At 45.2% G+C, this 57,671-nt stretch carries 46 protein-coding genes (2 of these 46 running past the window's edge); 22 read left to right on the top strand and 24 right to left on the bottom strand.

Going from position 1 to position 57,671, the window contains the following annotated elements; translation table 11 throughout:
• The 15 genes from LDX50_RS02085 to LDX50_RS02155 all read right to left on the bottom strand — a co-directional run.
• Positions 1-580 carry the 5' portion of a cytochrome c oxidase subunit II gene (locus LDX50_RS02085; protein WP_225696744.1) on the bottom strand. It extends 491 nt beyond the left edge of the window, so only the first 580 of its 1,071 coding nucleotides appear in the window; it begins with the start codon at positions 578-580; its stop codon lies beyond the left edge, outside the window.
• 33 nt (positions 581-613) lie between these two features.
• Entirely contained in the window at positions 614-1,981 is a 1,368-nt protein-coding gene (locus LDX50_RS02090; RefSeq protein WP_225696745.1) for a quinol:cytochrome C oxidoreductase, read from the bottom strand.
• Between the two features lie 40 nt (positions 1,982-2,021).
• Positions 2,022-2,684: a c-type cytochrome gene (locus LDX50_RS02095; protein ID WP_338029989.1), complete on the bottom strand. Its 663-nt coding sequence runs from the start codon at positions 2,682-2,684 to the stop codon at positions 2,022-2,024.
• Positions 2,665-3,192: a DUF3341 domain-containing protein gene (locus LDX50_RS02100; protein ID WP_225696746.1), complete on the bottom strand. Its 528-nt coding sequence runs from the start codon at positions 3,190-3,192 to the stop codon at positions 2,665-2,667. Before LDX50_RS02100 ends, LDX50_RS02095 begins: the two co-directional genes overlap by 20 nt.
• A 14-nt stretch (positions 3,193-3,206) precedes the next feature.
• Positions 3,207-4,625: an NrfD/PsrC family molybdoenzyme membrane anchor subunit gene (gene nrfD, locus LDX50_RS02105; RefSeq protein WP_225696747.1), complete on the bottom strand. Its 1,419-nt coding sequence runs from the start codon at positions 4,623-4,625 to the stop codon at positions 3,207-3,209.
• Between the two features lie 33 nt (positions 4,626-4,658).
• Entirely contained in the window at positions 4,659-7,775 is a 3,117-nt protein-coding gene (locus LDX50_RS02110) for a TAT-variant-translocated molybdopterin oxidoreductase (RefSeq protein WP_225696748.1), read from the bottom strand.
• A 36-nt stretch (positions 7,776-7,811) separates the two neighbouring features.
• Positions 7,812-9,092, bottom strand: a complete 1,281-nt coding sequence (locus tag LDX50_RS02115; protein WP_225696749.1) for a c-type cytochrome — start codon at positions 9,090-9,092, stop codon at positions 7,812-7,814.
• A 274-nt stretch (positions 9,093-9,366) separates the two neighbouring features.
• On the bottom strand, positions 9,367-11,697 hold the full coding sequence (gene tamL / locus LDX50_RS02120; protein WP_225696750.1) for a translocation and assembly module lipoprotein TamL: 2,331 nt from the start codon (positions 11,695-11,697) through the stop codon (positions 9,367-9,369).
• The gene (locus LDX50_RS02125; RefSeq protein WP_225696751.1) at positions 11,694-16,598 is read right to left on the bottom strand and encodes a translocation/assembly module TamB domain-containing protein; all 4,905 of its coding nucleotides are present in this window, start codon (positions 16,596-16,598) and stop codon (positions 11,694-11,696) included. The genes tamL and LDX50_RS02125 overlap by 4 nt, the downstream gene beginning before the upstream one ends.
• Before the next feature lie 76 nt (positions 16,599-16,674).
• Entirely contained in the window at positions 16,675-17,991 is a 1,317-nt protein-coding gene (locus LDX50_RS02130; RefSeq protein ID WP_225696752.1) for a DUF2254 domain-containing protein, read from the bottom strand.
• Complete coding sequence (locus LDX50_RS02135) at positions 17,988-18,878, bottom strand: mechanosensitive ion channel family protein (protein WP_225696753.1); 891 nt, start codon at positions 18,876-18,878, stop codon at positions 17,988-17,990. The genes LDX50_RS02130 and LDX50_RS02135 overlap by 4 nt, the downstream gene beginning before the upstream one ends.
• A 50-nt stretch (positions 18,879-18,928) precedes the next feature.
• Positions 18,929-19,345, bottom strand: a complete 417-nt coding sequence (locus LDX50_RS02140) for an arsenate reductase family protein (RefSeq protein WP_225696754.1) — start codon at positions 19,343-19,345, stop codon at positions 18,929-18,931.
• A gap of 109 nt (positions 19,346-19,454) precedes the next feature.
• A complete protein-coding gene (locus tag LDX50_RS02145) occupies positions 19,455-22,085 on the bottom strand; it encodes a BamA/TamA family outer membrane protein (protein WP_225696755.1) in 2,631 nt (876 codons plus the stop codon).
• Positions 22,072-23,271 carry a Pycsar system effector family protein gene (locus LDX50_RS02150; protein WP_225696756.1) on the bottom strand — a complete coding sequence of 400 codons (1,200 nt, stop codon included), beginning with the start codon at positions 23,269-23,271 and terminating at the stop codon, positions 22,072-22,074. Before LDX50_RS02150 ends, LDX50_RS02145 begins: the two co-directional genes overlap by 14 nt.
• Positions 23,272-23,286: 15 nt before the next feature.
• A complete protein-coding gene (locus tag LDX50_RS02155) occupies positions 23,287-23,904 on the bottom strand; it encodes a methyltransferase domain-containing protein (protein WP_225696757.1) in 618 nt (205 codons plus the stop codon).
• A 76-nt stretch (positions 23,905-23,980) separates the two neighbouring features.
• Between LDX50_RS02155 and LDX50_RS02160 the strand changes: the two genes are divergently transcribed.
• Entirely contained in the window at positions 23,981-24,904 is a 924-nt protein-coding gene (locus LDX50_RS02160; RefSeq protein ID WP_225696758.1) for a chromosome segregation protein SMC, read from the top strand.
• A 428-nt stretch (positions 24,905-25,332) separates the two neighbouring features.
• Here the strand turns inward: LDX50_RS02160 and LDX50_RS02165 are convergent, their stop codons facing one another.
• Positions 25,333-26,094, bottom strand: coding sequence for a DUF547 domain-containing protein (locus tag LDX50_RS02165; RefSeq protein ID WP_225696759.1), 762 nt, complete (start codon positions 26,092-26,094; stop codon positions 25,333-25,335).
• Between the two features lie 171 nt (positions 26,095-26,265).
• Here LDX50_RS02165 and rpsF point away from each other — a divergent pair, with 171 nt between their 5' ends.
• The 8 genes from rpsF (at position 26,266) to LDX50_RS02205 (ending at position 34,263) form a co-directional block, all read left to right on the top strand.
• A complete protein-coding gene (rpsF, locus tag LDX50_RS02170; RefSeq protein WP_225696760.1) occupies positions 26,266-26,634 on the top strand; it encodes a 30S ribosomal protein S6 in 369 nt (122 codons plus the stop codon).
• A complete protein-coding gene (gene rpsR / locus LDX50_RS02175) occupies positions 26,631-26,882 on the top strand; it encodes a 30S ribosomal protein S18 (protein WP_225696761.1) in 252 nt (83 codons plus the stop codon). The genes rpsF and rpsR overlap by 4 nt, the downstream gene beginning before the upstream one ends.
• An 11-nt stretch (positions 26,883-26,893) precedes the next feature.
• Positions 26,894-27,337 carry a 50S ribosomal protein L9 gene (rplI, locus tag LDX50_RS02180; RefSeq protein ID WP_225696762.1) on the top strand — a complete coding sequence of 148 codons (444 nt, stop codon included), beginning with the start codon at positions 26,894-26,896 and terminating at the stop codon, positions 27,335-27,337.
• A gap of 97 nt (positions 27,338-27,434) precedes the next feature.
• On the top strand, positions 27,435-28,397 hold the full coding sequence (locus tag LDX50_RS02185; protein ID WP_225696763.1) for a GSCFA domain-containing protein: 963 nt from the start codon (positions 27,435-27,437) through the stop codon (positions 28,395-28,397).
• A complete protein-coding gene (locus LDX50_RS02190; protein WP_225696764.1) occupies positions 28,397-30,499 on the top strand; it encodes a thioredoxin domain-containing protein in 2,103 nt (700 codons plus the stop codon). Before LDX50_RS02185 ends, LDX50_RS02190 begins: the two co-directional genes overlap by 1 nt.
• Positions 30,500-30,506: 7 nt before the next feature.
• The gene (gene priA / locus LDX50_RS02195) at positions 30,507-32,981 is read left to right on the top strand and encodes a replication restart helicase PriA (RefSeq protein ID WP_225696765.1); all 2,475 of its coding nucleotides are present in this window, start codon (positions 30,507-30,509) and stop codon (positions 32,979-32,981) included.
• 18 nt (positions 32,982-32,999) lie between these two features.
• Positions 33,000-33,638: a hypothetical protein gene (locus LDX50_RS02200; RefSeq protein WP_225696766.1), complete on the top strand. Its 639-nt coding sequence runs from the start codon at positions 33,000-33,002 to the stop codon at positions 33,636-33,638.
• Positions 33,613-34,263, top strand: a complete 651-nt coding sequence (locus LDX50_RS02205) for a DUF6048 family protein (RefSeq protein WP_225696767.1) — start codon at positions 33,613-33,615, stop codon at positions 34,261-34,263. The genes LDX50_RS02200 and LDX50_RS02205 overlap by 26 nt, the downstream gene beginning before the upstream one ends.
• Here the strand turns inward: LDX50_RS02205 and LDX50_RS02210 are convergent.
• Entirely contained in the window at positions 34,240-35,052 is an 813-nt protein-coding gene (locus tag LDX50_RS02210; protein WP_225696768.1) for a sterol desaturase family protein, read from the bottom strand. The two genes, LDX50_RS02205 and LDX50_RS02210, sit on opposite strands and share 24 nt — an antisense overlap.
• Positions 35,053-35,224: 172 nt before the next feature.
• Here LDX50_RS02210 and LDX50_RS02215 point away from each other — a divergent pair, with 172 nt between their 5' ends.
• The 11 genes from LDX50_RS02215 (at position 35,225) to LDX50_RS02265 (ending at position 44,292) form a co-directional block, all read left to right on the top strand.
• Positions 35,225-36,124, top strand: a complete 900-nt coding sequence (locus tag LDX50_RS02215; protein WP_225696769.1) for a MerR family transcriptional regulator — start codon at positions 35,225-35,227, stop codon at positions 36,122-36,124.
• A 199-nt stretch (positions 36,125-36,323) separates the two neighbouring features.
• Positions 36,324-36,833 (top strand): RNA polymerase sigma factor, encoded by a 510-nt coding sequence (locus LDX50_RS02220; RefSeq protein WP_225696770.1) that lies wholly within the window; start codon positions 36,324-36,326, stop codon positions 36,831-36,833.
• Positions 36,834-36,840: 7 nt separating this feature from the next.
• Complete coding sequence (locus tag LDX50_RS02225) at positions 36,841-38,316, top strand: phytoene desaturase family protein (RefSeq protein ID WP_225696771.1); 1,476 nt, start codon at positions 36,841-36,843, stop codon at positions 38,314-38,316.
• Positions 38,317-38,319: 3 nt separating this feature from the next.
• The gene (locus LDX50_RS02230) at positions 38,320-39,159 is read left to right on the top strand and encodes a phytoene/squalene synthase family protein (protein ID WP_225696772.1); all 840 of its coding nucleotides are present in this window, start codon (positions 38,320-38,322) and stop codon (positions 39,157-39,159) included.
• Entirely contained in the window at positions 39,159-39,671 is a 513-nt protein-coding gene (idi, locus tag LDX50_RS02235; RefSeq protein ID WP_225696773.1) for an isopentenyl-diphosphate Delta-isomerase, read from the top strand. Before LDX50_RS02230 ends, idi begins: the two co-directional genes overlap by 1 nt.
• Before the next feature lie 74 nt (positions 39,672-39,745).
• Entirely contained in the window at positions 39,746-39,916 is a 171-nt protein-coding gene (locus tag LDX50_RS02240) for a DUF6435 family protein (protein WP_225696774.1), read from the top strand.
• Positions 39,913-41,214, top strand: coding sequence for a cryptochrome/photolyase family protein (locus tag LDX50_RS02245; protein ID WP_225696775.1), 1,302 nt, complete (start codon positions 39,913-39,915; stop codon positions 41,212-41,214). Before LDX50_RS02240 ends, LDX50_RS02245 begins: the two co-directional genes overlap by 4 nt.
• Positions 41,211-42,725, top strand: a complete 1,515-nt coding sequence (locus tag LDX50_RS02250; RefSeq protein WP_225696776.1) for an SDR family oxidoreductase — start codon at positions 41,211-41,213, stop codon at positions 42,723-42,725. The genes LDX50_RS02245 and LDX50_RS02250 overlap by 4 nt, the downstream gene beginning before the upstream one ends.
• The gene (locus tag LDX50_RS02255) at positions 42,676-43,161 is read left to right on the top strand and encodes an SRPBCC family protein (protein WP_225696777.1); all 486 of its coding nucleotides are present in this window, start codon (positions 42,676-42,678) and stop codon (positions 43,159-43,161) included. Before LDX50_RS02250 ends, LDX50_RS02255 begins: the two co-directional genes overlap by 50 nt.
• The gene (locus LDX50_RS02260) at positions 43,161-43,667 is read left to right on the top strand and encodes a sterol desaturase family protein (RefSeq protein ID WP_225696778.1); all 507 of its coding nucleotides are present in this window, start codon (positions 43,161-43,163) and stop codon (positions 43,665-43,667) included. The genes LDX50_RS02255 and LDX50_RS02260 overlap by 1 nt, the downstream gene beginning before the upstream one ends.
• 271 nt (positions 43,668-43,938) lie before the next feature.
• Positions 43,939-44,292, top strand: a complete 354-nt coding sequence (locus LDX50_RS02265; RefSeq protein ID WP_225696779.1) for a diacylglycerol kinase — start codon at positions 43,939-43,941, stop codon at positions 44,290-44,292.
• On the opposite strand, the gene LDX50_RS02270 is transcribed toward LDX50_RS02265, so the two are convergent.
• Positions 44,289-44,837 (bottom strand): YybH family protein, encoded by a 549-nt coding sequence (locus LDX50_RS02270; RefSeq protein WP_225696780.1) that lies wholly within the window; start codon positions 44,835-44,837, stop codon positions 44,289-44,291. The genes LDX50_RS02265 and LDX50_RS02270 overlap by 4 nt on opposite strands.
• Before the next feature lie 58 nt (positions 44,838-44,895).
• Between LDX50_RS02270 and LDX50_RS02275 the strand changes: the two genes are divergently transcribed.
• Both LDX50_RS02275 and LDX50_RS02280 read left to right on the top strand, forming a co-directional pair.
• Positions 44,896-45,897 (top strand): beta-ketoacyl-ACP synthase III, encoded by a 1,002-nt coding sequence (locus LDX50_RS02275; RefSeq protein WP_225696781.1) that lies wholly within the window; start codon positions 44,896-44,898, stop codon positions 45,895-45,897.
• Positions 45,894-46,115 (top strand): hypothetical protein, encoded by a 222-nt coding sequence (locus tag LDX50_RS02280; RefSeq protein WP_225696782.1) that lies wholly within the window; start codon positions 45,894-45,896, stop codon positions 46,113-46,115. The genes LDX50_RS02275 and LDX50_RS02280 overlap by 4 nt, the downstream gene beginning before the upstream one ends.
• Before the next feature lie 40 nt (positions 46,116-46,155).
• On the opposite strand, the gene LDX50_RS02285 is transcribed toward LDX50_RS02280, so the two are convergent.
• The 6 genes from LDX50_RS02285 to porU2 form a co-directional block, all read right to left on the bottom strand.
• Positions 46,156-46,650, bottom strand: a complete 495-nt coding sequence (locus LDX50_RS02285) for a hypothetical protein (RefSeq protein WP_225696783.1) — start codon at positions 46,648-46,650, stop codon at positions 46,156-46,158.
• 14 nt (positions 46,651-46,664) lie between these two features.
• A complete protein-coding gene (locus tag LDX50_RS02290; RefSeq protein ID WP_225696784.1) occupies positions 46,665-48,089 on the bottom strand; it encodes a SusD/RagB family nutrient-binding outer membrane lipoprotein in 1,425 nt (474 codons plus the stop codon).
• A gap of 11 nt (positions 48,090-48,100) precedes the next feature.
• Positions 48,101-51,259, bottom strand: a complete 3,159-nt coding sequence (locus tag LDX50_RS02295; protein ID WP_225696785.1) for a SusC/RagA family TonB-linked outer membrane protein — start codon at positions 51,257-51,259, stop codon at positions 48,101-48,103.
• A 259-nt stretch (positions 51,260-51,518) separates the two neighbouring features.
• Positions 51,519-52,148 carry a response regulator transcription factor gene (locus tag LDX50_RS02300; protein ID WP_225696786.1) on the bottom strand — a complete coding sequence of 210 codons (630 nt, stop codon included), beginning with the start codon at positions 52,146-52,148 and terminating at the stop codon, positions 51,519-51,521.
• On the bottom strand, positions 52,145-55,174 hold the full coding sequence (locus LDX50_RS02305) for a sensor histidine kinase (RefSeq protein WP_225696787.1): 3,030 nt from the start codon (positions 55,172-55,174) through the stop codon (positions 52,145-52,147). The genes LDX50_RS02300 and LDX50_RS02305 overlap by 4 nt, the downstream gene beginning before the upstream one ends.
• 64 nt (positions 55,175-55,238) lie before the next feature.
• Positions 55,239-57,671, bottom strand: partial view of a putative type IX secretion system sortase PorU2 gene (porU2, locus tag LDX50_RS02310; RefSeq protein WP_225696788.1) — the end only. The gene runs 2,580 nt beyond the window's last position; 2,433 of the gene's 5,013 nt are visible here — the last part of the coding sequence; the start codon falls outside the window, past its right edge; the stop codon is at positions 55,239-55,241.

Below are 57,671 nucleotides of genomic sequence, written 5' to 3' on the forward strand. Positions count from 1 at the left end.
TGTAGTTATAATCTCCCAGCTCATTATCTTTCACACCAGGGTAGCGAAGTCCCCAGCCAAACTGGTAGCCCATGATCTCTACTACTTCTGCATCCTCTGCTGCTTCGCTGGTAATATCATTCCAGGCACGCAGACCTGTAAATACAAGAACCGTTAAAACCAACGCCGGAACGATTGTCCAGATAACCTCGATCTTCATGTTATCAGGATAAAACTTAGCGCGCTCTCCTTCCTTATACTGGTATTTCCATGAAAAATAGAATAACAGGATGTTTGTAAGAACAAAAATAAATCCTGTCACCGCCATGGTAACCCAGAAAAGCTGATCAGTAAGTACCCCATGTTCTGATGCCACCGGTAACGTGTAATCATCGAAATATCTCCAGGAATACCAGAAGAACAGGCCAAAACTACCAATAAGGAACACCATCATCAGTGCGGCATTCACTTTATTACTGGTACGGATTTCCTTTCTGCCGGATCCACCCTTAACGATGCCAACCAGTTTTCCGATCCGGAAAAGGGTGACCAGGATGATCAGCAGCAGAACTACACCTAATACTACAACTACTTCAAACATATTTCCAATTGGTTATACCTAATCTTACTTACATTAAATATGGTGATGCAGACTCTCCTGCAACATTGGGTGATTTTTGGCGTAAAGTGGCGCCTTGGCCAGATTACTTAGGGTTACGAAAAGGAATGCGGCTAAAAAGATCATCAGCATACCAATCTCCATAAATCCGAAGCCTCCGTTTTCCTGCATCACACCGGGTGTTACCATCAGGTAAAAATCAAACCAGTGACCTACAAGAATGATCGGACAAACAAGTTTCAGGAACGACATATGACGCTTCGCATCCCTTGTCATTAGTAACAAGAAAGGCAGGAAGAAGTTCATGATGAGGTTCACATAAAATACAGTAGCGTACTGACTGGTTTCCAGTCTTTCGATAAAATAAATAGTCTCTTCCGGAATGTTTGCATAATAGATCAGCAGGAACTGTGAGAACCAGATGTACGTCCAGAAAATACTGAAACCAAAAATGAATTTTCCAATATCATGAAGGTGATTCGCATTAACGACCTTGAGGTATCCGTTTTGCTTCAATATTACAATGATCAGGGTAATCGCAGCAAGTCCGTTCACCCACCAGCTTGCAAATACGTACCAACCGAACATGGTTGAGAACCAGTGCGGATCGATGGACATGATCCAGTCCCAGGCAGCTACTGATGATGAAACCGCAAATACAACAAGGAAGATTGCAGAATATTTCCGTGCCTTTTTCCAGTGTGTTACGCCGCCCTCAATATCTTCAGCCAGCATTTCACGCTTGATCCAGAGAAAGAACATATACCACAAACCAAAGAATACAACCATTCTAAGAATGTAAAATACCGGGAACGAACCGGCTTCCAGCGGCCAGAACCACAGAGCACTTTTTCCGATCAGGATTTTATCAGCATGATCACCTACATACAGATCGTGATGGGTCCAGTGGAATACGTCTGATTTCACAAAGAACCAGCTCACCAGCATCAGGAAACCGGCAATCGGCAACCAGTGCGCCATGGCTAGCGGAATTCGTTTCATACCGGCCGACCAGCCCGCCTGAGCTGCATATTGAATAGCAATAAAGAACAAGCCGATAATGGCAAGCCCCGTGAAATAAACATTGTTAAGCCATAGGTTTGTGTGCAAACGCTTCAACCAGGGAGCGGTTTCGTGATGTTCTCCTTCGGCTTCTGCATGCGCATCGTCTGCAGCATGTTCTTCCTCCTGTTGAACAGCGACGGCTGCATCGAGCGTACCGCTTTCGACTGTCACGGCTCCATGTCCGCCTTCCTCCTCATGATGACCGGCGTTGTTCATGGTAAAAACCACTCCGACGACCAACAGCACAACGCCAATAATGGCGACGATGGATAACTGTCGTTTCGCTCCTGCTGTAAATGTGAATCTTTCTTCAGTCATTTTATTAATGCTATCTTAATACTTTCGGTTTCCCGCTGAATTATTGTTTTTGTAACGTTTGCACATAGCGAACGATCTTCCAACGATCTTCTACGCTGATCTGTGAACCGTGTGCGCCCATTCTGCCCTTGCCATTCGTAATCACATGAAAAATATGACCACCAGACACATCCTTTAATGCGGCAGAAGTGTAACTGGGAACTCCAGCAAACACCTCCCCTACAGATCCTTCCTCAGCACCCAGGCCTTTTGCGCCATGACAATGATCACAGAAACGCTCATATAATTCCTTGCCCTGCTTCAAAACGATCTCAGAATCCTCTATCGGATTTTCCACGATACGCGCTGCCAGTGCCAGGCTGTCTTTTGGAATTCGGTACGGAATGTATTTGCCTCTCGGAACTGTATTTGCCGGTGGTACCCGCATCGTCATTTCGCTCGTATTGAGCGGATTCGAATTGTAATATTCACCGTGCCCGTCATCATTCGAGCGAAGCAATTCAGCCGCATTTCCGGCATCCTTATCTTTTATCTGGGATAGCGGCTCATATGGCACGGAATGATACATGTTAGGCGCATATTCCAGGCCCTGATCGTTTCCGGAAGCCCCGCAGGCTACCATGGCCAGTCCGCTGAAGAATGCAAAGGCTGTATGTAAATAGTTCTTTACTGTCATCTCTGTCTTATTCGAAATCTTTATCATTAACTTCACTTGCTCCGGAATCTGCCAGAATCCTGCGAATATCATCTTTTGTAATCTTGTTGGATGCAAGATCTACTGCCATGACATGTTTGTCATCGGTAATCCTGATATCCATTAATCTTGGCTGCTTGTATGGCTTCAGGTCGCTCACAATCATGAAAGTGGCAACCATACCCAGTGCCGCAAGCAGTACAGTGAGCTCAAATGTTACCGGGATGAACGGCGGAAGCGATACAAAATTCTTACCACCAATGATCATCGGCCAGTCAAAGCCCATCATCCAGAACTGCATGGTGAGCGCCAAACTGGTTCCCAGCAAACCGAACATGAAAGCAGCGATGGGCAGACGTGTTCTGCGATAGCCTAAAGCTTCATCAAGTCCGTGCACCGGAAAAGGTGAATATACCTCCATGATCTTTACACCGGCACCGCGCACTTTCTCAACGGCCTTCAACAGGACGTCCTCATCGTCGTAAATACCAAGAACAAAGTGTTTATTACTATCCATTGTCAGTTACTTTCTTATTTATTCAATGTAGATGACTCAACAGCCGTTTCCAAATCACCGGAACCTTTTCCCGCTTCGCGCAGTGATGAGGATTTAATGATACTCTTCACTTCAGCCATGTTGATCACCGGGAAGAACTTGGCGAAAAGAAGGAACGCGGTAAAGAATAATCCGAATGTGAAAAGATATACTCCCACATCGTAAAAAGTGGGATAGAACATCGCCCAGCTTGAAGGGAGATAATCCCTGTGCAGCGACGTCACGATAATTACAAATCGTTCGAACCACATACCAATGTTTACAACGATCGATAAGATAAATGTAGCAGCGATATTGGTACGGATCTTTTTGAACCAGAATAACTGGGGCGATATTACGTTACAGGTCATCATGGTCCAGTATGCCCACCAGTAAGGTCCGGTAGCACGGTTGATAAATGCATACTGCTCTGCCGCTACACCCGAATACCACGCAATAAAGAACTCCGTGATATAAGCAATACCTACGATCGAGCCTGTAATAATGATTACGATGTTCATCAACTCGATATGGTTGATGGTAATGTAGTCCTCCAGCTTAAACATCTTTCGTGTTACCAGCATCAGTGTTAATACCATCGCAAATCCAGAGAAGATCGCACCGGCCACAAAGTATGGCGGGAAAATGGTTGTGTGCCATCCGGGAATAACCGATGTGGCAAAGTCAAAGGATACAATGGTATGTACAGAAAGTACCAGGGGTGTTGCAAGTCCGGCTAGGATCAGCGCCACAGATTCATAACGCATCCATGTTTTGGCAGCTCCATCCCATCCGAAGCTCAGGGCTCCGTAAACAGCCTTCGAAACTTTATTCTTGGCACGGTCGCGAATCGAAGCAAAATCAGGGATCAGCCCGATGTACCAGAATACAAGAGAAACCGTAAAATATGTTGAAATCGCAAAAACGTCCCACAACAGCGGTGAATTGAAGTTAACCCACAGGGAACCCCATGTGTTTGGCAGCGGTAGCGCCCAGTAAAATCCAACCCAAAGACGGCCCATGTGAAGACCCGGGAACATCGCCGCGCATATTACTGCGAAAATCGTCATGGCCTCCGCCGCACGGTTGATCGACATTCTCCATTTCTGTCTGAAAAGCAGCAGGATCGCCGAGATCAGGGTTCCGGCGTGACCGATACCAACCCACCAAACGAAGTTTGTGATATCCCAGGCCCAACCAACGGTTTTATTCAGACCCCAGACTCCGATTCCTTCCCACAGAAGCGTTAACACGGCGTAGGTACCTACACCTAAAGCTCCCAGTGAAATCGCTAATCCGAGCATCCATGATTTGGTTGGCTTGCCCTCTACCTGCCTGCATATATCCTCGGTTACGTCGTGGACGGTTTTCGACCCGGTAACCAAAGGTTCACGTAGGGATGAAGTAACTTGCATAGAACTTAATTTATCGCGTTTTACGTTTCTTTTTTATGCATCCACCTTATCGGCGTTGGCATCTTTGTTTCTAACTTTCGTCAAATATGTCACATTGGGTTTTACACCAATCTCTTCCAGAACATGGTATGCCCGTGGCTCGTGAATTTCCTTCTCAGTGATGAAATCCGCTTCTTCGATGTCATGAATCTTCAGCATCTTGTAGATTTTGCTTTCCGTGTCGTTCATATCACCGAATACGATGGCGTCTGACGGACAAGCGCTTGCACAGGCAACTTCGATCTCCCCGTCTTTCGGACGGCGGCCTTCTTTCTTCGCCTCAAGCTTGCCATACTGAATCCGCTGCACACAAAGTGAGCATTTTTCCATAACACCACGTGAGCGAACTGTGACATCCGGGTTCAGTACCATCTTGCCAAGGTCATTGTTCATGGATGTGTTCACATCCTCGAACTGGCTGTTGTCATGATATTTGAACCAGTTGAAACGACGAACTTTGTACGGACAGTTATTCGCACAATATCTCGTACCGATACAACGGTTGTATGTCATCTGGTTAATACCTTCTGTGCTGTGCGTTGTAGCCGCAACCGGGCAAACCGTTTCACACGGTGCGTTATTACAGTGCTGGCACATCATAGGCTGGAAAGTAACTTCCGGATTTGCCGCAGCAACCTCAAGTCCCTTCAGATCATCGGCTTCTGCATCGCTGCTATAGTAACGATCGATACGCATCCAGTGCATATCACGGCGCATGATCACTTCGTCACGTCCAACAACAGGAATATTGTTTTCCGACTGACATGCAACATGACATGCGCTGCAACCAGTACATGAATTCAGGTCAATAGCCAGTCCCCAGTGGTGATTATTGTATTTGTGACCCTTCCAGAGGCTGAGTGAACCGGGAGAAACCTCTCCTTCCTCGGTTTTCCATGTCGCCACGTGCGGATGATAACGTCCCGCTGAAGGGTCTTTCTGGTATTTTGCCAGAACTGTCTCCTGTATAACAGTTTCACGACCCATGTAGGTCTGATGCGTCTGAGTTTGTGCAATCTGGTATTTTTCAGATAACACCTCTATAGTTACACCGCTGGTTACATTCAGGGAGTATGTACTTCCATTTTTAGCCATCAGCGGGAATGCATTCACTCCCACATTATTCGCAACCGTTCCAGCTGAAGTTCGTCCGTATCCAACGGCAAGTCCAACAGTTCCGGGTGCCTGTCCGGGCTGAATAAGAATCGGTACAGTGATGGTATTGCCACCTACGGTAACATTCGCCAGGTTACACTTGCCTTCGAAGGCTGTAACTTTATTTTCATTGGCCCAGGCTTGTGAAACGGTCAGGTAATTATCCCAGGTTGCCTTAGTTACCGGATCCGGAGTTTCCTGTAACCAGGGGTTATTCGCTTGTGTACCATCGCCTACTGCAACGGTAGAATAGATCGCCAGTTCAACACCGGATCCAGCAGCCTTGATCGCGGAAGCAGCCGCAGAGGCATTGGCAGAAAATGCCGGCTGGCCAGGTGCGGCCATTTCAGAATCCATTAAAGTGCTGTCGGCCATCGCTGAGGATGAAGCACCAGCGGTAAGAACACCGTCCATCAAAGCCTTATCCCATACCATCTGGTTGCCCAGCGTGGCACTCCAGTTTTCACGGAGGTAGGCATAATAATCAGGTTTGGCAGTACCGCTCCATTTCAGGAAGCTTTCCTGTGCCTGACGTGTATCAAATACTCGTGTAATAGTAGGCTGTACAAAGCTGTACTCTCCTGCTTTAGGCTCTGCATCATTCCATGATTCCAGGTAATGATTATCCGGTGCAATATACTGGCATGCAACGGCTGTTTCATCCGGACGATCAGAAGTGGAAATAGAAAGTGTTGTTTCAGCCAGTGCCGCAGCGATCTCCGCGCCACGTGGATGATTGTAAACAGGATTACAGTTATAGAAAATAACCGCACCTACCCGCTTGGCCTTCATGTCATCGATCACACGATCCATTTCCGCATCATTACCCTGACGGTAATAAGAAGGTTTGGACATGTCAATCGTGCTTCCATACGAAGAAAGCTGGTTGTTGATGGAATTAACAAGAACCTGAACATTGGGATCGTTAGAGGCACTGACAACCAGGCTCTTACCCATGCTTTTTTTCAGATCCGCCACAATTTGTGCGAGCATCGGCAGATCGGCGCTTCGTCCGCCGCTCAATGCGTCATGCAATGCTTTTATATAGGCAGCCTCTTCCGAAGGCTTAACCATGACACGGTAATCGGCATTCGCACCGGTCAGGGAAAGATTGCTCTCAATCTGATAATGGCGTGACATGGTCTTTTTGCCATTATTCAGTTTTCGTGTCTGGCTGTACTGCTTGGTATATTCTACAGGCGAAATCCATGTTCCCAGGAAATCAGCTCCGAAGCTTACGATCACATCAGCTTTGCTGAAATCATAGGAAGGAACGGCACGCATACCAAATGACTGTTGATTCGCCTCGAGGAGTCCGTGCGCAGAAACAGGGTCGTACTGTACATGTTGTGTTGTAGGGAATTTGGCACTGAAGTCGGCAATTACCTTTTTAGTGCTAGGGCTCAGAATGGTATTCGAAACAATTCTGATATTTCCACCGCGCGCTGCGATGCCGTTGAGTTCCTTGGTAACCTCCTCATCCAGCATATCCCATGTAATGGCTGTATCTCCTTTTTTGGGTGTACGGAGACGCTCATTGTCGTACATGGTAAGCACAGAAGCCTCTACCTGGGCGCTCACGCCACCCCTGGTGATGGAAGAAAGCTTATTTCCCTGGATTTTTATAGGACGGCCTTCACGTGTTTTCACAACAATGCTGCAGTAATCCCCACCCTGCATATAGGTGGATGCATAGTAATTCGGAATTCCCGGATCTACATCAACAGGCTTGTCAACATAGGGAAGGGCCTTTCGGATAGGTGCCTCACAGGCAGCCAATGATACGGCTGCTACCCCGAAACCCATCATCTTAAGGAAATCACGGCGGTTGCTTCCACCTGCTTCCTCTTCGGATCCCGGAAATTCAGGAAACTCCCTGTCGGCATTCTTTACGAATGCCGGATCGTTCGTTAATTGCTCAATACCTTTCCAGTATGTCTTTTTATTATCCTTCATATTTCTACGGTACAGATAAGATCGTATTTGGATTTGTTAATAATGACACTTCGAACATTCAAGTCCGCCGATGTCTTCCACCTTCAATGCTTCCTTACTTTCCTGGTCATGTAACTCAACCAGTTTATCGTAATAAGCGTTATCTTTTGTATTTACCTCGGTCTTACGGTGACAGTCGATACACCACCCCATTGTTAACAGGGAATATTGCTGAACGACTTCCATCTCCTCAATCGGACCGTGGCAGGTCTGACACTCTATATTACCCACCTTCACGTGCTGTGAGTGGTTAAAGTAGGCCAGATCAGGCAGGTTGTGAACGCGAACCCATTCAATAGGCTGGTTATTGTCCACCGCTGCATAAATTTTCTTGATTTGCTCAGATTCTGTGAGAATGGCACTGTGGCAGTTCATACAGATATTGGGCGAAGGAATATTAGCACTCTTGCTCTTGCGAACACCGGTGTGGCAGTACTGGCAGTCGATTTCGTACTGACCGGCATGCAGCTTGTGAGAAAATGCGATCGGCTGCTCAGGTGCGTAACCGATTTGTACCCCCACCGCGTAGAGCTGGTTTATCACCACCTTAAATGAAATGGCTGCAAAAAGGAAGATGGTCAGGAATATGACCGGTTTACTTCGAAGAAAATTCCCAAGTGAAGTCGAGGAATCCACAATCTCACGGTCCTCGGGAGCGAGATCATCCCGCTGTTTCAGGTATTTCTGGAGAACGGTCGTGATGAGCACAAGCACCACCAGGATCAGCACCAGTACTACTACCAGTCCGATCATGATCGCATTCAGATATGCGGGCGGTATGGTTGAACCCGTTTCTACGGAAACATCACCTCCCGGTGTTGTTGCAGTTGCAGCCACCGCTGCCTTATTCTCGGTCTGGTCCTTGATGTACCCAAGAATGGAAAGTATCTGATCCCTGTTGAAGGTTGGGAATGCAGTCATCTGCACCTTATTGTATTCTTCATACAGGTTGTTGGCATACTCATCACCGCTCTGGATCACTTTTTGTGAATTCTGAATGAAACTCACGATCCAGTCGATCGATGGTGCCCGATCATACACATTGGCAAGCGCCGGACCTACCAGCTTCTGGTCGATCTTGTGACAACTTGCACAATTACCCTTGAACAGGGATTCTCCTTCACTGATCCGCGCGGGATCGGTCGGAATTTCTCCGGCTGAAGCCGCCGCAGGCGCTTCAACAGCAGACGAATCTGCCTGACCATAAGTGAACGATGAAAAGGATGCAATTACCAAAAAGGTAATTAAAACGCGACTTAAAAATTTTTTTTGCGTCATTGTACTGATTTAATTTACTCCAGATGCAAATCCAGCATGTCAAACCCGGTGACAAATCTACTACCCGAATACCTTATTTCAAATATATTTTAAAGGCATTTGGAAGATAAGACAACCATTATCCCAGGTTTTTCGTAGATACCTCGGCAAATCTGCATTATTTCCGTGATCTGATTGCAGGTTCGGCATTATTTAGAATTTGTATAAATAAATATTTGCCATTATCGGTGTTCCGGCCCGCAGCAACCGCAAGATATTCCCGGCGCAAAATTCATCAGAAGGGATATCCGATTGCCAGGTTCCAAATCATATATTGTTTACGCCATTCCCTGTTCAAAGGCTTCCATCGGAAAAAGTCGGGATTACCTTCCTCATCGGTAATTTCATACGGCACAAAGAAGGGTATGCCCATATCCAGGCGAATTACGAAAAACTGAAAATCGTAACGGACTCCAAATCCCGTTCCGACAGCAAGTTCCCGTAAAACATTGCGCCATTCAAACTTACCTCCCGGGCGCTGCTCGTCTTCACGCAGCGTCCAGATATTTCCCGCGTCAACAAAGAAAGCTCCCTTTAGCGCACCCAACATAGTAAACCTGTATTCCACATTGAACTCAAGCTTTATATCGGCGGTCTGATCGATAAAGGTAATGGAGGAATCAGGCCGGAAGGAACCAGGACCTACCGAGCGGGCGCGGAAAGCCCTGAGGCTACTGGACCCTCCCACCGAAAATTGCATGGTGTAGGGCAAGGTCAAAGAGTTGCCATACGCATAACCCACCCCTGTGGTAAAGCGTGAAACAAGCCGGTTATCTCCCTTAAAATCGAGATAGTGCCTGAAATCGATGCTTAACCGAACAAATTGGGAATAAGGCTGCCCCAGGAGCGTATAGCTTCCATTCTCGTTTTTCTCACCCAGATTAAACGTATTTTGACCCAGGCGCATCAGGTTTCCGGAAAGATCGATGTTGCCGTTGAAATAATAATTGTGTCGTTTTCGTGCCCTGCTCTTGTCTTCCTGCGAACTGAAATAATAACTGTAGCTCGAACCAATAATGAACTGTTCTTCAAAACTCCGCGCCAGGAAAGGATCATTGAGGAGCAGGGAGTCAAACTCCGGGGTAGTACGGGCCAGGTCGATGAAATTTAATGATACCGGATATAGCTTATGTCGTTTGGTAGCTGTCTCCCTCCACTCAAATCCATAATTTGCATTGATGGAATTCAACTGGTAAAAACCTACACGTCTCTGTGCCTTGGCCCCAAGCTTAAATTTGGTTTCTGGAATATACCGGGCGTTATTGTAGCGTATTCTGAATGGCTGGATCAGGTGCGGTACGGTGAGAACATTCTCAATTCCAAATTCATAATTGCTTAACCCCTGATTTGTTTTACCGCCGAACTGCCATTCATACCCTGTGGTTAAATTCAATTCATATCGCTCGGCTCCTCCCAGGAAATTCCGGTTGAGGAAAGATCCGGTTAAATGCGGGCCAACAAAACTATTTGACGTAGTGACAGCCTCCACGGACACCCGAACCGATTTCTTCTTCAGTGGAGATAAGAACAAGTTTGCACGCAGCTCGTGATCACCCATTTCATCAAAAGTGAGGTTTACATAATGAAAGGCATCCAGCTGTATCATCCTGTTCAGGGTAATCAACTCCCGGTTTCTGTTGTAAATATCACCCGGTCTCAGCTTGACATGTGATACGATTGCATTGGGTTTAAAATTATCCCTTTTCCGAATGTAACGGACATTCTCAATCTCCACAGTATCCAGCACATCCCCATTCGATAAGCTGTCCCTGACAGCCCAGTCATAATCAGCGTAGACATTTACCTCTCCAATTTTGTATATCTCGCCCGCCACGGCCGGCATATCATCATTAAATACCGGATACAGATTTATCTTCCTGTTTCCAATAGTCGTATCGGCCTCATAAATGATATAACGATCATCGAAAAAGTAATATCCACCGTTGCGCAGCGCTCCTTCGAGTCGAAGACGTTCCTCCTGCAATTTGTTGAAATTATATCGTTGGCCGGGCGACAGGATTGTATTATCCTGGAGTTCGTTGATCTTCCGGACCAATACTATCGAATCGGGCTCATAGGGTGCAATGCTGTCATAGCGGTATGGCTCAATCACTTCGGCAGTATATTTTACGGAAGCTTTATGACGCCCCGAATCTATTTCAGTTATAATTCGGGACTGAAAAAAGCCGTTCGAAGTAAGCCTGTTCTTAACGAGGTTAGCCGTTCTTACACGATCATGCTGATCGAGCACAACCGGTGCCTCCCCGAGCTTAAATTTCATCCAGTGTTTGAAGCCTTTTTCCTTGGTCACATCTCCAGCCAGGTGATAAAACCATACCCGTGGCCGGGAACCCAGAATTTTAAGATTAGGATCCAGTGAGAAAACCTCTTCAATGTCTTCCTTCGTCTCATTTATGTCTTGCTTGGGAACATCCTCATCCGTTACAATTTCAATGGATGCACCCTCATAATATTTTTCACCATCAGCGAGATACTTATTAGCCGAACAACCGCTAACCCCAATTATTGCTAACGCAAAGAGCCACCATGTAAATATGTATCTCATTTGTCGGCTTTTCCTTTTTTGGTTCCTTTGAACAACTCGCTTAGCGCGTCATAATTCCGAACAAAAATTACCCCGGCACCCGTCTTAATAATTTCTCCCTGCAGCAGGTCATCATAATTGGTTTCCCGGAATCCAACAAGCCTGTAACGTCCGTCCTCAGTAATCAGATATTCAATCCGGATGTCACCAGAAAAATCAGAAACATTATTCCGGTAAGAACTGGATCCCTCGAGATCGAAATTTCCTGCTACCTTAACGATTACACGGTCATCGAATAGCTTTTTGGATACTCCCAGTTCAAGCTGCGTGCGTCCCATCGACTCTCCCTGCTTGTTGTAATCTTCATAGGAATCAATTGCCAGTGACAATTCAACACCCTTGATCTTGTCAGACAATTTACTCAGCTCACCTGAAAGCAGACTCGAAACACTGGATCGTACCGTGTTGGCGGCTATATTGTCGTACCCATTGGTGCTTCCTGATTCGTCGAAGAATCCATTCAGGATCAACAATCCAAATACCTGCTTATTCAATTCAGCCTCATCCTGGTTGAGCTGGGCAACCCATGACTGAACAGAGATTGGCGCCGGTGCGTCTTCAGCTAACGCAAGTTTAAATGATATATCTGGCTGAAGAATCTCGCCCCGAAGAATCAGTCCGACCTCAAAGTCAAGCTTGCTCCGGTTCTCTGTCTGTACCGGTGCAGCGCGAACCTCATAAATCGCTGTCACATTCAGGTTAGCCGCATAGGGATTACCAGTCCAGAGTACATAGCTTCCTGACTGTATGCTGAATTCACGTTGAACCAATCCATAAAAATTCATGCTGTATTTTCCCTCAGCTACCTCAAACCTGCCGGTGAGATTAATGTCTCCGGAGGGCTTTATGCCCAGATTTAAGAGGGCCTCCCCTTTGAGTGAAAGCATATCACCCGTGATGGGGTCTATTACAATATCCAGCTGATTTTCCCGGGATACACTAATCGCAGCATTCAGTTGTATACCGCGAATCGCACTACGCAGTGAGTCTTTCCGCTCCGATCTCATGATGAAACTGTCCTCTTTCAGATCCTTATCCACAAACCTTACCACCTGATTTTGCATTTGTTCGGCAATGGTCTCTTCTGGAATGACGTAAGTAAAATAGCTGTCGTCCGAAAGTGACAAGTTCAAATCCACTTTGGGGAGGTATGAATTACCCGTAATTTTTACATTACTGGTCGCCTTCAAATTACCATAGAATAGGTCATTGTCACCTTTTTTAGAATCTACCAGCGTAAAATTGTTCGTAGTTGCCTCCAGGTTAAATCGATAAAGGAAAAAATCCCGCGTTGATATTTGACCATTCAAAACAGCCTCATGATCCTTTTCATCCCGAATGGTGAACCTGTTAAAGGCAAATGTATTGTTGGAAATATTGATCCGCTGGTCGTCAATTTTAAGAAAATTCTGAAGGTAGGTCACCTTGAATCCGGCATTTTCAAATTCAAAGAAACCATCCACTTGCGGCTTGCCTGCAGTGCCGCTGATACCGAGCTTTCCGGATATTGCACCATCAACATCGGTTATTTGTTCTGCTGTGAATACTGAAAGCGCTTTCAGGGCTAAATGCCGTATCTCCGCATCCAGACTTATTTCTGAGCTTTGTTGAGTATCATAGCCTCCCACAATCCGAACGTCATTATTTGTTCCCCGAATTGACATGTCAACCCCGTAGCTCGTTCCTTCTCCCGGACCGCTCGAAAACTTCAACTCTCCCAGAGGTTCACCCATCAGGTTAAAATCAGTAATTGATAACCGCGACGTAATTCCCGGCAATCCAACACCTCCACGAATATCAACTTCACCGTCAAGCAAACCCTTGACCAGCGAAGACGAGTCAGTACTGAAACGGCTTAGTTCACCAAGTTGAATATTGTTTGCCACAAATGAGGTGATGGAATCGCCATTTGTCGCCGAAGACCTGAAGGCCAGCAATTTATCCAGATAAGTCATTTCCAGCTCCTCGAACCATATACCCGAGCTAAGCAGGTCTATATGGTTGTCTTCCGGAACACTCCATTGGTTATAGTTGAGCATCAACCGATCCGGATCAATTTGTAAACGGGTGAAATCATCAACCTTTGTCATGGATGCCGCCAGGACATATTTATCCAGCCGGTTTTTATCCCGGAAATGAACCTCAAGATCCATAAGATGGTTTCCTGACGCTGCATGAATCCATGTATTTGGAATTACGACCGGTCCCTGGACCAATTCCCGTATCTTCAAATCCCCGGTAAATTTCTCGGTGGTTGAAGAAACCAACAACCCGATAGAATCGGCTGCCAGTCCAAGGTAGGAAACAGTATCAATTTTCATCCGGATATCCAGCTCCGTGTCTTCAGCACGATAATGACCGGTAATTGGCTCCATCCGCAAATAATTCAAATCAGGAAGCAGAACACTGGCAATAAAATCAGGATCCGAGACATTGATCTCAAAATCGAAAAAATCATTGGAGGTACGATCATGTTCCTTTTCACTAAAGTATGGGCCAAGGTGATCGATTAGGACTTCCCCGATCCGTGAAATAGCAAATGATCCCTGAATTGAGGCTTGCAGAAAGCGTGAGTCCAGCGAAATAGTTCTGATAGAATCTTCAAGTGAAGCATTCAGCTCAACAGAATCAATATTAAACAGATCCTCATCCTTTCTCACATAAAAATCACTGATGGCAAAATTGCCTGTAAGATCATTGGATGGCAGAATTGTGAGATCTGAATTTACCTTTGCAATGATCTTGTATTCCCTGTCGGAAAAACCCAGGGCTTCCAAATCCAATCTTTCCAGGTCAAGGGTGAATTTCTGCCTGCCTCCGGCCGATGGCATTGACACCAGCCCATCAAAGTTAAAGGCGAGGTTATCATCTCCGTAATCAATGGTTCCGTTGTAGCTGTAACCGATGATGTCACCCTCTGCTTTTAAGCCGCGGTATTCATATTCCGCATAGCGTACATAGGGCACATCCAGTTTCAGCTTTCCGATCATATCATCTTCAGACAGTCCGCGACCCTCCACGTTGGCGGTCATGGTAATTGTGCCAATGTCATCATTGCCCAGGATTAACCCCACGTCCAGCGAATCCAGGGAAATGTCGGCGGCATAAACCGGTATCGAATCTGAAGGCATGAGCCAGTCCATTTTTACCATCCCGTTACCTTTACTGGTCTTCAAATCTGCCTTGGTCTTGAATTTACTCATGCTGCCATCAAAGGACGCCACCAGCCTGATCTGATCCGGAATACTGATGCTTTTATCAATAAGTGAATCACCGGTCCACATTCTCACTGCGCCGGCAGTCGTATTCACGGTTAATTTCGGAATTACGTAACGTGCTGAAGCCGGATCTGAAATTCCCCTGATCTCCCCCCGAGGCAGACTTATATCAAGTCCCGTAAGGGCGACATTCCAATTCTGAAATTTCAGGTCTGCCACCTTACCACTCACTAATCCCTGAATTTCAATTTTTGAATCTCTTTTCAAGGGAACCTGGTCAGGGAGTGACGGGATGAAATAAAAAAGATCATTGGTGCCCAGCCTGGTCGATACAAGAGAAAAATCAACAGTCATTTCAGGATCCAGATCCAATAACGCATCAATGGAACGATATCCAAGAACAATATTGCCATTGATCAAAGACTGATCCGTCTGTATGTTCAGGTCTTTGACGAAGGATTCTGTATCTCCATATCTGAATTTCATAGCAGCCTGACGCAGAGCGATATCACTCGAAATCGCGGTGAGCCTGGTAATTTCCCCCTGCACATACATGTCTTCAAAGCGAAGCCCTTCACCCTGAAGCCCAATCTTTTCAAAATCAAGATGAGCGGGATCAAAGCCCGGAACAGGTTCAACCGAGTGATCATACAGCCTGAATTTATTATTGGACATTACCACCTTACGGCTTCCTGCAATCATTTTAAGAGGTTCGTCTGTCACTAAGGTATCTGCAAGATTCCCATCAGAAACATCGAACATATCCATCGATACGGTCGAATTACTGAGTACAACCCGCTTACCCAGATAGATCTGCCGGTTAATATCCAGTGAGTCTACATCAATCTGCAATTGCCCAACATCCGCTTTCATCTGTAACCCGGCAGATTCAACTTCAAGATTAAGCGTGGTATTCAGGATTTCAGCATAATTGCCTCCAAGATTGAACGGTTTGCTTTCGGTCGTATCGGGTTCAAAAGCATGCGCCTCCCTGAGCTGAACCGATGCACGCGTATCCTGCAGCGAGAGGTAGTCTACGTCGATATACGGACTATCCAGGTCAAATGTGCCTGCCTCTGCTTCCAGTGACCCAATATCGGCACTGATGAGAATCCCATGATACCGGTCCAGGTAATCGGCTTTCGAATTGGAAATACTCACACCGCCGAGGATGAAATCCATGCCGGAAGTTGAATCCGCCGGAACTTCCGGCTCTTTTGGAGATTCTCCGGCAAATGCATCGATAATATATTGATAATTAAAATCAGGGTTGTTTCCGGTATTGTAAACATTCGCATTCAGCCCCTCGACCCTTACTTCATTTAGTTTTATCCGGTTTTTCAATAACGCCAGCAGGTCTGCATCTGCTTTTACCTTACTGACGAACAAAAGTGTATCGGCCTGCTGATCTTCAAGATAAAGGTCTCTTATTACAAGACTGTATGGGAAATCAAGATAAATCCCTCCAATGGATGCAGCGGTATCTACACGTTCTGAATAATAATTCAGCGCCTTCCCGGTAATGAAGTTCTGCATAAATGGAAGTCGCAATAACAAAATCAGCAAAATCAATAGAAAAAGCACGGACAGGACTACTTTCAGCAGTATCCGCAATGCTTTTCTTAAGACTGATTTTGCCGACATTCCGATTGTCTTATTTTAAGGAACCATGTGATTCCAATGATTTTTATAAAATTATCAATTTACCTGTTCATAACGGTTACAACATCTGGATGGGATCGGAATATTTCAGGTGTTCATTGATTTTGAAGATGAGATGATTGAATTGCTCATGGTCCAGTGGGGTAAAATTATTAGCAACGATCGTTTCACGTAAGTCGGAAATATATCTCACCAGAACCCGTTCATATCCCTTCTGCGAGCTGTCTGCATAAATAAGATTTTTCAGACATTCAAGAATATTGAACATGACTGCGGCATCGGATTCACCGTATTTTCTGATCGGCATGATATTATGATACAACAAATAGTCCAGTGATACCTCCGGAAGGTATAGTACCGGCTGTCCGTCTGAACCCGTTTCGTATAGCTTTTCCCGCAGATTCATCCGATCGATAAAAAGGATGCTGAGCAGGTCAATGGCTTTGACTGCCGTTCCCGGATCATTAATTCCCGGACTCAGGGCTTTGACGGCAATTTCAGATATCTGCTTAAACCCAAAAAGATAGTGATCACCTACATGTTCTTCAGCATAGAAAGTACACGCGGTGCGTATCTTGTTTTCAATATCTTCTGTTACCGGTTTATCAACCATGATAAATGGATAATTTTTAACCAGGAAAAAACCGGGATTGGTTACAACGGCAATTTTAATCGATTCTTTTTCCGCAATGGCTTTCAGGCTGGGGACATGTATTTGCTTCAGGTAACCTGTCTCCTTGGTGAGTATAACCTTCCACCCATCCATTTCCGGTAAATCGATATCCTCTTCGTCCTGATTATCCACAGATCGCATTTTCGACCTGGTTCCGTTAAATATTTCCTCCATGATCGTATCCACCTGAATCGATCTGGAAATTGAATCGATAAAATAAATAAACATTCCGAGACAAGTGATGCCCAGAAAAATTGCTATAAGGATTCCCAGTGAAGGTATTTCGGTCTTTTCAGGTGTTACATGAATATTGGTGATGAGGATCAGGCAATAGACAATTGAACCCAGGTAGACACCCAGTACGACCTGATGATACTTCTTCCCTACCAGTGCAGGTATAACACGGGGTGATAAGGTGGATGAAGCCTGGCTCAAAACTACCATAACCATCGAAAAGCTGAAGACCATCAGTGAAATCAGACTGCCCATCAACGTTCCTAAAATCAGACGGGCATTTTCAGGGCCCTTAACGAGCAGATTATCCAGAAATTCGCGAAGGGGCACGAGAAATGGTTTATACTCAATAGAAACCATGACAAGGCTGAATATCAGGAATAACAAGGCAATAGCACTTGGGTAGAAGGCAATACTGCTGAGAATCTTTCTGAAAAACTTTCGGATGTGAGCAGAAATCTTAATCATGATTTTGGAATATCCTTTTCATAGATCATCACAGGAATGGGGCTTCCTTCCTGGTAAATCTTCAGTTCCACAATATCAGCGGGCATATTAAAACCATCTTTTTTCAACCGGTCATACACTTGTCCCATGATTTCGCTTTTCAGTACCGTCATGGAACCCAGGAAGTCTTTGGTGTTGATCCAGAAGTGAATTTTTAGATTGATGGTGCTCACAGCAAAATCCTGAATTACAACAAACGGTGTTAAATCTGATTCCTGTACAATTTTCCCGTTACTTGTCAGTTCCTCCATCACCGCCCGGATTGCCTTGGCGATGTTATCACCGTAATCCAGTCCGATTACAAAATCATGTCTCAACAATCCATCCCGCGTATAGTTTACGAGCGGGTTTTTAAGTAAGAGGGCATTTGGCAGAAAGATGTCGCGGCCAGTGAAGGTGCGGATGTGTGTATTTCGAAAATTCATCCCCGCCACTTTTCCTGTATTATCCTGGACCTCAATGATATCTCCAATACCGAAAGGCCGGCTGAATGCAAGAAAAAATCCGGCCACAAAGTTTTCACCAATATCCTTAAAGGCGAAACCAAGGATCAGAGCACTTACACCTGCACCTGCCAGTAATCCACTGGCGGCATCTCCCAGGCCAACCCGATTCAGAAAAACAAAGAAAGCAAAGACAAAGAAAATCAGCCAGATCGCCCTCGTAGTAAAATTGATCAGGAGTACATCCTCCGAATATTTCAACAACCTCCTTCGCATCAGGCGCGACACACCCCAGCCGATCAGCATGAGGATACTGAAAAGAATCAAACCTACCAATACGGAGGGCGCTGCTGCTATTGTTGTATCCCAGAAATCCTGAAATGATTCATTTAATTTTTCTTTCATCGTAACCAATTTACGATCAAAAGATACAGGAATTCATACGGTTTTACCAGTTAATTGCTGCTTTCAAAAACGTTGGCCCTTCGTGATTTTACACCTTCGATTGAAAGATCTTTTGGAATGAGTTCGAACGGCGAAGCAACCGGATAAGCGAAATCGGTAACTACAGCGATCGGCGTATCAATCAAGGAGGGGTTTTGACTCATCAGCATGAGAAGATCCTCTTCGGTAAAACTGCCATTGGCAATTTTATCCATATAGAGCGAATCATTCCTGTCCATCATCTCTTCCACCGGCTCTCCTATTGTATCGGCGAGTTCCTTCAACTGTCGTTCTGTGAGGTTCGATTTACTAATATCCCTCTCATTCACGACAATTTTCTTCAACGATTGTGCGTAACCAAGTACCTCACGATCTTTCTTCTTTTCGGAATTATAATACAGTCTCATTTCTTGCTCTCCTTTGGTCATAAAAATTATATTTTGGTGGAAAAATTTTTCCATCCGTCTTTAAGAAGAACATATAAAAAAACGCGATAGTTTAGAAAATTTCAGATTTGTGGGATACTTCCGATAAATATCAGAACATAAATCCCAGGTTCAGATTTACCACATTATTTTCAGCAGAATGTGAGTAAACCAGGGTTGCAACGAGGACCCCGAATGGGCGAAAATACAGTCCGCCACCCCAGGAAGAATGCCAGTCTGAATCTTCCGGCAAATCCGACCAAACCCGGCCGGAATCAAAATGTGCCAGCACACCTAATTCGAATGGAACATAATAAAATGGCAGGCGCAACAAACTGGCACGTACCTCAAGATTCTGATACATCGTACTTCTGCCACTGAACCGGTCCCGGTAATAGCCGCGGACATTTCCCTGGGAATTATATCCACGATTACCACCGATCGTATTGGCCTGATAGAACTGATAATCACCGGTTGTGGAGGCGCCTCCCAGGCGGGCTGCAAAAGTTACCGGAATCTGCTTATCAAGGGTATAATATCCCCTGATCTCTGAATTGATACGTCCAACTTCACTTTGATTATTATTGGTTTGAGCCAGCCACTGCATTTCGGTCAGCCAGCGGATACCATTTCGGGGATAATGCACATCTTTTATGCTGCGCACATCGGCACGCATTTCAATGCCAGCATACGTATTCTTCCTGAATACATCGGATGGAAGCTCTTCGGCAATGTCACTAAGATAGGTTCCGTCGCGCCGGTCTACATTCACCACTTGAAATACAGGCCCGAGTTTAATGAAGGAATCACCCAACCTTCCGGTAAATCCCGGAAAGAGGCGGATGTTGTTGTAGTATACATCGTAATACGATTTACGCGCATTTACAGTTGTGGAATTCCCGTATCCAAAGAAATTCGAATAGAAACGGGGTGACTGAGCTGTTAGTTCAATGTTAATACCCATTTGCCGGATCACATTTACAAAATCTCCGGAGTAGTTAAACTCCCATGCGTCCCGGTAGGGAGCTACATTGAAAGAAGCGCGATGTTCGCTCTGATAGGGATACATATTAAACCCATGCCGGGTATAGACAACCCCTCCCCCAATAAAAAATTTGTCATCCGTATTAAAACCAAGGTTAACGGTCGGCGCAATACGATCATGCCGGAATGCATTCATATCGTATCGCACAATTTGGTTATTCACCGTGGTTTCAATCCGGGCGTCTGGGCCGGCATCAATCGAATTACCATCCTGCGTATCGTAGATTACGATGGTCTTGCGCCATTCACGGCTGTTGGAATTATCTTCATATGAATCTTCTCCGTCGCCACCAATCAAACGAAGTTTCATCGGCTTTTCCGAAGTTCCGCTGATGCGAAAATAATCTGCACCACCCATTCCAAACAACCTGACCTCCTCTGTTTCTGCGGGATCGAAAATGCGGCGAAGGATCATATCACCCTTTTCGCCATCGTTGTCGGAAGTAAAAATCTCCACCTGCAACCCACCGTTCGGCAGACGCAGAATTTCAAAAAGTTCACTTTCATCCGTTCCTGTAAGATCAACTTTACGGGCGAGAATCAAATAATAACGCAGCGCAAATTCCTCGAGCCGGTTCCTTCTTATAATGAGTGTTTCAGCAATATCCTCACCGATAAGTGCATATGCCGGCTCCGGGATGAGTTGAACACTTTGTTCAATGAATTCATTGCTGAATTGAGCCCTGAGTTCCCGGGCAGCCTGCTGCCACTCCTCCTTGCCAAGAGCTGACAAAAACCGCCTGTCGAGCGGTGAACCATTCAGGTTAAGACCAGCAATATCACGGATGTCATTCTGATAGTCCTGAAATTTTCGAATAGCCCACTGCCGGTTGGCAACCCAGGGAATAACACCATCGAAATTAAAAAATGCATTATCACGGTCTTCAGGAATCGGCTTGAACAGAATACCACCGTCTATATCAAACTCTCCCCAACGGAACTGCCCCTCATGACGATCCCAGTCTCCTACCCAGATATCGAAAAGACGTGTTTTCAGAAACAGGTACTCATCAATCCTGCTGTCATGATCGTCCCGCAATTCCCTGATCATTGTTTGGGTGCTCACTGCATTATGGGTGAAGCCAAAATCTTCATAATCCGACCAGTCCTCATCAGGGTCCTCGATCAACAGCGCAAGCACACCGCCGAAATCCTTACGGTATTTCCCCAGTAGCGCAACATCCGGAATATATACCAGTTCAGGATTTGTATGCAGCAGTCCTGCCTGTTCAGCAAGCCTGGCCGTGACCAGGGCGCTGTAAGGCATCGAGGCAGAAATCTGATCCTGCACCACATCATCGGCAAAACTATATTGCAGCGGCAAGGGTAATGTAGGCGATGGATCTTTCTGTATGGAACGCAAGGCATAAAATTTACCGTCTGCTGCTTTCACCTTAAGGGAGAGTGTTTGCTGTCCGCCGCCCTCCTCCAGTATTTCAAGTCCGCCAAGTTTCTGTTCAAAATTCAGAACCGGAACCTGCACAGGTGTATCCCATACATCTCTGTAATGATCACCCAGCCAGAACCGCTTAAATTTTCCTGCCTGGTACATACTGCCTGGCTTAACGATAACCTGATCAGCTTTCCGGTCGAGAACCGGCTGCTTTACACTTTCATTATGAGACGGACGAATAACTTTACATCCTGCGCCTGTAAGGATAAAAAGAATAAAAACGATCCATCGGTTAGTGAGTGGCATTGGTGAAAATGAAAATTACGATAAACGCAACAACTGAGACGGTAAGGCCTGTCATGAATATGTTATAGGAGATGGATAGTAACCGGTATTTTTCTTTCAGGACAACACCCAGATTGTACAGGTCGATCGACATGCTGTCGTATAGCCGCTGCTGATCTTCTTTCAATTTGCTCAGGTACGCCATGAAGTCGTTCTTCGGGATACCAAGGAAATTCCCGAAATAAAGAAGCGATATCTTGCCTTCCTTCACGTCCGACATATCAACTTTCTTCTCCGTAACCTTCGGACGGGCAGAAAGTACCGCAAAGAGCACCGAACAGAGGGATCCGAGTAATAAAACAAGGATTGGAATCGTATAACGGAATCTTTCTACTGTAAAACTTTCAACAGAAAGGCTCGCGCCCGATAGAGTCACGATTACCGAGATCAGAATTGTATTTATGCTGATCATCATATTGGCTTTTCCATCAGCAATGGCGCTGAAATTAATATGATTTCGATAATTGGACCGATACAGCGTATCAATCCCGCGACCAAAATCCTTACCCGTTTTCTTACGGGTAGTTACTTTTCGCGCCTTCAGAATATTTTCCCGTTGTTTCTTAATATTTTTGGCCCTGCGAGGCCCGAATATTTCCTTCGCCTCCTTTGTCAGGAAATCATTCCTGGTAAGAAACTCATATTGTTTCTCTTCCCATTCCAGTTCACTCCAGCTCTCCTTTTTAATATTTTCAAGTTCAATCCTGAGCAGCTCTCCCTTTCTGAAAAAACGCTTCCTGCCCATGTGGGAAAGATCCGCGTCGTGAAGGAGTTCGGCAAGTTTGGTCCCGGTCGGTGCTGTGTAGGATGTACTTCGTATGAGGTCAAGGACACGGGCCATTTTTTCATTGTCATAAGAATGTTCTGTGAGGAATCGCCTGGCGATTTCAACACTCTTTTCTTCATGGCCGTCATAACTCCGTGTAAATCCGGTATCATGCAGCCATGCTGCAAGCAATAACATTTCGCGGTCGTCCTCCTCAAGTTGCCGTTCATCTGCCAGTTGTCCGGCAACCTCCGCAACTTCCGTGGTGTGTGCTGTATCATGATAATGCATTTCAGGACTCAATTCCTTGCGAAAAAGATCAAGCACAAATGATTCGGCTTTGCTTACAATTGCTGGGGTTGGTTTATTTTCTGAGGTCATAGGAAATGATATGCATTAGGTAGTGGAGCCTCCGATTATTTTTCGTTTACGAAGTTCAATAAATAACTCACGGTTTCTTCTTGGCGCAATGGAGTTGTAGCATCGGGCCATGATCTTTTCCTCAAAGGTAGGAAAGAAATAGCTACGATATACGCTCTCATTTCCGCCAAAAGGCGGATGATCATCATACAGGGGATCATCGAAAAGTACTCCGGCAAGATGCCCGCCCGGAACGAGCAGCTCATGCATTTTTGCCACATAGGATGATCTGAGAACGGGTGGAAGGGCACAGAAAAACGTCTGTTCAAGGATCAGATCAAATTCACCGGTGTAACTAAAAAAGTCACCATGAATCAGTTTTTCTTCAGGAAATTCCGGGCAACGATCCTGAAGTCTCTGAAGTGCTTCGGCACTGATATCAATGACGAATGTATTTTCAAATCCCTGTTGCATGCAATATTCTGCCTCGTATCCGCTTCCCGCACCCGGAATTAGCAGGCGAAGCCCGCGATCATGTAAATGATCAATATATTCCTTAATCGGTGTTGTTATCCCACCTGTGTCCCATGGGATATCATTCCCTCTGTACCGTTCAGACCAGTAATTTTCCGTTGTAAAACTGCTTGTTTCCATACAAGTATTGAACAAAATATTGACTTGTGATAAATTAACGATAATTTTACGTAATCAACATAGACAACGAATCAACATGGCCGAACATATTGTAAAACCTCCGGAGAAACCTAAAAACAGCAACCGTTATCTCATATTGCTGATAATTTTTGGAATCATCATCATTGTACAGGGTGTTAAAATCTACCTGGATCACCAGGAAAAGACAAGTTTAGAGAACCGACAGGCCTCTACCGAGGAAGAATTGGCTGTTACAATGCAGCGATTGACCGACATTCGGGCTGAATTGGATCAGAAAATTGCTGAAATCGAGGAACTGGGTGGAGACGTCGAGGAACTGGAGCGGGTAAAAGCTGAAATTGAACAGGAGCTTTCTGACACAAAAACCAGAAACAGAAGGGATCTGAGCAGATTGCAGGCGAAGGTTTCCGGGTATGAAACGTTACTGAAGGCGAAAGATGAAGAAATCCAGAAACTTCAGTCAATCAATGAAGAACTTCTTACCGAGAATACAACCTTAAAAACAGAAAAGAATGAATTATCCGACAGCATAACCACGATAACACGTACCAAGGAGGAACTTATCTCCAAAGTAAATATCGCTTCGCAATTGAAAGCTGAAAATATTCAGATTTTGGCATTGAATCGTCGGGGTAAAGAAAAAGAATCACCCTTCCGGCAAAATCAAATTGAAAAGCTAAAGGTTGTTTTCAACATTGCAGAAAACAATGTGGCTCCGATCGAGGGGAAAGATATTCTTATCCGTATCATCGATCCGTCGGGACAGATCATCTTTGACATCGAGCGGGGTTCAGGTACGTTTATGCTGAACAATAAAGAGGAGTTTTTCACGGCGAGCCAGGAAATTCTTTTCGATAATTCACGTCAGCAACTCACCTTCGAATATGAAAAAGGTTCTGATTTCGATGAAGGACAGCACATGCTGGAGGTGTATACCGATGATTACCTGATGGGGCGACAGGAATTTATTGTGAAATAGAGAAAATGATATTTGAAAAAAGGCTGTCTCAAAAAAAGGCAGCCTTTTTTATTTGAAGATCTGTGCGACCTCCTCACATATTCGACCGCCCACTCATATATGCGACCTCCCGCTGCGCAGGGGTCGTTTTTGCATTGCAATCATTTTCTCACCTATTAGACCCCCGCTGCGCAGGGGTCGATTCTTCAGGACCAATTATTCTCAATAATCAAACAATGTTAAGCCTTTACTACGTTGGATAAATGCGCAGAGGTGGGTGAAGATGTTTCAAAGGTGGTGGTTAATATTTGCAGCTCTTTAAATTAGGTCGATGACCCATGCTTAGCGTGGGTCAAATATCCGAGATACCGCGTGATACCCAATTCGACCCCCGTGCAGCGGGTGGTCGTATAAAATCTAACTTGTTTGAGATTATCTCGTCATTCCGTCTACCGGACATCGTTCAGCGCCCAGTCATAATCAAGATAATCAATATCGGCATCAGGCTGAATCCTGGTTTGTGAATAGCGATTCAGAAATTCGATGAGTGTTCCATTTTTTTTGAAGTCTCCCGAAAACCAGCTGAATATTTTAGATATCTGTGGGTTCGTGGCTGATATCAGGTTTCGCGATGCATCATTAATAAAATCAACGGCCTGGGCATCAAGCTGACGGTCAATTTTATCGGCAACAAAGGCCTCGGGTCTTAATGGAGGACAGGAGACCGATGCACAGTTGATGGCGAAATGAATTCGGGGTTCCTGGAAATCCTTGCGAAGTATATCATGTTCTATTTGATCAAGGCTCATTTCCACACCTCCTATTTTGAAGAACTTCTTATTCCAAACTGTACTCACCGTAGGTATGGCGATAGCAGGATTCAGATCTTTAATACTTTCAATCGGATAATTATCGACAATCAATTTTACTGTAAAGGCATTGTAGGCATTTATCCAATAAGCCAGCTGTTGTTCTTCCGACCACATGGCAGGATCGGGCGCACCTGCAGCCAGCACTTCGAGGTATTCCTCAAGTTTTTCGCGTTCTTTAATAAACCCCTTGTAATCAACCATCCCGTCGGCGCGTACATGTGCCTTCAACAGTTCATCCCACAATTCATGTGAAGGAATATCCGCGCTATGATTGGCATTCTGCGCATTGCAGGCAAATAGAGAGGGAAGAAAGATGAATAGTAACGCGTAAATTTTCATAGATAGCAACTGCTTTGTAGATGTCAACGACTAAACCGGGCAAAAGTTTGTCAGGAATGCGACCAGCAGGCGTTTTGTGCAAAAAAAAGACTAATAATATAATTTTGCGCCTTCGTTTTAAAAAACAAACTAATTATCTAACTTTGCACTCCGAATTTTAAATAAACTAATATGAACAATTACGAGACGGTATTCATTTTAAATCCCGTTTTATCTGAAGAGCAGATGAAGGATGCCGTAAAAAAATTCATTAAGGTGTTAACCGATCACAAAGCTGAGATCATTAATGAGGAACTATGGGGTCTGCGCAAGCTGGCTTATCCTATCCAGCACAAGTCGACCGGTTTCTACAACCTGGTTGAATACAAGGCAACTCCTGACACGATCGCTGCACTTGAAACGGAATTCCGACGTGACGAAGCAGTCATGAGATTTCTAACTGTATCACTTGACAAGCATGCAGTAGAGTACAATGAGAAGCGTAGAAAAGGTGCATTTAGAAAAGACAAAAAGAAGGCTAAGGAGGAGCCCGTATCATGACATTGATTAACGAACCGATCAATCGGAACGAAAACAAGAATAAATACTGCCGTTTTAAGAAAAACGGAATTAAGTATATCGACTACAAAGATCCCGACTTCCTTTTGAAGTTTGTAAATGAGCAGGGCAAGATTCTTCCCCGCCGCATTACGGGAACAAGTCAGAAATTCCAGAAAAAAGTAACACAGGCGGTGAAGCGTGCGCGTCACCTTGCTTTGTTGCCATACGTAACTGATTCGCTAAAATAACCGGTACAAAGATGGAAGTAATATTAACACAGGATATTCAGGGACTGGGTTATAAGAACGATACAGTAGACGTTAAACCCGGTTATGGCCGCAACTACCTTATTCCACAGGGATATGCCGTAATTGCCAGCTCATCGAATAAGAAGAAATTTGCTGAAAACATTAAGCAGGCTGCTCACAAAGCTGAAAAGCTGAAGAAGGACGCGGAAGATCTGGCCGCCAACATTGGTGATCTCGTTCTCGAGATTGGTACCAAAGCTGGCGAAAGCGGAAAGATTTTCGGTGCCGTTACTACAGTGCAGATTGCGGAAAGTCTGAAGCAAAAAGGTTTTGACATCGACCGAAAGAGAATCTCTTTCAACCAGCAGATCAAACAGCTGGGAGATTATACCGCCGTGATTGATCTTCACAGAGAAGTGAAACATGAAATCGGTGTTAAGGTTGTTGCCGAATAAATATTCATTTACACAATCATCAAAGCCGTCCCGTTCAGCTGAACCGGGCGGCTTTTTTGTTTGCCGACAGTAGGCCGGAATTGTGTAGTTTTGTTATATGTTTCGCACAGAGCTACATCCTTTAAAATCGCCGGATAAAATAGCACTGACAGACCACCTGGTCATGCTGGGTTCCTGTTTTTCTGAAATGCTCGGAAGCAAATTGTCTGACAGGAAATTCCATCTTCAATCCAATCCGCTTGGAATCCTGTTTAATCCTATTTCACAACATCGTTTGCTGAAGTTTGCCCTGGGCATGGAAAATCCCGTGAGTACTGCCTTTGAGACAAATGGCATGTATTACCATCCGGATGCACATTCAAGGATATTCGCTTCAGACCCGGAAACCTTGCAGACCGATCTGAAAAACAGGATTAACAGCCTAGCAAAATTTCTGGAAAGCACGCAGTGGCTCATTCTAACCTATGGTACTGCATTTGTATATTCCCGGGATGGACATATCGTTGCCAACTGCCACAAACAGCCTGCATCATCATTTGAAAAAAGACTTCTCAACGTTGAGGAGATGCTGCAGGATTTCGAGTCGGTATATTCCACCCTTCAGCAACAATTCCCGCAATTAAATATAATCGTCACGGTGTCACCCATTCGCCACGTGCGGGATACGCTTGAATTAAACAGCGTAAGCAAAAGTCTCCTTCGGGTTTTCTGCCATGAGATCAGTTCCCGGTACAGGCAGATTCATTATTTTCCCGCCTATGAATTGCTCATGGATGACCTTAGGGATTATCGCTTCTATGCAGCAGATATGATCCATCCAAGTGAAGTGGCTGAGAACTACATATTCGACGTTTTTTCAGAAACATATTTTGGGTCGGAGACTACAGGCATTATACGGGAATGGGAAAAGCTAAAAAAAGCGCTGGAACACCGTCCCTTTCATCCGCAAAGTGCAGCGCATCGTGCCTTCCTGGAAAAAACACGGGAGAAATTAAAAGACCTTTCCGGTAAGCTCGATTTACACGAAGAAATTGAACAGATTAATAAATTACTCGGTTAATGCGACAAGGTGCCATTATTTTAGCCTTGGGTGTCATCCTGCTTGCGGGATGCCAACCCGCTGCCACCGAAAATGAACAAAATAAGGATATTGCTATGAACCAACTTGCCGGCTCCACCAGTCCGTACCTACTTCAACATGCCAATAACCCCGTTCACTGGTATCCATGGGGGCAGGAGGCGCTCAGCCGGGCACTGGAAGAGGATAAACCCATTCTCGTTAGTATCGGATATTCTTCCTGCCACTGGTGTCATGTAATGGAAAAGGAGTCTTTCGAGAATGACTCCATTGCCGGCATAATGAATGAAAACTTTATCTGTATCAAGGTAGACAGGGAAGAACGGCCGGATATTGACCAGATTTACATGGATGCTGTACAAGCCATGGGAATCAATGGAGGATGGCCGCTGAATGTTTTTTTGACACCTGATCAGAAGCCTTTTTATGGCGGAACGTACTTCCCTCCAAAAAATTGGGCGCAGCTTCTTTCAAATATTTCAAATGCATTCCAAAACAGACGCTCCGAGATAGAGGAATCTGCGGAACAGCTCACAGACGCAATTGGAACAAGTGAATTGTTGCGTTTCAAACTCAAACCGGATGATACGCCTTACACTGCCGAACAACAACAGGCCATGTTCGAGCGCATCACGACTAAATTTGACACGGTACAGGGCGGTCTGAACCGGGCACCGAAATTTCCTATGCCTTCTATCTGGAAATGGATGTTGCATTACGGAGTTTTAAGTAAGGATGAACAGGCACTTGATCAGCTCGACCGCACGCTTACAGCGATGGCATACGGGGGCATTTATGATCAGATCGGAGGCGGATTTGCACGATACTCGACCGATGCGGAATGGCTGGTGCCTCATTTTGAAAAAATGTTGTATGACAATGCCCAGCTGATGTCATTATACGCCCGCGCCTATCAGCATTCCGGCAGGGCCGACTACAAAGAGGTTATGATCCGGACCATTGAATGGCTGGAGCGGGAAATGACGTCTGAAGATGGCGGATTTTATTCAGCCCTGGATGCAGACAGCGAAGGTGTGGAAGGAAAATACTATGTCTGGAGCTTTCGGGAATTTGACCAGATTCTTGGAAAAAACACTCCCCTGATGAGCAGTTACTACCAGGTGAGTGCCGAAGGCAACTGGGAGGGAACCAATATCCTGAACAGGGTAGTGAGCGACGAGGTATTTGCCACCAAAAAAGGATTGACACTTTCAGAATGGGATTCCATTAAAGAAGAAAGCAGAAAATTACTTCTCACAGCACGTTCTTCCCGTATTCGCCCGGGTTTGGACAATAAAACCATTTCTGGCTGGAATGCAATGATGATCTCCGGCCTACTGGATGTGTATGACGCCCTGGATGATACCCGCTATTTGGATCTGGCCGTCCGCAACGCCAATTTTATCGTTAGCCAGGCGATTCAGGATGATATGCTGTACCGAACACCCCCTACCGGGTCAACACAAATCCCCGGATATCTGGAGGATTATGCCTTTACTATAAATGCCTTTGTGGATTTATATGAACGCACATTCGATGAAATCTGGTTGAAGCGAGCCGAAGGACTCACCAACTATGTGATGGAAAATTTTCTGGACACTTCAGAAGACATGTTCTTTTTCACCGACGGGAGCACACATGACCTGGTAGTTCGCAAAAAAGAAATATTTGATAATGTAATCCCATCCTCCAACAGTCAGATGGCGATCAACCTGTTCCGTCTTGGAAAAATGCTTGATCGAACCATATGGATGGAATTAAGTAATCTTATGTTATCCCGGATGGCGCCCATGATCCCGGAAGCGGTAAGTGATATGGCCAACTGGGCAGACCTGCACCTGCTGCGCACCTATGACGTGAGTGAAGTAATCATTGCCGGAACCAATGCACTTGAAATGCGGCAAAGGTTCGTGGACCGTTTAATTCCAAATAAGATCATCATGGGAACCACAACCAGTTCCGAATTACCACTGATCCGGGGTAAATCCATGTTGAATGGAAAAACGACAATTTATGTCTGTTACAACAAAACCTGCAAACTTCCGGTAAACACCATTGAGGAAGCTTACAGTCAGCTCCGTTAATCAACAAATGATGAGGAAAACACTTTTCGCAGATCTGATCCTGCCGGTGCCCATCGCCAATCGCTTCACCTACAGGATCCCCCGGGAGATGGAAAGTCTTATTATCCCCGGCGTGCGGGTGGTGGTTCCATTCGGGAAGCGAAGGATGCTCACCGGCATAGTTGATTCAATTCATGAAAAGGCGCCCGTTCATTATGAGGCACGGTATATCTACGACGTGCTCGATGAGTCGGCAGTAGTCACCCCACATCAGATCACGTTCATCGACTGGATGGCCTCCTATTACATGGCCACCCCCGGTGAAGTACTGAATGCCGCCATTCCGGCCGGACTCAAGATTAGCACCGAATCCTATGTTCAGTTGAACCCGCAGGCTGATCTCGATGAACTCGATGAATCAGACACCATTCTTGATCTCTTACACCAGCTGGAACAGAGAGAAAGCCTTCGATATGAAGACATCAAGGAAATCACCGGTGAGAAGGACGCATTCAAAACACTGCAGTATCTGAGCAAAAAAGGACTGGTCATTCTGTATGAGGAGGTACGCGAGCGATATTCACCGAAGACTGAAAAGTACATTCACCTGGCAACCCATCTCGCAGGTAATGACAAGGCGTTAAACGAGACCTTTGAAACACTCGCAAGAGCACCCAAACAGGAAGATGCGCTTCTCGCGTGTCTGCAACTGATCAAACGTGACGCCGATTTATCAGATCAGCTGCAACGGATACCGAAAAAAGCTTTGCTCGATTCAAATGCTTCTGCAGCGGCAATACAGGCACTTATTAAGAAAGGCATACTTGAAGAATCTGAGGTAATTGTTTCGCGATTCTCTGATTATTCACGGGAATTGAAGCAGGTCACTCTGAGCCCTGAGCAACAAAAAGCCGTGGACCAAATTATCCGTGGCTTTGATTCAACTGATGTAGTGCTGCTGCATGGTGTAACAGGAAGTGGTAAAACAGAGATTTACATGGATATCATGCAGCATGTGCTCGATAATGACATGCAAATCCTGTATCTCCTGCCGGAGATTGCACTTACCACCCAGATCGTGCAGCGTTTGCGTGCCGTTTTTGGTGATAAACTGGGCGTCTATCATTCCAGGTATTCCGACAACGAGCGCGTGGAAGTCTGGCAGGGTGTTTTGAGCGGCCGTTACCAGATAGTAGTTGGTGTTCGGTCCTCCATATTCCTGCCGTTCGATCATCTGGGACTGGTAATTATCGATGAGGAACATGAGCACAGCTACAAGCAATATGACCCTGCTCCGCGGTACCATGCCAGGGATGCGGCTATTATGCTGGCATCACAACACAAAGCCCGTGTGATTCTGGGGTCTGCTACGCCTTCCATGGAATCCAATTATCTTGCAGACTCAGGCAAATACTCCAGGGTTCGGCTGGAGAATCGCTTTGGTGATGTCAGTATGCCTGAAATTAATGTTATTGATACGCTCAGAAAGACCGCACAGAAAAAAATGAGCGGCCCTTTCTCCGATGAACTGCTGGAAGGGATCCAAAAAACAATGGATTCAGGTCAGCAGGTGATCCTGTTTCAAAACCGCCGGGGCTATGCTCCCTACATGGCCTGCCATCAATGCGGTCATATCCCCCATTGCAGTCAGTGTGCCGTATCTCTCACCTATCATCAGTACGGAGAAAAACTTATCTGCCATTACTGCGGCATGCGGGAATCCGTACCTATTGCGTGTGATTCCTGTGGTGCCAAAGAAATGAAGCCCGTGGGCCTGGGAACTGAAAAGCTGGAAGAAGAAGTGGCCTTGCTTTTCCCTGAGGCCGGGGTCCGTCGGATGGATCTGGATACTACACGAACAAAAAATAGCTATGAACGAATCCTGAATGATTTTGCGGAACATCAGTTCGATATTTTGGTAGGCACACAGATGGTCACCAAGGGACTGGACTTTGGCGGGGTGGGTCTGGTCGGGATCATCGACCTGGATCTTCTCCTGCATTATCCGGATTTCCGTTCGCATGAGCGTGCATTTCAGATGGCGATCCAGGTGAGTGGCCGTGCCGGCAGACGGGATACAGTGGGTAACGTTTTCATTCAGACACGGGACCTGAAGCATCCGGTAGTTCAGCAGATCATGCACGGAAATTATGATGCATTCTATTCCAACGAACTGGAAGAACGCAAGGAACATGCCTACCCTCCTTTTACGCGCATGATCCGGATCACCATAAAACATAAGGACAGGAATATCACCCGGGAAGCGGCGCAAACGCTTGAAAGAAGATTATCGGCTGCCCTTCCGGTTCGTATACTGGGACCGCAGGAACCGTTGGTTAACCGTGTGCGAAACGAATACATTAACGAACTTTGGATTAAGCTCGAAAGGAAAGGAACTTCCCCTGCTCTCATTAAAAAATCACTGCTTAATCATGCAGACAACATTAAGCAGGAAAAACTATTCCGGTCAATACGCATCATATTCAATGTTGATCCATACTAAAAACACTATTTTTGCTGAATGACTATCTTCCGTTCATTTATAGTCCTTCTCATCATTGCCGGATTTTTCTGGGCATGTGAAGAACCTAATGTGCGAATCAGTAACCTTGATCCGGGCGTGAGTGCGACTTTTATAGACGTAGACAGCCTGCTGTCACTGGATGCGGCAATTCTGGATATCAACGCAGCCATCACTGAAATAAATGACAGCCTGGTTGTGATTGATTCACTTATCACGGCCGGGGACCCCACAGATTACACAGAAGAAGTTGCGGCGCTGAATGCCAGTAAAAGTGCACTTAATTCTGAAAAGACGGTCCTGAATTCAAATCGCACGTCAGTATCCAATGGAAAGATCCTGATTGAAACGATCACCGCCGCAGGTGCATCGGAAATCATAACATTTACCGAAAGTCAATCCGCCTACCGGTTACCGCTGGATCCCGCGGCAGATATTACCGACTTATTCATTACGTATCGGGGAGAGATCAACAGGGTTCGTTTTTTTTATGAAACAGATACCCTGTTAAATGAACGCACCGTGCGTATTGTGGCCCAGAACCTTGAATTGGCATCTTTTGATTACGATTCGGCAAAATTCTCTTGTGACACCATTGAATGTAGCAGTACCAATGCGAAAGCTGTTTTTTATATGTAGTCTCGTTCTCGGACATTTCCTGGCTTCCGGACAGGATTCGGTGAATGTCTCCAGGATGAACAACCTGCCAAGATTATTTGTGCTGGTGGATTACGGCAAGCTTGCTACGTTGCCCACGGATTTTGAAGATAAGCTGGAAGCTGGAATCGGCATTCGAATTGGAAAACACATCACACCGGTTCTGTACGCCGGTAAAAGCACACTTTTGCCCGGCAGTGTTATTGAAAACGGGCAGTATTCATCAGAGGGATGGTACATCCGCACCGGAATCGAATATTATGCCTCGCTCGATGGAAAAAACAACCTCCTGATGGGCCTCCGATATGGCTACACTGTGTTCTCAGAATCTGCCTCATACGTTATCAGCAGTCCGCTTTTTGAAGATGTTACCGGTTTTGTGGAACGCACTGATCTCTCGGCAAACTGGGCCGAAGTGGTACTGGGAAGTGAGATGCGTCTTGGAGACAGCAAGTTTTACCTGGGTGGGTATCTTACATTACGTGTGCTGATTAACAGAGAAGAATTCGACCCGATCGACACCTATTCTATACCGGGATACGGACGGACGTTTGATAAGACCATTCCGGCGCTCCAGCTATATTTAAAGTTTGCCCTGATCCGGTAAATCGCTGATGATGGAATTAAATTCATCCTGGAATCCCTGATTTTCGGTTTTCATCAGTTTATCCCAAAATGTAAAATAAAGCCCGAAATTATACCTGAACTTGGTATGATGTACATGATGGTGCGTGGACCCTACCAGCCACTTACCCATCCATTGACCAATGGCCCCGGAAGGAAATACTTCGATTCCCGCATGATTCACCGTAGCTGAAATTGTCATTAAAACCAGCAGACCGATCAATACAAAAAGGTTGACGGGAATAAAGGTTAATACCAGGGGAAGGTAGATCGCCTGAAGCAATGATTCAATGGGATGGAAGGAAAAAGCGGTGTAAACGGAGGTTTGCACACTTTCATGATGGGTCTTGTGAACCAGCCTGTACACCCCGGGCAGGTGCATCCAGCGGTGAAGCCAGTAATAGTAGGCCTCATGTAGCAAAAGGATGAGCACGATACCTGCCGGTATCCACCAGAGTGGGTATTCATTGATATCAATATAGATAAGAAAGATCCCGTGTTGCCTTCCAATAATCAGTAGCATCGTGAACACTGTAAATATCAATGCCGATATAATTGCCCAACCGATCTCCTTTCTTGTCTGAGCTTTATTCAATCCGCTCTTCACCAGTTTTCGGGCGTCATTCGATGGTTTTCTGAAAATCTTCTCATAAGCCCATGAAATAAGGAAATAACGGGCTAAAATCAGAGAGAAGGCGACCAGCGAGACAGTCAGTACCGTATTCCAGACACTGTAATCATACGAAAGGAAATCAAGATACGATCTTTCCATTATTGCTTCAACCGCTCAATTCTGGGGGAAAATTATATAAATTGAATATATATTTTCCTCTTTCAATTAAAAAATGGGCAAAATATTTACCGACAGGAATTTTTTATATTTAATCAGCAAAACATTCCACATTTACAGTTGTTCTAATTAGGATAAAGCAAGAACGAAGAGAATGGGACAATATTCTATTAAGGAGTTAGAGAGATTATCAGGAATTAAGGCGCATACGATACGTATTTGGGAAAAGAGGTATAACATCCTCGATCCGTCAAGAACAGATACAAATATTCGTTCGTATTCCGATGAGGATCTTAAGAAGCTACTAAACCTGTCACTTCTTTACCGTCATGGTGATAAGATCAGCAAGCTGTCCAAGTTATCGATTGAGCAGCTTAATGAGCGTATTCAAAATCTGACTGAACAGATTGATGACGTGGAAAGCTACCTGGAGCAGCTTACCATATGCATGATTGAGATGGACGAGGCTAAATTTGAGAAGCAATTGTCACGTTACATTTTGAAATTTGGTTTTGAAAAGACCGTTCTTGATGTCGTTTTCCCTTTTCTGAAAAGAGTAGGGATTTTATGGTTGAGTGATAATATTAACCCCATCCAGGAGCATTTTATCTCCCACCTTATCCGCCAGAAAATAATTGTTGCCATTGACAGCCTGCCAATGCACAAAGAAAAAGGCACCCCGAAGGTGATGTTGTTCTTGCCTGAAAATGAGCTGCATGAGATCAGTCTGCTCTTTTACCACTATCTCGTGCGTAAAATGGGGCTGAATACATTCTACCTTGGTCAGCACGTACCGGTCCGAAGTCTCGTGGAAGCTGCTTCCATCTATAAACCGGATTATCTCATCAGTAATTTCAGTTACTCTCCGGAATATGACCGACTCAATGAGTATATCGACAGCCTTTCCACAAAATTCAAGAACTGTCATATATATCTAACCGGTTATCCCATACGCGTATATGAAGGTGAAGTACCGTCAAATGTTCATATTTTTGAAGATGCAGAAGACCTCATGCATCAGTTTGGCAAGGTCATGAACGCGGCTAATTCCTAAATCCGAAAAAAAAAATCAAAATTTTTTATTTAAGACGGATCTTAAAAATCCGCTTAAATAGGTGTTTAAACAGCTTTTCTCATCATCGAATAATTTTTGTTTAATCTTTTTTGTATTTTGTTAAACAAAAACTACCATATATCGGAACTGTTTCCTATATTTGTTTAGAGTTCAATTAAGAACATTAAACAAAAAGATTATGACTGCTGTAGAATTCGATCATCAAATTGCTTCACTTCACGATACACTCGAGCTCTTCACACGTCGATTCACTAAGAATCAGGAAGAGTCAGAAGATCTCATTCAGGACACGGTTCTGAAAGCGCTGACGTACCGGGATAAATTCCGGCAGAATACAAATCTGAAGGGATGGCTGTATACTATAATGCGTAATACATACATCAACAACTATCGTAAGGCGCAGCGAAACAAAACAACTCATGACGACACGAAGGAACTTTATTACCTAAACGTGGCAGACGATTATACATTTAATCTGCCTGACGGTAATTTTGAGTACAACGACATCATGTCATGTGTGAACGAAGTAAAAGAGGATCTGCTGGTTCCTTTCAAAATGCACATGGAAGGATATAAGTATCATGAGATTGCAGAACATCTTGAAATTCCCATTGGAACGGTAAAAAATCGTATCTTTCATGCGAGAAAGGAAATCCAGAGCAAACTGGTAGCCTATACCGGATCTTAATGAATCTATGACAAAAAAATCAGTTGCGGTCATTGGTGCAGGATTTGCAGGATTGGCCGCAGCCACTTCCCTGGCTGATAAGGGCCATGACGTTACCGTCTATGAAAAAAATTCAATGGCGGGAGGTCGGGCCCGTGAATTTGAAGCAGAAGGTTTTCTCTTTGACATGGGTCCCAGTTGGTACTGGATGCCTGATGTTTTCGAGAGATACTTTGAACGTTTTGGGAAAAAAGTTTCCGACTATTATGATCTCATTCGTCTTGATCCCTCTTACAGGGTCGTATTTGGACAAAATGAGCACTGGGATATTCCTGCATCTCTTGATGAGTTTTATGCCCTTTTCGAATCGGTAGAACCCGGGAGTTCTGTTAAGCTTAAAAAATTCCTGAAGGAAGCTGCCTACAAATATGATGTAGGCATCAACAAACTTGTTTATAAGCCTGGACGATCACTGCGTGAATTGCTGGATCCTGAACTGTTTTCCGGATTATTGAGATTACATGTGTTCTCATCCATTTCATCCTACATTCGTAAACACTTCTCAGATCCAAGGATCATTCAGCTGCTTGAGTTCCCGGTCCTCTTCCTTGGTGCAATGCCCAGCGACACCCCCGCCCTTTATTCCTTAATGAACTATGCCGATATTGCCCTGGGCACCTGGTATCCCAAAGGCGGCATGCACAGGATTGTTGAAGGAATGAAATCACTGGCAGAAGAGAAGGGCGTAAAATTCAGATTCAATTCAGAAGTGAAAAGCTTTCAGATGGAAGGCAATAAAATAGCTGCCATATCGCTTTCAGATGGCACTTCCGGTAAACACGATTATATTGTCGCCGGGGCCGACTATCATCATGTGGAACAGCATCTTCTTCCAAAATCCTACAGAAAATATTCACCTGAATATTGGGATTCACGAAAAATGGCTCCATCGTCGCTTATATTTTATCTGGGGGTTTCTAAGGAACTTCCCAACCTTTTGCATCATAACCTTTTCTTTGACCGGGATTTCGGCGTCCATGCGCGTCTGATTTATAAAGAACCAGCATGGCCGGAGGAACCACTGTTCTATGTGTGCTGTACCTCCAAGACAGATCAAAGTTCAGCACCTGAAGGCATGGAGAATGTATTTATACTAATACCTGTCGCACCCGGTCTGGAGGATACAGAAAAAGCGCGGGATAAGCTGTACACCCATGTGATGGATAGGCTTGAACAGCATTGCGGCACAGATCTTAGAAAAAATGTAGTGTACAAGCGTTCCTACGCGCACAGAGACTTTGTTTCTGATTACCATGCATTTAAAGGAAATGCCTATGGCCTGGCAAATACACTGCTGCAAACAGCAAATCTGAAACCTGCAATTTTTAACAAAAAAGTCCGTAACTTATATTTTACCGGACAACTGACCGTACCGGGGCCTGGGGTTCCCCCTTCGCTGATATCCGGACAGGTAGTTGCTGAAGAAATTGACAACGCCGGTTGAGGTATGAAAGAATTATTTGATCAAGTTTCCATTACGTGCAGTCGAATTACGACCCAATCGTACAGCACCTCATTTTCTCTTGGCATCCGTTGCCTTGATAAGTCGCTTCGTGACCCTATTTGTGCAATTTATGGTTTCGTGCGATTCGCCGATGAAATCGTAGATACCTTTCATGATCATAATAAGGAAAAACTCCTGAATGAGTTTAAACGGGATACGTACCAGGCTATTGAGGAAAAGATAAGCCTTAACCCCATACTTCACAGTTTTCAAAAAACTGTAAATACCTACTCTATCGATCATTCACTGATTGATCAGTTTCTGTATAGTATGGAAATGGACCTGACGGATCGTGAATATGATCAGGAAAATTATGAGACCTATATACTTGGAAGTGCTGAAGTAGTGGGATTGATGTGTCTCAAGGTATTTTGTGGTGGAGATGAGGAATACTATCAGGAATTACGCCCGAATGCCATGAAACTTGGAAGTGCTTTCCAGAAAATTAATTTTCTCCGGGATCTTCGCGCAGACTATATGGGGATGGGCCGAACCTATTTCCCCAATCTGAACGACATGACGGAGTTCAATGAAGATAATAAGCGTGAAATTGAGGCCGATATCGAGGAAGATTTCAGACAGGGGTACGAAGGAATAAAGAAACTACCCCGAAGTTCCAGGTTTGGTGTTTATCTGGCTTACGTGTACTACTATTCCCTCTTCAACAAAATAAAGAGAACCCCCAGTACGCACGTAATGTCAACCCGCATAAGAATTCCGAACCAACGGAAATTCTCGTTGTTATGTTATACATACGTTAAACACACATTAAATCTAATTTAGTGCAGCTGGAAGAAGTCGTATTGGTGGATGATTCCGATAATCCCCTCGGAGTAATGGAAAAACTGGAAGCTCACCGTCAGGGCGTACTTCACAGGGCTTTTTCTGTACTTCTTTTCAATGACGAGGGCCAATTACTACTACAGCGACGGGCGAAAAGTAAATATCATTCTGCAGGCTTATGGACCAATACCTGCTGCAGCCATCCAAGACCTGATGAAAATATTCAGCTTGCCACAGAACGAAGACTGGCTGAAGAAATGGGAATTTCTATGTCACCTGAATTCCTGTATTCATTCAAATACAAGGCAAATTTAGACAGCAACCTGGTAGAACACGAATTCGATCATGTTTTCACGGGGGTCTATAATGGCATCCCCAATATAAACCCTGATGAAGTAGCTGATTGGCGATATACAGATCTGAGTGACATCAGAACTGACATTGATGTGAATCCCGGAAATTATACCGCCTGGTTCCGGCTCATCATGGCATCTCTTCCCGAGCGTATTTAAATATTTATAAAGCACCACCGGCGGAACAAGCCCGGCTATTAGCTGTTATTCTGGTATACCAAGAGAAAAACATTATGTTTTCATTATTCAAATCAAATCCGGCTGATAAGCTGAGGAAAAAGAGAAAAAAATTACTGGAAGAAGCGATGCATGTTCAGCGCTCCGGCGACCTGAAGCTTTACGCGAAAAAAATGGAAGAAATAGAAGCCATTTCCAGCGAGATTGAATCATTAGATAAAAAATGAGTAAAGATCGGGTAGCAATTTTCTGGCACAGGCGTGATCTCCGGTGGGATGACAACACCGGCTTATATGCCGCACTGGAAGGAGATCTGCCTGTCGTACCTGTATTTATCTTTGACAAAAATATACTGGATGACCTTGAAGACCGGGATGATGCCCGGGTAACATTCATTCATCGCACCCTCACTTCCATGCACGACCGTCTCGCCGAGCATAAAGCGGGTATACATTGCTTTCATGCGACGCCCGAAGAAGCCTGGAAGGAAATTCTTTCTATCTATGACGTCGGGGCCGTTTATACCAATAGGGACTACGAGCCATATGCACGTGAAAGGGATTCAGGAATTGAGAAGATGCTTGAAGCACAAAACATTCCATTCAATACCTACAAAGACCACGTTATCAAGGAGCCGGAGGAGATATTGAAGGACAATGGAGAGCCTTACGTGGTATTCACCCCCTACAGCCGTAAATGGAAGGAGCACCTGGCAGAGAAGGATCTGGAATCAGTAGCTTCCGCCCTCTACTTCAATAATTTTCATACGGTACGCCACGCGATTCCTTCTTTATCATCCATGGGTTTCACCGAATCTGATCTTCCGTTTCCCGATGATGACGTGACCGATAAGATTCTCCGAAATTATGGTGAAAAACGAGATTTTCCTGCAGAAAATGGCACATCCCGGCTGGGGATACATCTCCGGTTCGGAACGGTAAGCATCAGAAAAATTGCACAGCGGGCAAAGGAAACCAGTGAGGTTTTTCTAAATGAATTGATATGGCGGGAGTTCTACCAAATGATCCTCTGGCATTTCCCAAGAGTGGTCAATGAAAATTTCCATAAAAAATATGATGCCATTCAATGGAGGAATAATCCGGATGATTTTGAACGCTGGTGCACGGGCACGACCGGTTACCCGATCGTTGATGCCGGCATGCGTGAATTGAATACCACAGGCTATATGCACAACCGCGTACGAATGATCGTAGCCAGTTTTCTTACAAAGCATCTGCTGATAGACTGGCGTTGGGGAGAAGCTTACTTTGCACGAAAGCTCCTCGATTATGAGCTTGCTTCCAATAATGGCGGGTGGCAATGGGCGGCCGGAACCGGAACAGATGCCCAGCCTTACTTCCGGATTTTTAACCCCTATACCCAAACTGAAAAATTTGATAAACAGGAAAGGTATATTCAACATTGGATTCCGGAACTGGAAACCGACAATTATCCTGATCCGATTATTGACCATAAACAAGCGCGCGAACGTGCACTGGATGTCTATAAAGAAGCAGTAGGATGAAAATTCTACTCACAGGATCAACCGGGTACCTGGGACGACGGCTTTTGCCTGTATTGGTTAATGCCGGGCATCATGTTGTCTGTATCGTGCGTGACAAGCGGCGCTTTGACTGGGAGGATTTCTCTGAGAGTTTCTTGTCAAGAATCGATGTGATCGAGGGCGATCTGGCTGATGCCAACAGCCTGAAAACTATTCCTTCAGATATTGACGCTGCCTATTACCTGGTACATTCCCTGGGCAATTCCTATTCGGGGTTTGAAGGAATCGAGAAACAAACGGCTCAAAACTTCGCGGATTGCCTGAGAAACACAAAGGCTCAGCAGATCATTTACCTTGGTGGAATCGTGAATGACACCAATCTCAGTGAACATTTGCGGAGCCGCAGAAATGTAGAAACCATCCTGCAATCCAGTGGCATTCCAACTACCGTGTTGCGCGCAGCCATCATTATCGGATCTGGTAGCGCATCTTTCGAGATCATCCGCGATCTGGTTGAAAAATTACCCGTCATGATCGCCCCAAAATGGCTGAACAGCAAATGCCAGCCCATTGGAATCCGAAACGTAATTGACTACCTGGTGGCAGTTCTTGGAAATAAGGAATGCTTTGATAAAACATACGACATCGGCGGACCGGATGTACTCACCTATCATGAAATGCTGATGCAGTATGCCCGGGTACGAAAATTAAAACGGTACATCTTAACACTCCCTGTTCTTACTCCCCGCCTGTCATCTCTTTGGTTGTACTTCGTGACCACGACCTCCTACCCCCTGGCGAGAAACCTGGTTGAAAGCATGAAAAATGATGTAGTGGTCGAAATGGGAGATATTGACAGTGTCGTGTCAATTGAAAAAATTACATATGTCCAGGCACTTGAGATGGCCTTCAGTCGGATCAACCAGAAAAATATTGTTTCCAGCTGGATTGATGCGGTAGGCAACCGGGATATCCAGTCCAACTTCATGGATTTCATTGACGTACCCAAATACGGCTGTTTGAGGGACGTGAGAAAACGATCTTTTCCCAAACAGGAAAAAGATCGGATCGCTGCCAATATCTGGGCAATCGGCGGAAAGCGCGGTTGGTATTTCGGGAACTGGATGTGGAAAATTCGGGGGTTCCTTGACAAGGCAGTTGGCGGTGTGGGACTTCGGCGTGGCAGAAGATCGCCTGCTGAACTCAAAGCCGGTGATGCGCTCGACTTCTGGCGGGTTATTCTCGCAGATGAACACAAAAACCGATTGCTCCTCTACGCAGAAATGAAACTGCCTGGTGAGGCATGGCTGGAGTTTCGCATTGTTGAACATCCTGATACAATGGAACTGATCCAAACGGCCACCTTTCGGCCGCTTGGACTAATGGGAAGATTGTACTGGTATATCCTTATTCCCTTCCATGCCCTGATATTTCCAAAAATGGCAAAGGCAATCGTTAACTTTATACCCAATAAGGAAAGTAATGAGAATTTATCAGCTGAAGAGAACGCAGTTTCTTCCCATCAGTATTGAAACAGCGTGGTCATATTTCTCCTCCCCGCATAATCTAAGGGAGATCACACCGCCTGACATGAAATTCCGCATACTGTATGTATCAGGGGGCGAAAAAATGTATGCAGGACAACTTATCCGCTATTTTGTAAACGTTCTGCCATGGATTTCTGTTCATTGGGTAACAGAGATAACACATGTGCAGGAGCCCGTTCACTTTGTGGATGAACAGCGATTCGGGCCGTACGCGCTCTGGCATCACCAGCATTTTTTCAGAGAAGTCGATGGCGGTGTCGAAATGACAGATGAGGTAAATTATGCTATCCCGTTTGGCTGGCTGGGGCAATTTGCAAACTGGCTATTTGTTGGTAAAAAGGTAAGGGCTATCTTTGATTATCGGTATAATGTGTTGGAGGAATTGTTTAAAAATTCAAAAGAAGAAATAGTTATTGCGTGATGGATTGGACATTAATACTTATTTGCTCGCTGATTGTTATCGGCACATTTTTATTCATGGAAGCAGTCGCATGGTTTACACATAAGTATATTATGCACGGATTTTTATGGGTCTGGCATGAAAGTCATCACAAAAAACATCAGCATACGTTGGAAAGGAACGACCTTTTTGCCCTGGTCTTCAGTATACCGAGTATATCACTTATCCTGTATTCAAGCATCTACGATAACCCATACCTGATGTCTGTGGGCATCGGCATCTTCTGCTATGGTGCCTTTTACCTTATTTTTCATGACATTATCGTGCACCAGCGCATCAAATGGCGGCCTAAAAAACGCAGTCATTACCTGAACCGGATGATGCATGCCCATTACATCCACCACCAGGTTCATACCAAGGAAGGCGCCGAAGCCTTTGGTTTTCTCTATGCCCCAAAGAAGTTCGAAGAGAAGGAATATACGAGAACCAAATCCACTGAAGAGAAAAAGACCCTGCAGGAAAATTAGCCTCTTTTAAGGCAAAACTTAACCTGATTATTTGGTGATAATTCCGGAATCCATTGACCTCAATGGCTTTCAGTGGATCGATATTGTCTTTTTTACAGGAACAAATTGATTGCCTTATCCAGCTGTATGATTTTTCCTATGGAGCAACCTTCCCCGCCTGATGATATTTTTCAAAAATGAACCTGTTAAACTCCCTAATCCTCCCTAACTTATTTATTAGATAATATAACTGGTTCGCGGGAATCAAATCAATTGGTAAATTTTCCCTAATATGAAATCAAAAAATCGCCTCCATAGTTTCCGGTATGCCTTCCAGGGAATCTTTCAGATTTTAATGCGTGAACCCAATGCCCGTATTCATCTCGCCATTTCCTTTCTTGTTGTAATTTTGGGGTTTTACTTCCGGATCAGCGTTTCAGAATGGCTTTTCCTGCTATTGGCGATGTGCATGGTTTTCTGTGCGGAAATTTTCAATACAGCCATTGAATATCTTTGTGACCGGATTACACTTGAGCAGGACGAAATGATCCGAAATGTGAAAGATCTGGCGGCTGCGGCGGTACTTGTGGCAGCTCTTTTTGCAGTCATAACCGGGGTGTTAGTATTCTGGCCGTATATTTTCTAAAAAGTATAGGAGTCTGCCAGGATTCTGTAACCCGCGGAAGTTTTCTTCCAGACAAGTAAAAAATCAACCTCACTCGTTCGTTCACTTCCTTCCCAAATGGTAGTAAGTGTACTATGCCCCAGCTGAAAGACGAGATCTGATGTTAGTGAATCAGCAACAGACTCCCGCCAGTCCGGCGGCTTCGTTTCCAACGAGGTCCAGAACTCATGTGAATAGATTTGCTGTTCATCGGCGGTAACGAAAATTACATCAAGTTTCCAATCCACCGGTGATTCAATTCGGGTCCAGTATTGATCAATCTGCGCCCGCCCTGTTATAGTGGCTCCTCCGGGGGAGAGAAGGACACCCTCATCCAGGTAAAGTGCAGCAAGCTCACGCATCATTCCATTCCTGAATAGTTTCTCCATTTGACGGTTCATCTCTGCAATTTCCCGATGTACTCCCTGCGATTGTGCATAAGCGAAAATATTCAGGAACAGGAAAATAAGAACAAACGAACAGGTTGCTTTTAATTTTGTATGCGGGTGCCGGGCTGCTGCGTTCATTTCTTCCTAACTAATGTTAGTTAAATTTACCTATATTTGAGGGCATAACAAATTACCTATGCAGTATTCGAAAATTGTTGGTACAGGGCATCATGTGCCTGAAAAAATCGTCACAAACGATGATCTCAGCAAAGTAATTGATACAACTGACGAATGGATCGTTGAAAGGACCGGAATAAAGGAACGACGATTCATAGACCCTGCTAAAGACACCCTGGCAAACATGTCGGCTAGTGCCTCACGAATGGCGCTGAAAAATGCAGGCATGACGGCAGATGATATCGATTTTATTGTATTTGCCACGATTACACCGGATTATTTCTTTCCAGGTTCAGGTGTATTGCTGCAGCGTGAACTCGGACTTGAATCCATTCCGGCAATTGATATTCGCAATGCCTGTTCAGGGTTTATCTATGCCCTGTCTGTGGCCGACCAGTTCATAAAAACCGGAATGTACCGGAATGTTTTGGTAATTGGCGGGGAGATTCAATCCACAGCACTGGATCTTACCACCCGTGGCCGTGGAACAGCGGTGATTTTCGGAGATGGCGTTGGTGCAGCCGTCGTGACTGCTTCTGACCAACCTGGAATTCTTTCGACCCACCTGCATTCTGATGGCCGGTACGCGGAAGAATTATACGTGAAAGATCCCGGTAGCAGCCGGCCACGTGAAGAGCGTCAGCCCGAACAGATTCTGGACACATCCACCTATAAAGTATATATGAATGGCAATCTCGTTTTTAAGCATGCGGTGGTTCGATTCCAGGAAGTGATCCAGGAGGCCCTGGATGCCAACAACATGACAAAAGAGGACATTGATTTGTTGATTCCGCATCAGGCCAATTTACGCATCAGTCAATACCTGCAGCAAAAACTTGGCCTTGCCGACGAAAAGGTTTATAATAATATCATGCGATATGGCAATACAACCGCAGGTTCGATTCCGATAGCCATGAGTGAAGCAATTCAGGAAGGCCGGATCAAGCCCGGAGACATCATTTGCCTGGCAGCGTTCGGAAGCGGTTTCACCTGGGCTTCCGCATTAATTAAATGGATATGAAAACAAAAGAATATAATCCCAGCGAGCTAGAGGTTAATTTCGCTATCGTTCTGGAAAAACTAAAAGATCAGATTGAAGCCGGATTAAAAGGCAACAGGATCGTACATATCGATAACCATCATCATGATGACAATCCAAATATAAGATTTCACACCATCGACAATGACGGTGACCACCATGAGATTGTCGTGAAGATCATTCAGCTTCCGGATGCATAAAAAAAGACCACCTGATAGGTGGTCTTTTCGCAGGTCAAACTTATTGTTTGAAAATTCCGCGCACAGGCATGGTCACGATCTGGTCCCCATTGGTTAATTGAATTGTAAATATCAATTCAAAATAAGTATTGGGTTTATCCAGAACCCCCGCACATAGCGCTGGAGAAGTCAGAAAAAATTCAAGTGATCGCGTGTAATCAAACGACCGGGCATTAACTGCTATGTCATCGTCCTCAATAGTGGCATAGCCGCAGACTCCCAGGTTCACGTCCCCGGCTCTGCCTTCTACTTTCAGAATGCTTTCGATATCCGTATTTCCTCCATCAAGCTCCATGGTGTAGGTAATAGTAGGATTTCCTGCATATCCGGTAGTCACAAATCCCAGGCCGACCTGCTGGTCATACGTTCTTCCCGGGAATTTCACAGCGATGGCCGGCTTATTGTCTGTAAGTCCGTCAAACTCATCGCTCTCCAGGCATGATGTCACACTAACGGACATCAGCATAATTGCAATTAAATAGGTTATCTTTTTCATATTCGTTGTCTTTATTAGTCTACATCCCACCAAACAGGATCGATCAGTTGCGATTGATTTTCAAGGTTCGGATTGGATGATAATTCATTGGAAGAATACAGCAAACGAACAGGTATGGAACCATCCGGGGTCCCTGGTGTCGTACTGGGAATGAGCTGCGGATATCCGGTCCGGCGCCAGTCATTGAAGGCCTCCACACCATTAGCCAAATTGGAAACCCATTTATCCCGCATCACAATGCTCAGCCTTTCCTCATCGCTGCCTGCTGCATCATAGGCCGCAAGTCGCGTAGAAATATAGGCGGCAGCTTCCCCGTCAGACACACCTGCTTCACCCAGTGCTGCCGCCATAGCATCTTCAAAATATGCCCGGGCATCACCATTGGTCCCCAATGTAATGGCAGCTTCAGCCAGATAAAACTGTTGTGTATAATAGGTATAAAGCCGTTGTGATGCCTCTCCGTTATCCCCTACCGGAAATGTTCCAAGCACAGCACGCTGCGCCAGCAAGGGAGGGGCTGCTGTTCCGCCATTATCGTAGCCAAGATAATCTCCCTGGCCCTGGTCCTTGAAATACACATCCAGACGGGGATCGCTGGTGGCCTTTAGTGAATCTATAAAACGCTGACTGATGGCAATATCTCCTGGCCGGCGATTAAACGCAAAGTCATACAATGGGTGCTGATTTCCATTAGTAGTTCCGAATGGCACACTGAAATTATCGCCATTACCTTCCAGTAATTCACCCTCTGCAATCAGGGCATTAATCGCTGCGGCTGCTCCCGAAGCGTTTATCTTTCGCTGCTGAATCCAGAACTTGAGCTGTAGTGATTTCGCCAGCCGAAGCCATTGATCAACACTGCCTCCATATACCAGATCACTGGCACCGGGATTTACACCCAGGTCTGAAGAACCAAGATCGGTTACTGCCGATTCGAGCATTGAAATTACACCGCCGTAGATATTTTCCTGCGAATCAAATTCCGGGGCAACGATATCGATGTCCTGAAGGCTTTGAGAGAAAGGAATATCCCCGTACAGATCGGTAGTCAGACCAAACAGGAAAGCACCCTGGATTTTGGCTATCGCACCAAAGAAAACGTCTCCGTTCTCCGCAGAAATATCCTCGATCTTCTTCAGATCCTGAAGTGCTCCGGCATAGATTCCCAGCCAAACATTGTCGGCCTCCGTCCCGTTGAAAAAATATGTATCGTAAGACAAAAGCTGATTATTTGTCCCTGCCAGGTGTTGCACAATGGCAAGTGTCTGCAAATTCAAATCTTTACCCAGGATAAATGCAGTGTTCACCTGTGTTGCCGGTAAAATCCGGTCGGGCGTTACTTCCACAGGATTATTCGGGTCGTTATTGATGTCCAGCCAATCATTACACGCTGTTAATGTTAACACGCTGAACAGGAGTATTATATATTTACTTTTCATAATCATCATGCTTAAAAAGTGAACTTCAGATTGATACCATAATTCACCAGACCAGGCGATGAATTCCATTCAAGGCCCCTTGCCAGCGCTCCGGGAGCATTAGCTACTTCCGGATCAATATGCCCGCCAAGATTTGGTGCATATGTCCACAGGTTTCTTGCTGAAAGTGACACATCGAAGGTCTTAAAAGGTGTATTGGAAAGAATTGCAGAAGGTAATGAATACCCGAGCGTAATTTCCCTCAGCCGTACATAGGAGGCATCGAATATGGATCCTTCAAAGAAAGCTCCGTTCACACTTCTCCAATATGTCTGTGCATCCACCTGAATGTTATTCGCGATCTTATTTCCGGCATCATCCAGAATGAAATCGCCAGATGCATCAACAAGAACACCTGGTATCACACGGGGGTCCTCACGGTCGACACCGGTTTCCTCAAGTGATCCCAACCCGCCGGCAAAACCGATTGTGTTAGACCATATATCTCCACCTTTTTGAATGTCAAACTGAAAGCCAAGGCGTATCCCTTTCCAGCTTAACTTGTTGATCAGCGAGGCATTCCAGTCGGGGTTTGGATCACCAATCACACTAAACTCCGTTGAATTAAACAGCTGACCACGGTTTACACCCGTTCCGAGAACCAGGAGTTCGCCCGTTTCAGGGTCACGCGCATACGGACTACCACGGAACACACCCAGTGGTTCACCCACAACGGCGCTGGATTCTGCCCCGGTAAAGCCCGACAGGAATGTGGCGTCAAGCCCCTCTGCAAGTTCATTTACCTTATTTCGGTTTCGGGAGAAATTCACAATCGCTTCCCAACGAACAGGCCCATTCTGAAGAATCTGACCACTTAACACCGCTTCAAAGCCCTTGTTGGTGATAGAACCCGCATTAGTCACATAGCTCGTATATCCTGTACTCACAGGAAGCTGAAGGAACAATATCTGATCCTTGGTTTCCTGATCGTAGTATGTCAGATCCACATTGAAACGGTTATTCAGCAATCCAAGTGTAAGGCCGAATTCAATCGATGATGTTTCTTCCGGTTTAAGGTTATCATTACCCAGGATATTGCTCTGGGTAAATGCCGCAGTCCCCTGGAATGGGAAATTGATGGAACCCGTATTATTTCCAAGACTTGGAACCACATAGGTCGTTGTCGTCAGGAAAGGAGTGGCATCGTTACCTACTGTTGCATAGGCTGCCTTGATCTTTCCAAATGACAGAAAGTCGCTCGTTATTCCCAACGCATCTGTAAAAATGAGAGTACCACTGATGCTGGGGTAGAAAAAGCTGTTGTTGGCAAGCGGCAGGGTTGATGACCAGTCATTTCGTCCTGTCACATTCAGATAAGCCCAATCCTTGTAACCCAGTGTCACATCTGCGAAAACTCCCATCAGGCGGCGGTTCGACCATACCCCGTTCCTGGGGTCAACCGTCACCGTCTCTGTATTCAGAATATTGTTGATTCCGGGTGTCGTGATACCAGCGCCCTGAACGATAAAACGATCTCTCTTGGTACTGTTCAGGTTATGACCCAGTGTTACAGACAAATTGAAGTCTTCATTCAGGTCTTTGTTCGCCGATAAGAGTAGTGTCGACTCGTATAGCCGGAACGTCAATTCATCCTGAATAATCAATCCATCATTGAAACGTGAACTTCCCCTGGCATAGACTTCCTTACGGTTTTCACCATTCACATCAAACCCAAACTGGTAGCTTAGTGACAGCCAGTCGGTGAAGTCATATCCCAGCTTGATGTTTCCAAGAAACCTGTCAACCTCATTAGTGGCCGGGTTATTCTTGGCTGACCAGAGCGGATGGTCGGTGGATGAATACCAGTTCTGTGTGCCATCCGGATTCAGATAGGGCCGGCCATTCAGGTCATAGCTGCGTGGAATACTCGGCAGCAGGAAGAATACTGAAGATCCGTTATTACCCTGAGGCGATCCCAGAATTTGAGTGTTGATGTACTGGAAGCTTCCACTGAGCAGCACCTTACCCAAAAATTCGGTAGTTCCGGCCAGTCGGATATTAGTTCGGTTCAGATCAGACTCCGGAATAATTCCACTCTGATCTGTTCGCCCTACCGAAACTATAAATCCGGACGCACCATTGCTGCCTGAAAATTCAATATTATTATTCCACAGGTATCCGTCATTGAAAAAATCCCTTACGTTATCCGGGTAATTCACGTAAGCCACCCTGTTTCCGTTATGATCCGTGATCGAATCATTTGGAATGGCACCAAAAGGACGACCCCATGAATTTGAAGAGAACGGAGAGTGATGTCGGAAGGATAACCCCTGTCCGTAGTCATTCTGATAGTTAGGCAGGATATTTACCCGTGAAACGTTGAACGATGAAGTCACCGCTACCGATGTACCCTGTAGTCCGGACGGCCGTTTCGTGGTTATAACTATTGCTCCATTCGCGGCACGAATACCATAGAGAGCTGCTGCTGCAGGCCCTTTCAGAACGGTTATTTCGGCAATATCCTCGGGATTTATATCGAATCCCCGACTACCGCCAATGGAACCACTTCCAAAAACCTCTGCTGATCCGGATCCAACATCCCCGCGCACAAAATCATTATCGATCGGAATACCATCCACGACAATCAGCGGTGAGTTACGGCTGTTTCCCGCCAGAGATGTTGCACCCCGTATGAGAATGGTTGCACCACCCCCTGGAGCTCCGGAGTTCTGGTTTATGGTGAGACCCGCAACCTTGCCCTGGAGTGATTCAAATACGTTGTTTGTGCTCTTTTGCGATAACGCCTCACCGTCCACTTCCTGAACGCTGTATCCCAGTGAGCGCTGTTCACGTTCAATACCTGCTGCCGTGACAATAACTTCACTCAGCTGCTTGGTATCAGTCGCCATCTGGATATCCAGCTGAGTGCGGTTGTTTAGAGGTATTTCCTGTGTGGCCAGACCAATAAACGAGTAAACAAGGGTCACATTCCCATTGGGAACAGTAATCCGATAATTTCCATCTATATCGGTAACTGTACCCTGAGTAGTCCCTTTTACAACCACATTAACACCCGGAAGCGGTGCACCATCATCCGACGATGTCACCTTACCGGACACTTCCTGCTGTGCCATCACGACCGACGGTATGAGCAACAGCAAAAAGAAGGAAAGGAGTAAATTCTTCTTCATAGGGTTTGAGTTAAGTTAAAAATCAGCTTCACATGCCTCCGATCAGCCGCGGGGAATAACCTCGCAGAAATAACGGAACCAGCTTAACTCAAATGTCACGAATGCGGGAACAGGATAAATCCCCCAAACAGCTTGAATTTTCAGTTAAAAAAATACCCTGTTGAACGATTATGGGGGATTTTGATCCCCTGATGAGAATAAAAAAGGGGGTATAACATCTGAAAATTCAGAATTATACCCCCTCCCTTTTGGGTGAAAATTAAATAAGTTTATCGCGTGTTGCCTTGGCAATGGCCTCCGACTTGCTGTTCACCTGCAACTTGGCATATATATTTTTAATATGTGATTTAGCGGTCTCTTTCGTTATGAACAGATCCCTGGCAATCATACTGTAGCTCTTACCCTGTGCCAGCAACTCCAGCACCTCGGTCTCCCGGGCAGAAATAGGCGAATTCGGATTTTTTTGAAATGATTTTACCACCATTTTGGCGATATTCGACGTCATCGGCGCACCACCCTGGATCAATTCCTTTATGGCATTCAGCAACTCGGTATGATTGGTATTCTTGGTAATATACCCTGTAGCCCCTGCACATAATGCCTGGAATACCAGTTCACTGTTTTCGTAGATGGTATTCACCAATATATCAATCGATGGGTTCAGCTTTTTGATTGCGGCAATGGCTTCAATTCCACTCATACCGGGTAATTCAAGATCCATCAGGATCACATCGGGCTTGTCCTTTTTCAAATTCCTGATGGAATCTTCTGCATTATCGTAACTGTTGACTACATAATAATTACTGATGCTGTTAATGATCAGGGAAAAACCCTCGCGTACCACATCGTTATCCTCTACAATTACAATCCTTGACCTAAAGTAATTCATCGTGTTGTTGTTTTGTTGAAAAATTTCTTGACCACTCCGTTTCGCTTTTCGCGTGGCAACCGGGCTCTGAATTGCACAATCGTACCGGTCCCTTCTGATGGAGTGAGAAACTCAAGCTCACAGCCGATCTGCCCAGCGCGAACTTTCATATTTTTCAATCCGTAACCCTTACCGGTTTGATCTGCCGCAATTCCCTTCCCGTTATCCCTACAGTTAATTACGAATCCACCGGATTTAGGTTCCATATCCAGGTGAACTTCACTGGCCTGCGAATGTTTAAGCGTATTGGTCATTGTTTCTTTGAATATCAAAACTATTTGCCGGCTCCATCCCGAAGGTAATGGTATGTCATCACTTACCGTGCCTTTGATATCAGCATAGAAGATGATAGGAGTATTGTCAAACAGTTCTTCTCCAAAATCCTTGATATAGGTATATACCTTTCCCAGGTGATCGCTGTCGGGATCCATAGACCAGATAAAATCCTTGGTTCCGGTAAAAAGTGTTTTGGTATGTTTCTCAATATTATGAAGCAAATGATCAATCTCATCGGTTCGGTTCTGAAGCTTCAGACTGATCAGGTTTGCATACATTGTGATACTCGCAATCTGATTTCCCATGTTATCATGAAAATCCCGGGCCATTCTTTTGCGAACCTTCGTGAGTTCCTCCTGCCGGATCTTCTCAATAGTAAGAATCTTATTCAGGTTTGCGCGAACCCGGTAGTTGTTGTATAAGGAAATCATCACTATGAAATACAAAATAACAATACCAAAAAACCAGGGGCGTTGCCAAAATGGCGGAACGATGGAAAAGGCGAAAACGGCCGGTTCCTTCGTCCAGACCCCGTCGCTGTTTGCCGCCATTACCTCAAACTGGTAATCCCCGGGTGACAGATTGGTATAGGATGCCTGGTTGTTTGTGGTGACAGCCGACCACTCATTCTTCAGGCCGACCATTCTGAATTTATACTGAACCTCATTCGGATTTCGGAGGCTGTTTCCAAAGAAACTGATCGCCAGGTTATTGTTTGTATGGGAGAGGTTGAGGTCTGCAGGTACATTATGCCATGAACCCACCGAATCTGTGTATTCCGTCCAGTCTACATCATCATAAATCAGCTGAACCCCCGAAATATAAACGATCGGTTCATTTTTGTTCACCCTGATTTTATCGGGTTGATAGCGGAATAATTCACGTCGCGTTCCAAACCATATGCTACCATCGGAATCCCTGTACACCGCATGCGGCAGTGTTTGAAGATTATTGAACCCTTCGATCCGCTGAAAGGTTTTTATCCGCTCAACTTCCAGGTTTTCGTCAAGATCAATGCGGTCGATTCCACGCTCCGTGCCAACCACAATATCGTTGGCCTGTTCATCATAGATCAGGTTGTAGATCAGGTTGGAATTCAATCCGTTTTCATCGGAATAACCTGAAACATTTCCTGTTTCATGATCTACACGGATAATACCATGTCCGGAATAACCAATCCAGTAATTTCCCAGGGCATCTTCAAACGCTGTATTCACCCGATTACTGAATATCGAGGGGTCATTAAATCCTTGTTGAATCCTGCCATTTTCAAAGAAATTAAATCCCTCCCTGGTTACAATCAGGATCCTTCCGGGTTCTGGTTCAGAAATGGTCCAGATGATGTTATCATACAAGCCATCATCGGTGGTATAGTTTGTGAAACTACTGCCGTCCCATCGTGCCAACCCCTCCCCGCTTCCGATCCACATGTTGTTTTCAGAATCATGAAAGAGGAAACGGATACCCAGTAATTCAAGACCTTCATTTTCTCCAATATCCCTGAAGGAAACCCCGTCATAAATGATCAAGCCGGCACTCAGCGTGCCAAACCACAGATTTCCCTTTTCATCGGTTTCCGCTGCCGAAATATATGTATTGGATAAACCTGAATCCTTTTCATAAAGGATGAAATCGTTTCCATCATATTTCACAATGCCTCCACCATAGGTACCCAGCCAATAATTACCATCGAGATCACGTGTTATCGCATTAACCGGATGCCCGGTAAGTCCGTGTTCAATACCAAAACGAACAAATGATTCACTGGCCAGCTCATACAGACCTTCCCCATCAGTGCCAAACCAGATATTGCCCTCCCGGTCGGTGAATAAAGTATTCACTGCAGCATCTGTAAAGCCTTCCCTGGAAGTAAATTCACGCAACTCACCTTCCCTGTAGTTAAAAATTCCGGACGACGTTACCATCCAGATATCCCTGTCGTTCATTACCCGAATCTTCTTTATAAAGATGTTGTTCAGGGCGGGTACTGTGCGGATTTCAGGCTCGGTTTGCTGAATATCATAAAAGTAGATGCCACGGTTTGTGCCTATCCAGAGGGTGTCATTATGATTAAAAATTGAAAGTACATAGCCTCCCAGTTCCTGGTTGCTGATGACCTCCTCGAATTTTTCACCGTGGAAGGAAAGTAATCCCTGGATTGAAGAAACAAGCCAGATCCTACCACTTGCATCCTGGTTAATGGCAATAATATTATCATTGAAGGACGCTCGCGGATAGGAATAGAATTGAAGTTCAAGTGAAACGCCATCTACCCGTCCGAAATGACCCCCAAAGGCGGCAAACCAAATATGCCCTTCCTGGTCTTCAAAAAGTGTCTGTACGGAATTATTCTCATCCTTCTGATCGATCCGGTAGTTCCTGAAAGACTTGCCGTCATACATCGAAATTCCCTCAGCCGTTGCAGCCCAGACCCTTCCTGTACGATCCACAAGAACAGATCGCACATAATTGCTGGCAAGTCCATCCTTGATCGTAATATTACTGAACTCAACACCATTGAATTTTGACAGTCCGCCACCCAGGGTAGCAATCCACAAATTACCATATGAGTCTTCACAGATATCGGTGACTTTATCATGGACAAGTCCGTCGGCAATGCTAAAATTCATGAAGTTGAAGGACTGCGAATATGTATTCACAGCGAGCGTCACCCAAATAAGGGTAATAATACATCCGGCAGTCGCTTTCATCCTTAAAATATGTTTCCTGGTGAGAATTTACAACGAAAATAAATTTCACCCAATCTGGGGGAGATCAGCGCAGGATATAGATCTTTCCAAAGCCTTTTTTAAAGGCCTTGTCGCCAGCGGTTTCCCTGTGTTCAAGGTCACCGGCACCCGACTGAATCAATACGCGGTATAAATAAACGCCATTTGCCAGCTGATCACCAAACTCATCCCGTCCATCCCAGGCATATTCGGTAAGATTATGACCGATACGGATCGGGCCGAGCTCATCCTGTGTGATTTCCCGTACCACTTTGCCCGTCACAGTCATGATCTGAATCTTAATCCCTTCCGGAATTGTGGCACCTGTTAGTGTAAATACAAAACGGGTATTTGTAGAAAAAGGATTCGGATATGGATAAAAGTTCGTGATGGTTGATTCATTGATTACCTCGAAATTTATTTCATACGCCTCATCCCCGGCGAAATTACCCGATGCGTCCGCCGCCTGAACACGGAACCCATACAGGCCATCTTCCAGAATCCCGGGCCGGTATTCGATTGAAAAGGGCTTCTCTGCTGTGGCAGGGGACCAGGTCACCGCACTGGAAGAAAATGTAACATTCTGATAGGTACATCCCTCACAAGGCTGTTTCAGTGCAAGGGAAATATTGGTTGTATCCGTTTTCAGAAGGAACTCATTCTCATCCAGTAGTTTTACCGAGATCAATGGATTGGGAGATACTATATCACCATCCATGATATATTCGCCATCGAAGACCACGTCGATCAACGGATTGATATTATCCTGGCCTACAAGAATATATCCCCGCTCATCAAACTGGTTATTGTCATAATACTGCTCCGGTTCAATTTGAGGATTTACACGAACACTGTAGTCAAGTAACCCGGTCTGGCCGGCTGTTTGTGTTACTATATTGAAAAAGGTTGTATCACCCGGCAGTGGTGCCTTGATCCTGGTGAATTCTTCAAAACCCTGCTGCTGCGTCCTGTTAAATATACTATATCTAACTGTGAGTGAATCACTGAACGTTCTTTCAGAAATATTCACGAATCCGAATACATTTTCTATCACTGCGCCCTCCTGAACCTCAACCTGTGGTTTTCGCACATCCCGCGCAATCAGAAGCCCCTCAGGGACACCTTCATACGACACCTGCCATCGTACTAATTCAGGAGTAGTACGATCCTGAAGGTCTTCCAGATCAGCCCTTAGCTTCAGATAAGGATAATTGGCGGCATCAACCGAAGTGAGATCTACGGGCGACATATCCAGGTCCGCAAGTAATTGGGTTTCCTGCCCGCCCAGCGACACACCAATCAGGTCAATCTGTATTTTATCTTCACCCTTCAGCTTGTTAAAAAATGAAAGATCTCCCCAACTGCTGGCCGGACCAATCTGTGCCGTCTGTATCACGGCCTTATCAAGTATTCCCGTAATTACCGCTTCATGGAACAGTTCCTGATCAATCACTGGCGCAGTAGTGGCACGATAGACCTCTGCTGTGCCGGGTGCAGCACCTTTTCGACCGATTACAATCACTGCTTCCCCATTTGTCCACGATGATATTTCTGTTGCCGTCAAACCGATATCTGCCAGCGCCGCCTGTACGCCTGCAGAAAAAAGACTGTAATTCACCTGCCCGATATTGAAGAAGGAAACAATGTTACCATCATCGATCCCATTGATATAGTCCACCACTCCACCAGTCGCCAGATTAATCTGCGCACCGCTAAAGCTGTTAATAACCAGCGGCTGTCGACCGCATGTTCGTGAATCGGTTACAGGCAGGGGCAAACCAAGGTACGCAAATGCCGTATTTCTGTTGAACGCAATGAAATTCAAGGTATTATCCCGGCAGAACTGATTCTGAACCATGTATTCAATGCCATCGATCGTGACAGATACCTGCTCGTTGGTAAGGGGATTTCCAGCCCCAGCGGTCAAAACATTATAAGCCGACGTTGAAGAAATGAAATCGAGTTTCTGCCGACTGTCGTCACGGCTCAACCCTTCGATGATATCCTCATCGAACTGATGATAAACCCGTTGGGTCCATCCCTCAGGCCCGTTATTAATATAACTGAAGGAACTCACGTCCCAGTCATCACTTTCATCAGGAGCCGGATCGTTATAACGGGATCTCCAGAAAAACGTTACGCTGTCGGCATTCCCTGTGGGTAAAATTCCAGGATCCCAGGTAGCCAGGAGCTTACCCGAAATAACGGCCGTTCGTTTGATCGGACTGTTAAAAGTTCTTGCGGTATCCAGTTCGAATGCATATAAACGTTCTTCAGATAGCGGATCTGTTGACTGGGCGATAAGGCGGACGTCTGTTGAACTGTTGATAGAAAAATCAACCGGGAATACATTGCGGGTAGCAAATGTTGGAATGAATAACTGGAGAATTCCTGTATTGTTGTTTTCGTTCAGTTCATCCAGCTCATCGGGATAATCAATCACGACCGAAAACAGATTATTGCCACCGGCCGATGCAAA

Source organism: Fulvivirga sedimenti, from assembly GCF_020328055.1.

What these genes read in the sequence shown, in the direction of transcription:
- LDX50_RS02090 (WP_225696745.1), bottom strand. Translation starts at nt 1,981, where the DNA reads ATGACTGAAGAAAGATTCACATTTACAGCAGGAGCGAAACGACAGTTA.
- LDX50_RS02095 (WP_338029989.1), bottom strand. Translation starts at nt 2,684, where the DNA reads ATGATAAAGATTTCGAATAAGACAGAGATGACAGTAAAGAACTATTTA.
- LDX50_RS02100 (WP_225696746.1), bottom strand. Translation starts at nt 3,192, where the DNA reads ATGGATAGTAATAAACACTTTGTTCTTGGTATTTACGACGATGAGGAC.
- nrfD (WP_225696747.1), bottom strand. Translation starts at nt 4,625, where the DNA reads ATGCAAGTTACTTCATCCCTACGTGAACCTTTGGTTACCGGGTCGAAA.
- LDX50_RS02110 (WP_225696748.1), bottom strand. Translation starts at nt 7,775, where the DNA reads ATGAAGGATAATAAAAAGACATACTGGAAAGGTATTGAGCAATTAACG.
- LDX50_RS02115 (WP_225696749.1), bottom strand. Translation starts at nt 9,092, where the DNA reads ATGACGCAAAAAAAATTTTTAAGTCGCGTTTTAATTACCTTTTTGGTA.
- tamL (WP_225696750.1), bottom strand. Translation starts at nt 11,697, where the DNA reads ATGAGATACATATTTACATGGTGGCTCTTTGCGTTAGCAATAATTGGG.
- LDX50_RS02125 (WP_225696751.1), bottom strand. Translation starts at nt 16,598, where the DNA reads ATGTCGGCAAAATCAGTCTTAAGAAAAGCATTGCGGATACTGCTGAAA.
- LDX50_RS02130 (WP_225696752.1), bottom strand. Translation starts at nt 17,991, where the DNA reads ATGATTAAGATTTCTGCTCACATCCGAAAGTTTTTCAGAAAGATTCTC.
- LDX50_RS02135 (WP_225696753.1), bottom strand. Translation starts at nt 18,878, where the DNA reads ATGAAAGAAAAATTAAATGAATCATTTCAGGATTTCTGGGATACAACA.
- LDX50_RS02140 (WP_225696754.1), bottom strand. Translation starts at nt 19,345, where the DNA reads ATGACCAAAGGAGAGCAAGAAATGAGACTGTATTATAATTCCGAAAAG.
- LDX50_RS02145 (WP_225696755.1), bottom strand. Translation starts at nt 22,085, where the DNA reads ATGCCACTCACTAACCGATGGATCGTTTTTATTCTTTTTATCCTTACA.
- LDX50_RS02150 (WP_225696756.1), bottom strand. Translation starts at nt 23,271, where the DNA reads ATGACCTCAGAAAATAAACCAACCCCAGCAATTGTAAGCAAAGCCGAA.
- LDX50_RS02155 (WP_225696757.1), bottom strand. Translation starts at nt 23,904, where the DNA reads ATGGAAACAAGCAGTTTTACAACGGAAAATTACTGGTCTGAACGGTAC.
- LDX50_RS02160 (WP_225696758.1), top strand. Translation starts at nt 23,981, where the DNA reads ATGGCCGAACATATTGTAAAACCTCCGGAGAAACCTAAAAACAGCAAC.
- LDX50_RS02165 (WP_225696759.1), bottom strand. Translation starts at nt 26,094, where the DNA reads ATGAAAATTTACGCGTTACTATTCATCTTTCTTCCCTCTCTATTTGCC.
- rpsF (WP_225696760.1), top strand. Translation starts at nt 26,266, where the DNA reads ATGAACAATTACGAGACGGTATTCATTTTAAATCCCGTTTTATCTGAA.
- rpsR (WP_225696761.1), top strand. Translation starts at nt 26,631, where the DNA reads ATGACATTGATTAACGAACCGATCAATCGGAACGAAAACAAGAATAAA.
- rplI (WP_225696762.1), top strand. Translation starts at nt 26,894, where the DNA reads ATGGAAGTAATATTAACACAGGATATTCAGGGACTGGGTTATAAGAAC.
- LDX50_RS02185 (WP_225696763.1), top strand. Translation starts at nt 27,435, where the DNA reads ATGTTTCGCACAGAGCTACATCCTTTAAAATCGCCGGATAAAATAGCA.
- LDX50_RS02190 (WP_225696764.1), top strand. Translation starts at nt 28,397, where the DNA reads ATGCGACAAGGTGCCATTATTTTAGCCTTGGGTGTCATCCTGCTTGCG.
- priA (WP_225696765.1), top strand. Translation starts at nt 30,507, where the DNA reads ATGATGAGGAAAACACTTTTCGCAGATCTGATCCTGCCGGTGCCCATC.
- LDX50_RS02200 (WP_225696766.1), top strand. Translation starts at nt 33,000, where the DNA reads ATGACTATCTTCCGTTCATTTATAGTCCTTCTCATCATTGCCGGATTT.
- LDX50_RS02205 (WP_225696767.1), top strand. Translation starts at nt 33,613, where the DNA reads ATGCGAAAGCTGTTTTTTATATGTAGTCTCGTTCTCGGACATTTCCTG.
- LDX50_RS02210 (WP_225696768.1), bottom strand. Translation starts at nt 35,052, where the DNA reads ATGGAAAGATCGTATCTTGATTTCCTTTCGTATGATTACAGTGTCTGG.
- LDX50_RS02215 (WP_225696769.1), top strand. Translation starts at nt 35,225, where the DNA reads ATGGGACAATATTCTATTAAGGAGTTAGAGAGATTATCAGGAATTAAG.
- LDX50_RS02220 (WP_225696770.1), top strand. Translation starts at nt 36,324, where the DNA reads ATGACTGCTGTAGAATTCGATCATCAAATTGCTTCACTTCACGATACA.
- LDX50_RS02225 (WP_225696771.1), top strand. Translation starts at nt 36,841, where the DNA reads ATGACAAAAAAATCAGTTGCGGTCATTGGTGCAGGATTTGCAGGATTG.
- LDX50_RS02230 (WP_225696772.1), top strand. Translation starts at nt 38,320, where the DNA reads ATGAAAGAATTATTTGATCAAGTTTCCATTACGTGCAGTCGAATTACG.
- LDX50_RS02240 (WP_225696774.1), top strand. Translation starts at nt 39,746, where the DNA reads ATGTTTTCATTATTCAAATCAAATCCGGCTGATAAGCTGAGGAAAAAG.
- LDX50_RS02245 (WP_225696775.1), top strand. Translation starts at nt 39,913, where the DNA reads ATGAGTAAAGATCGGGTAGCAATTTTCTGGCACAGGCGTGATCTCCGG.
- LDX50_RS02250 (WP_225696776.1), top strand. Translation starts at nt 41,211, where the DNA reads ATGAAAATTCTACTCACAGGATCAACCGGGTACCTGGGACGACGGCTT.
- LDX50_RS02255 (WP_225696777.1), top strand. Translation starts at nt 42,676, where the DNA reads ATGAGAATTTATCAGCTGAAGAGAACGCAGTTTCTTCCCATCAGTATT.
- LDX50_RS02260 (WP_225696778.1), top strand. Translation starts at nt 43,161, where the DNA reads ATGGATTGGACATTAATACTTATTTGCTCGCTGATTGTTATCGGCACA.
- LDX50_RS02265 (WP_225696779.1), top strand. Translation starts at nt 43,939, where the DNA reads ATGAAATCAAAAAATCGCCTCCATAGTTTCCGGTATGCCTTCCAGGGA.
- LDX50_RS02270 (WP_225696780.1), bottom strand. Translation starts at nt 44,837, where the DNA reads ATGAACGCAGCAGCCCGGCACCCGCATACAAAATTAAAAGCAACCTGT.
- LDX50_RS02275 (WP_225696781.1), top strand. Translation starts at nt 44,896, where the DNA reads ATGCAGTATTCGAAAATTGTTGGTACAGGGCATCATGTGCCTGAAAAA.
- LDX50_RS02280 (WP_225696782.1), top strand. Translation starts at nt 45,894, where the DNA reads ATGAAAACAAAAGAATATAATCCCAGCGAGCTAGAGGTTAATTTCGCT.
- LDX50_RS02285 (WP_225696783.1), bottom strand. Translation starts at nt 46,650, where the DNA reads ATGAAAAAGATAACCTATTTAATTGCAATTATGCTGATGTCCGTTAGT.
- LDX50_RS02290 (WP_225696784.1), bottom strand. Translation starts at nt 48,089, where the DNA reads ATGAAAAGTAAATATATAATACTCCTGTTCAGCGTGTTAACATTAACA.
- LDX50_RS02295 (WP_225696785.1), bottom strand. Translation starts at nt 51,259, where the DNA reads ATGAAGAAGAATTTACTCCTTTCCTTCTTTTTGCTGTTGCTCATACCG.
- LDX50_RS02300 (WP_225696786.1), bottom strand. Translation starts at nt 52,148, where the DNA reads ATGAATTACTTTAGGTCAAGGATTGTAATTGTAGAGGATAACGATGTG.
- LDX50_RS02305 (WP_225696787.1), bottom strand. Translation starts at nt 55,174, where the DNA reads ATGAAAGCGACTGCCGGATGTATTATTACCCTTATTTGGGTGACGCTC.